Origin of the sequence: Granulicella sp. S156 (assembly GCF_009766105.1) — a bacterium.
Taxonomy (GTDB): Bacteria; Acidobacteriota; Terriglobia; order Terriglobales; family Acidobacteriaceae; genus Granulicella.
Genome location: NZ_LMUH01000026.1, coordinates 833489 through 890637 on the forward strand (window position 1 = coordinate 833489; position 57149 = coordinate 890637).

54 protein-coding genes and 1 tRNA gene (1 of these 55 cut by a window edge) are annotated in these 57149 nt (G+C 59.7%); 18 read left to right on the plus strand and 37 right to left on the minus strand.

Going from position 1 to position 57149, the window contains the following annotated elements; genetic code table 11:
* From GSQ91_RS24925 to GSQ91_RS24955, 7 genes are all read right to left on the minus strand, one after another.
* A partial coding sequence (locus tag GSQ91_RS24925; protein WP_158824601.1) for a hypothetical protein occupies positions 1-1057 on the minus strand: 1057 nt, incomplete at its 3' end.
* 220 nt (positions 1058-1277) lie between these two features.
* On the minus strand, positions 1278-1946 hold the full coding sequence (phoU, locus tag GSQ91_RS24930) for a phosphate signaling complex protein PhoU (protein WP_158824426.1): 669 nt from the start codon (positions 1944-1946) through the stop codon (positions 1278-1280).
* On the minus strand, positions 1946-2704 hold the full coding sequence (pstB, locus tag GSQ91_RS24935) for a phosphate ABC transporter ATP-binding protein PstB (protein ID WP_158824427.1): 759 nt from the start codon (positions 2702-2704) through the stop codon (positions 1946-1948). Before pstB ends, phoU begins: the two co-directional genes overlap by 1 nt.
* Entirely contained in the window at positions 2704-3591 is an 888-nt protein-coding gene (gene pstA / locus GSQ91_RS24940; protein WP_158824428.1) for a phosphate ABC transporter permease PstA, read from the minus strand. Before pstA ends, pstB begins: the two co-directional genes overlap by 1 nt.
* Positions 3591-4637, minus strand: a complete 1047-nt coding sequence (pstC, locus tag GSQ91_RS24945) for a phosphate ABC transporter permease subunit PstC (protein WP_158824429.1) — start codon at positions 4635-4637, stop codon at positions 3591-3593. Before pstC ends, pstA begins: the two co-directional genes overlap by 1 nt.
* 148 nt (positions 4638-4785) lie before the next feature.
* On the minus strand, positions 4786-5793 hold the full coding sequence (pstS, locus tag GSQ91_RS24950; protein WP_254064868.1) for a phosphate ABC transporter substrate-binding protein PstS: 1008 nt from the start codon (positions 5791-5793) through the stop codon (positions 4786-4788).
* Between the two features lie 103 nt (positions 5794-5896).
* Positions 5897-7828 (minus strand): hypothetical protein, encoded by a 1932-nt coding sequence (locus GSQ91_RS24955; protein ID WP_254064869.1) that lies wholly within the window; start codon positions 7826-7828, stop codon positions 5897-5899.
* A gap of 308 nt (positions 7829-8136) precedes the next feature.
* Between GSQ91_RS24955 and GSQ91_RS24960 the strand changes: the two genes are divergently transcribed.
* Together GSQ91_RS24960 and GSQ91_RS24965 are read left to right on the plus strand one after the other, a co-directional pair.
* Positions 8137-9831 (plus strand): phospholipase C, encoded by a 1695-nt coding sequence (locus GSQ91_RS24960; RefSeq protein WP_158824430.1) that lies wholly within the window; start codon positions 8137-8139, stop codon positions 9829-9831.
* Between the two features lie 106 nt (positions 9832-9937).
* On the plus strand, positions 9938-11569 hold the full coding sequence (locus GSQ91_RS24965) for a multicopper oxidase family protein (RefSeq protein WP_158824431.1): 1632 nt from the start codon (positions 9938-9940) through the stop codon (positions 11567-11569).
* A 128-nt stretch (positions 11570-11697) separates the two neighbouring features.
* Here GSQ91_RS24965 and GSQ91_RS24970 read toward each other — a convergent pair whose 3' ends face one another.
* The 6 genes from GSQ91_RS24970 to GSQ91_RS24995 form a co-directional block, all read right to left on the minus strand.
* Positions 11698-13077 (minus strand): cell wall metabolism sensor histidine kinase WalK, encoded by a 1380-nt coding sequence (locus GSQ91_RS24970; RefSeq protein ID WP_158824432.1) that lies wholly within the window; start codon positions 13075-13077, stop codon positions 11698-11700.
* A gap of 44 nt (positions 13078-13121) precedes the next feature.
* Entirely contained in the window at positions 13122-13838 is a 717-nt protein-coding gene (locus tag GSQ91_RS24975) for a winged helix-turn-helix domain-containing protein (RefSeq protein WP_158824433.1), read from the minus strand.
* A 493-nt stretch (positions 13839-14331) separates the two neighbouring features.
* Positions 14332-16239, minus strand: a complete 1908-nt coding sequence (locus GSQ91_RS24980; protein ID WP_158824434.1) for a family 2A encapsulin nanocompartment cargo protein cysteine desulfurase — start codon at positions 16237-16239, stop codon at positions 14332-14334.
* A complete protein-coding gene (locus GSQ91_RS24985; protein WP_216845411.1) occupies positions 16226-17143 on the minus strand; it encodes a family 2A encapsulin nanocompartment shell protein in 918 nt (305 codons plus the stop codon). The genes GSQ91_RS24980 and GSQ91_RS24985 overlap by 14 nt, the downstream gene beginning before the upstream one ends.
* Before the next feature lie 494 nt (positions 17144-17637).
* Complete coding sequence (locus GSQ91_RS24990) at positions 17638-19572, minus strand: NHL repeat-containing protein (RefSeq protein ID WP_158824436.1); 1935 nt, start codon at positions 19570-19572, stop codon at positions 17638-17640.
* Positions 19573-20237: 665 nt separating this feature from the next.
* Positions 20238-20699, minus strand: coding sequence for a hypothetical protein (locus GSQ91_RS24995; protein WP_158824437.1), 462 nt, complete (start codon positions 20697-20699; stop codon positions 20238-20240).
* Positions 20700-21486: 787 nt separating this feature from the next.
* Between GSQ91_RS24995 and GSQ91_RS25000 the strand changes: the two genes are divergently transcribed.
* The 3 genes from GSQ91_RS25000 (at position 21487) to GSQ91_RS25010 (ending at position 25348) form a co-directional block, all read left to right on the plus strand.
* Positions 21487-22908: an MBOAT family protein gene (locus GSQ91_RS25000; RefSeq protein WP_158824438.1), complete on the plus strand. Its 1422-nt coding sequence runs from the start codon at positions 21487-21489 to the stop codon at positions 22906-22908.
* Positions 22909-22955: 47 nt separating this feature from the next.
* On the plus strand, positions 22956-24098 hold the full coding sequence (locus GSQ91_RS25005) for a DUF459 domain-containing protein (RefSeq protein ID WP_158824439.1): 1143 nt from the start codon (positions 22956-22958) through the stop codon (positions 24096-24098).
* 149 nt (positions 24099-24247) lie between these two features.
* Positions 24248-25348 (plus strand): alpha/beta hydrolase, encoded by a 1101-nt coding sequence (locus GSQ91_RS25010; protein WP_158824440.1) that lies wholly within the window; start codon positions 24248-24250, stop codon positions 25346-25348.
* Positions 25349-25369: 21 nt separating this feature from the next.
* Here GSQ91_RS25010 and GSQ91_RS25015 read toward each other — a convergent pair whose 3' ends face one another.
* The 3 genes from GSQ91_RS25015 to GSQ91_RS25025 form a co-directional block, all read right to left on the minus strand.
* Complete coding sequence (locus GSQ91_RS25015; protein ID WP_158824441.1) at positions 25370-25789, minus strand: hypothetical protein; 420 nt, start codon at positions 25787-25789, stop codon at positions 25370-25372.
* Positions 25790-25857: 68 nt separating this feature from the next.
* Complete coding sequence (locus GSQ91_RS25020; protein WP_158824442.1) at positions 25858-26256, minus strand: hypothetical protein; 399 nt, start codon at positions 26254-26256, stop codon at positions 25858-25860.
* A gap of 113 nt (positions 26257-26369) precedes the next feature.
* A complete protein-coding gene (locus tag GSQ91_RS25025; protein WP_158824443.1) occupies positions 26370-26753 on the minus strand; it encodes a hypothetical protein in 384 nt (127 codons plus the stop codon).
* Between the two features lie 68 nt (positions 26754-26821).
* Between GSQ91_RS25025 and GSQ91_RS25030 the strand changes: the two genes are divergently transcribed.
* Positions 26822-27049 (plus strand): hypothetical protein, encoded by a 228-nt coding sequence (locus GSQ91_RS25030; RefSeq protein ID WP_158824444.1) that lies wholly within the window; start codon positions 26822-26824, stop codon positions 27047-27049.
* On the opposite strand, the gene GSQ91_RS25035 is transcribed toward GSQ91_RS25030, so the two are convergent.
* Positions 27046-27969: a pseudouridine synthase gene (locus GSQ91_RS25035; RefSeq protein ID WP_158824445.1), complete on the minus strand. Its 924-nt coding sequence runs from the start codon at positions 27967-27969 to the stop codon at positions 27046-27048. The two genes, GSQ91_RS25030 and GSQ91_RS25035, sit on opposite strands and share 4 nt — an antisense overlap.
* 233 nt (positions 27970-28202) lie before the next feature.
* Between GSQ91_RS25035 and GSQ91_RS25040 the strand changes: the two genes are divergently transcribed.
* Entirely contained in the window at positions 28203-29111 is a 909-nt protein-coding gene (locus tag GSQ91_RS25040; protein WP_158824446.1) for a hypothetical protein, read from the plus strand.
* Between the two features lie 182 nt (positions 29112-29293).
* On the opposite strand, the gene scpB is transcribed toward GSQ91_RS25040, so the two are convergent.
* Both scpB and GSQ91_RS25050 read right to left on the minus strand, forming a co-directional pair.
* The gene (gene scpB / locus GSQ91_RS25045) at positions 29294-30463 is read right to left on the minus strand and encodes an SMC-Scp complex subunit ScpB (RefSeq protein WP_158824447.1); all 1170 of its coding nucleotides are present in this window, start codon (positions 30461-30463) and stop codon (positions 29294-29296) included.
* A 54-nt stretch (positions 30464-30517) separates the two neighbouring features.
* A complete protein-coding gene (locus tag GSQ91_RS25050) occupies positions 30518-31282 on the minus strand; it encodes an SDR family oxidoreductase (RefSeq protein WP_158824448.1) in 765 nt (254 codons plus the stop codon).
* A gap of 104 nt (positions 31283-31386) precedes the next feature.
* Here GSQ91_RS25050 and GSQ91_RS25055 point away from each other — a divergent pair, with 104 nt between their 5' ends.
* Positions 31387-31776: a helix-turn-helix domain-containing protein gene (locus tag GSQ91_RS25055; RefSeq protein WP_158824449.1), complete on the plus strand. Its 390-nt coding sequence runs from the start codon at positions 31387-31389 to the stop codon at positions 31774-31776.
* Positions 31777-31795: 19 nt separating this feature from the next.
* On the opposite strand, the gene GSQ91_RS25060 is transcribed toward GSQ91_RS25055, so the two are convergent.
* Positions 31796-32323 (minus strand): Fic family protein, encoded by a 528-nt coding sequence (locus GSQ91_RS25060; protein WP_158824450.1) that lies wholly within the window; start codon positions 32321-32323, stop codon positions 31796-31798.
* 95 nt (positions 32324-32418) lie between these two features.
* Positions 32419-32565, minus strand: coding sequence for a hypothetical protein (locus tag GSQ91_RS25065; protein ID WP_158824451.1), 147 nt, complete (start codon positions 32563-32565; stop codon positions 32419-32421).
* Between the two features lie 158 nt (positions 32566-32723).
* Between GSQ91_RS25065 and GSQ91_RS25070 the strand changes: the two genes are divergently transcribed.
* From GSQ91_RS25070 to egtD, 3 genes are all read left to right on the plus strand, one after another.
* The gene (locus GSQ91_RS25070; RefSeq protein WP_158824452.1) at positions 32724-33452 is read left to right on the plus strand and encodes a VIT1/CCC1 transporter family protein; all 729 of its coding nucleotides are present in this window, start codon (positions 32724-32726) and stop codon (positions 33450-33452) included.
* Between the two features lie 166 nt (positions 33453-33618).
* Positions 33619-34947: an ergothioneine biosynthesis protein EgtB gene (gene egtB, locus GSQ91_RS25075; RefSeq protein ID WP_158824453.1), complete on the plus strand. Its 1329-nt coding sequence runs from the start codon at positions 33619-33621 to the stop codon at positions 34945-34947.
* Between the two features lie 191 nt (positions 34948-35138).
* A complete protein-coding gene (egtD, locus tag GSQ91_RS25080) occupies positions 35139-36104 on the plus strand; it encodes an L-histidine N(alpha)-methyltransferase (protein WP_158824454.1) in 966 nt (321 codons plus the stop codon).
* A gap of 6 nt (positions 36105-36110) precedes the next feature.
* Here the strand turns inward: egtD and moaC are convergent, their stop codons facing one another.
* The 10 genes from moaC to GSQ91_RS25130 all read right to left on the minus strand — a co-directional run bounded on the left by moaC (position 36111) and on the right by GSQ91_RS25130 (position 45602).
* A complete protein-coding gene (gene moaC / locus GSQ91_RS25085) occupies positions 36111-36584 on the minus strand; it encodes a cyclic pyranopterin monophosphate synthase MoaC (protein ID WP_158824455.1) in 474 nt (157 codons plus the stop codon).
* A gap of 179 nt (positions 36585-36763) precedes the next feature.
* Positions 36764-38008: a gephyrin-like molybdotransferase Glp gene (gene glp / locus GSQ91_RS25090; protein ID WP_158824456.1), complete on the minus strand. Its 1245-nt coding sequence runs from the start codon at positions 38006-38008 to the stop codon at positions 36764-36766.
* Between the two features lie 288 nt (positions 38009-38296).
* A complete protein-coding gene (locus GSQ91_RS25095; protein WP_158824457.1) occupies positions 38297-39493 on the minus strand; it encodes a tetratricopeptide repeat protein in 1197 nt (398 codons plus the stop codon).
* 119 nt (positions 39494-39612) lie between these two features.
* The gene (gene queC, locus GSQ91_RS25100) at positions 39613-40284 is read right to left on the minus strand and encodes a 7-cyano-7-deazaguanine synthase QueC (RefSeq protein WP_254064882.1); all 672 of its coding nucleotides are present in this window, start codon (positions 40282-40284) and stop codon (positions 39613-39615) included.
* 35 nt (positions 40285-40319) lie between these two features.
* Complete coding sequence (locus GSQ91_RS25105) at positions 40320-40595, minus strand: putative signal transducing protein (protein WP_158824459.1); 276 nt, start codon at positions 40593-40595, stop codon at positions 40320-40322.
* A gap of 108 nt (positions 40596-40703) precedes the next feature.
* Positions 40704-41504 (minus strand): DUF3108 domain-containing protein, encoded by an 801-nt coding sequence (locus GSQ91_RS25110; protein WP_254064870.1) that lies wholly within the window; start codon positions 41502-41504, stop codon positions 40704-40706.
* 33 nt (positions 41505-41537) lie between these two features.
* Positions 41538-42125 carry an isoprenylcysteine carboxylmethyltransferase family protein gene (locus tag GSQ91_RS25115; protein WP_158824461.1) on the minus strand — a complete coding sequence of 196 codons (588 nt, stop codon included), beginning with the start codon at positions 42123-42125 and terminating at the stop codon, positions 41538-41540.
* 141 nt (positions 42126-42266) lie between these two features.
* Positions 42267-43283, minus strand: coding sequence for a lipopolysaccharide heptosyltransferase I (waaC, locus tag GSQ91_RS25120; protein ID WP_158824462.1), 1017 nt, complete (start codon positions 43281-43283; stop codon positions 42267-42269).
* Positions 43280-44290, minus strand: coding sequence for a tetraacyldisaccharide 4'-kinase (gene lpxK / locus GSQ91_RS25125; RefSeq protein ID WP_158824463.1), 1011 nt, complete (start codon positions 44288-44290; stop codon positions 43280-43282). The genes waaC and lpxK overlap by 4 nt, the downstream gene beginning before the upstream one ends.
* Positions 44277-45602: a 3-deoxy-D-manno-octulosonic acid transferase gene (locus tag GSQ91_RS25130; protein ID WP_371417140.1), complete on the minus strand. Its 1326-nt coding sequence runs from the start codon at positions 45600-45602 to the stop codon at positions 44277-44279. The genes lpxK and GSQ91_RS25130 overlap by 14 nt, the downstream gene beginning before the upstream one ends.
* Positions 45603-45681: 79 nt before the next feature.
* On the opposite strand from GSQ91_RS25130, the gene GSQ91_RS25135 reads away from it, so the two are divergent.
* From GSQ91_RS25135 to GSQ91_RS25150, 4 genes are all read left to right on the plus strand, one after another.
* Complete coding sequence (locus GSQ91_RS25135; RefSeq protein ID WP_158824464.1) at positions 45682-46365, plus strand: hypothetical protein; 684 nt, start codon at positions 45682-45684, stop codon at positions 46363-46365.
* Positions 46366-46380: 15 nt separating this feature from the next.
* Positions 46381-46905, plus strand: a complete 525-nt coding sequence (locus tag GSQ91_RS25140; RefSeq protein ID WP_158824465.1) for a GNAT family N-acetyltransferase — start codon at positions 46381-46383, stop codon at positions 46903-46905.
* Positions 46906-46912: 7 nt separating this feature from the next.
* Complete coding sequence (gene trmFO, locus GSQ91_RS25145; RefSeq protein WP_158824466.1) at positions 46913-48274, plus strand: methylenetetrahydrofolate--tRNA-(uracil(54)-C(5))-methyltransferase (FADH(2)-oxidizing) TrmFO; 1362 nt, start codon at positions 46913-46915, stop codon at positions 48272-48274.
* Between the two features lie 62 nt (positions 48275-48336).
* Positions 48337-49455: a hypothetical protein gene (locus GSQ91_RS25150; protein WP_158824467.1), complete on the plus strand. Its 1119-nt coding sequence runs from the start codon at positions 48337-48339 to the stop codon at positions 49453-49455.
* A 256-nt stretch (positions 49456-49711) separates the two neighbouring features.
* Here the strand turns inward: GSQ91_RS25150 and GSQ91_RS25155 are convergent, their stop codons facing one another.
* A complete protein-coding gene (locus GSQ91_RS25155; RefSeq protein ID WP_158824468.1) occupies positions 49712-50119 on the minus strand; it encodes a YidB family protein in 408 nt (135 codons plus the stop codon).
* A gap of 114 nt (positions 50120-50233) precedes the next feature.
* Here GSQ91_RS25155 and GSQ91_RS25160 point away from each other — a divergent pair, with 114 nt between their 5' ends.
* Positions 50234-50638: a RidA family protein gene (locus GSQ91_RS25160; RefSeq protein WP_158824469.1), complete on the plus strand. Its 405-nt coding sequence runs from the start codon at positions 50234-50236 to the stop codon at positions 50636-50638.
* Positions 50639-50710: 72 nt separating this feature from the next.
* On the opposite strand, the gene GSQ91_RS25165 is transcribed toward GSQ91_RS25160, so the two are convergent.
* A complete protein-coding gene (locus GSQ91_RS25165) occupies positions 50711-54169 on the minus strand; it encodes a TonB-dependent receptor (RefSeq protein ID WP_254064871.1) in 3459 nt (1152 codons plus the stop codon).
* Positions 54170-54712: 543 nt separating this feature from the next.
* On the opposite strand from GSQ91_RS25165, the gene msrB reads away from it, so the two are divergent.
* On the plus strand, positions 54713-55138 hold the full coding sequence (msrB, locus tag GSQ91_RS25170) for a peptide-methionine (R)-S-oxide reductase MsrB (protein WP_158824470.1): 426 nt from the start codon (positions 54713-54715) through the stop codon (positions 55136-55138).
* A gap of 170 nt (positions 55139-55308) precedes the next feature.
* On the opposite strand, the gene rpmB is transcribed toward msrB, so the two are convergent.
* The 4 genes from rpmB to GSQ91_RS25190 all read right to left on the minus strand — a co-directional run bounded on the left by rpmB (position 55309) and on the right by GSQ91_RS25190 (position 56968).
* A complete protein-coding gene (gene rpmB / locus GSQ91_RS25175; protein ID WP_158824471.1) occupies positions 55309-55497 on the minus strand; it encodes a 50S ribosomal protein L28 in 189 nt (62 codons plus the stop codon).
* 115 nt (positions 55498-55612) lie between these two features.
* A tRNA-Val gene (locus GSQ91_RS25180) sits at positions 55613-55689 on the minus strand.
* 166 nt (positions 55690-55855) lie between these two features.
* Positions 55856-56482, minus strand: coding sequence for a CDP-alcohol phosphatidyltransferase family protein (locus GSQ91_RS25185; protein WP_254064872.1), 627 nt, complete (start codon positions 56480-56482; stop codon positions 55856-55858).
* Positions 56483-56506: 24 nt separating this feature from the next.
* Positions 56507-56968 (minus strand): GNAT family N-acetyltransferase, encoded by a 462-nt coding sequence (locus GSQ91_RS25190; RefSeq protein WP_158824472.1) that lies wholly within the window; start codon positions 56966-56968, stop codon positions 56507-56509.
* A 132-nt stretch (positions 56969-57100) separates the two neighbouring features.
* Between GSQ91_RS25190 and GSQ91_RS25195 the strand changes: the two genes are divergently transcribed.
* Positions 57101-57149, plus strand: partial view of an Rrf2 family transcriptional regulator gene (locus tag GSQ91_RS25195; RefSeq protein ID WP_158824473.1) — the 5' portion only. Its footprint extends 410 nt past the window's final position; the window shows 49 of its 459 coding nt (coding positions 1-49); the start codon lies at positions 57101-57103; the stop codon falls past the right edge of the window.

Consider the following 57149-nt stretch of genomic DNA (forward strand, 5'->3'; position numbering starts at 1 on the left):
CAGCTCTCTTGATCTCCTGCGCAAGCAGCGGGTTCCACATAGCAGCCGTGGAGGACATCACGGCATCCGCGCCGGCCTTGCGGTACTCGTCATAATCGGCAGCATCGCCGACGCCGCCGACACCGGTGATTTCAAACTTCAGTCCTAGCTTCTCGCGAAAAGCTGCAAGACGGCCTGCCATGTTGAGGCCAGCCCACTTGATGGAACTACCGCAGACACCGCTGCGCAGGCGGCCTTCGCCCGGCAGAGCCTGATGGCCAGCTTCATCGACGATCTCCGCGGAGATGGTGTTGATAGAGGCTATGCCATCCACGACATGGCCGATCTCTTTGAGTAGAGTCTCCAGATGGGCGTCATCCGCAAAGTAGGCGAGCTTGATGACGAGTGGAACACTGCCAAGTTCCTGCTTGATCGTTTCGACGACCTGGCGACTGCGAGGAACGTCGAAGCACAGAAGCTCGGAGGTGCCTTCGTTCGGGCAGCTTAGATTGACCTCGACGATCTTTACGCCTGTCTCTTTGAGCAAGCGGGCGCCGAGAGCAAAGTCCGCTAGATACGCGGCGACGCTGCCGCCCTCGGACTTCGTCCCCTGATAACTCGCGACGACGACCTGCCCTTTGCGGGCGTGGACTACAGCCGATGCGAGATCCGGCTGCCAGAAGTCGGGATCGAAGGAGGGAACGCCGAAGGAGTTCGTAATCGACAGAGGTGTGGTGTAGTCGTGGCGAGTAACCAGTCGCGACTTATCGGGAGTTAGATCGCCCTCAACCTCTACAGGGAGGACGTTCGGCCAGGGATGGCTGGGAAACTTATGGGTTCGGACGGTCTTATAGACCGGAATATCGAAGCCTTTATCGAGGGCTGCTTTGACGAAGGTGCCGTTCAATAGAGGACCGGCGGGAATTCCGAAGGGAGTAAAGACCGGGTGCCCTAAGAACTGATACTTCGGCTCGCCAGCTTGATCGTAGGTGGTGGAATCGGCAAAGATTCCGAACGGGCCATGTTCAAAATTGTCCTGGTATGATCTTGCCGGGTCATAGAATGGCTCGGAGAACATGTCGTCAGGGGCTCCCGTCTGGTTAAGAATATCACGGTGAGACGGGACGATCGTTCCACTGCGGAATGCTGCAAAAGCCTTGACGCAACGGGCGCGACGGTTCGCAAAGGAACGCGACGGCATTTGTATTCGGGAAAATGCTTGCCCCGAGTATCCAGCTCTATTTGCTTCGGACTGTTAGAGCTGAAGGCTTCCGACCTTCTGGGCGGAGGCCATCCCTCTACTCTTCTTCGGCGATGGCACCATGCCGCACGTCGGCACCGCGCACCCAGAAGATCACGTCCTCCGCGATGTTGGTCGCGTGATCTCCGACGCGCTCCAGGTTGCGGGAGATGATGAGCGCGTTCAGGGCCTGCGGAGTCATCTCAGGGCGTTGGCCGATGAGCGTGCTCAGGGATTTGAATGCGGCAGAGTTCATCTCGTCGACCTGGTCGTCCAGTGCAAGCACCGACTGTGCCAGATCGGCATCGCCTTCGATAAAGGCCTGTAGCGCCTTGCGCACCATCGCCGACGACAAGGAGGCGAGCTTGGGGATGTCTACCGGGACGTCCACGTTGGCGAACATGCCGAGATCCTGCACGCGCTGGGCGATGTTCACGGCCTGGTCGCCTACGCGCTCCAGATCGGCGTTGATGCGAATGACCGCGATGATGAATCGCAGGTCGACGGCCATCGGCTGTTCCATGGCCAGAAGATCGAGCGCGGCCTGATCGATCTCGCGCTCCATGCGATTGATCGCCGGCTCGGAGCGCAGCACCATCTCGCACAGACCGGTATCGCGGGTGGAGTAGGCCTCGGTGGAGCGTTGAATGGCCTGTTCGACAAGGCCAGCCATCACCAGCAACCGCTCTTTCAGTTCGTCCAGATTTTGTTGAAATTTGATTCTCATCACCCAAACCTCCCCGTAATGTAATCTTCCGTGCGCTTGTCGGAAGGATTGGTGAATATCTTATGCGTCTTGCCGAACTCTACCAGAGTTCCCGTAAGGAAGAAGCCTGTATTCTCGGCTACGCGAGCGGCCTGCTGCATGTTGTGCGTCACGATAACGATCGTGTACTGACTCTTCAGTTCGAAGATCAGGTCTTCAATCTTAGCGGTCGACACGGGGTCGAGCGCACTGGCTGGCTCATCCATGAGCAGAACTTCGGGGTCCACTGCCAACGCGCGCGCGATGCAGAGCCTCTGCTGCTGACCTCCAGAGATGCTGGCGCCGGACTTCTTCTTGAGGTCGTCCTTCACCTCGTCCCACAGCGCCGCGGACTTGAGGCTGCGCTCGACAACTTCATCAAGCACGCGCTTGTTGCGAAAGCCGTTCAGCTTGAGCCCGCTGGCGACGTTGTCGTAGATGGACATCGTGGGAAACGGATTCGGCCGCTGGAAGACCATGCCGATGCGGCGGCGAATCTCCACCGGCGACGCATCTTTGTAGATATCGATGTCGCCGATGCGGACGGTGCCTTCGGCACGCGCGATCGGGTTCGTCTCATGCATGCGGTTCAGGCAGCGGACGAAGGTCGACTTGCCGCAACCTGACGGACCGATAAGCGCGGTCGCGTGGTTGGCGGGGATCTGCAGATTAATATCCTTGAGCGTGTGTGTCTGTCCGTACCACGCATTCAAGTTTTCGACGTGAATGTCGACTCCCACTAGTGCCCTCCTTTGAGCGCGCCACGATTGGCAAAGATTCGCACCAGCGTTACCGAGATCATGATCATGGCAATGAGCACAAGGGCTCCGGCCCAGGCCAGACGATGCCACTCATCGTATGGCGATACCGCGTAGACGAAGATCTGCAGGGGAAGCGCGGCGATGGGTTGATTGAGGTTGAAACTCCAGAACTGATTGCCGAAGGCCGTGAACAGCAGCGGGGCTGTCTCACCCGCGACGCGCGCGAAGGCCAGCATGCAGCCCGTAATGATGCCGGGGGAGGCTGTGCGCAGGCTGACCGAGATGACTGTGCGCCACTTGGGAATACCCAGGCCCAGCGCCGCCTCGCGCACGGCGTGCGGCACGGTGGCCAGCATCTCTTCCGTGGTGCGGGTGATGGTAGGAACCATCATGATCGCCAGCGCGATACCACCGGCGAACGCCGAGAAGTGCTGCTGTTTGGCGACAATCAGCGCGTACGCGGCCATGCCCATCACGATGGAGGGCACGCCGTTCAACACATCGGCGGTGAAGCGGATGATATTGCCGAACAGACGCCCCTGGCCATACTCCGCCAGATATACGCCAGCACCAATACCTACCGGAATGCCCAAAAGACTGGCCAGCCCTAGGATGACGCCGGAACCGACGATCGCATTGGCCATGCCGCCGCCCGGCTGACCAACGGGTGCCGGAACATGCGTGAAGAAGGCGAGGTTGAGCGAGCTGGCACCCTTATAGATGAGGTAGCCGAGGATCGCCACCAGCGGAACCAGCACGACCACCGTGCTGAGGATGGCAAGCGTCGTGACCAGGTGATTCGCAGCGGAGCGCCGCAGGGAGCTCAACCGCTCGCTGGTTGCAGAACGTACCGGAAGAGATCCCATCAGGCCGCCCTCGCCGTATTTCCGCGCGTTACGGCCCAGACCAGCAGCCGGGCGATGCCGTTGACCACAATCGTCACCAGGAACAGTGCCAGGCCGATCTCGATCAATGCGCTGAGGTAGAGGTCGCCGGTAGCCTCGGAGAACTCGTTGGCGATCACGCTGGCCAGCGTAGTCGCCGGCGCGAAGAGGCTCTTGCTGATGTCGGGATGGTTGCCGATGACCATGGTGACCGCCATCGTCTCTCCGAGTGCGCGGCCAAGGCCAAGGATGACGGATCCCACGATGCCGATGCGCGCATTGCGCAGCACGCTCATGCGAATCATCTCCCAGCGAGTCGCGCCCAGGGCAAGAGCGGCTTCGCGCTGATGGATCGGTACCGCCTTCATCACGTCGCGGCTGATCGACGAGATGACCGGAAAGATCATGATGGCGAGGATGACGCTGGCCGTCAGCATGCCGACGCCAAAGTTGGAGCCACCAAAGAAGCCGGTCCAGCCAAGATACTTCTGCAACACTGGCCCGACGTTATCGCGCATGATCGGCACCAGAATGAAGATCGCCCAGAGGCCATAGATCACGCTGGGAATGGCGGCGAGCAGTTCGGTCAGGAAGGCGATGGGCCCGCGCAGCCACAGGGGGCATATCTCCAGCAGAAAGATGGACACGCACAGTGCCAGAGGAACCGCCATGCAAACGGCGAGCAGCGAGGAGACAACCGTGCCCCAGATAAAGGGCAGCGCGCCGAAGTCTCCGGAGTTTGGATCCCAGGAGCTGCTGGTAAAGAACTTCCACCCAAAGGTATGGATCGACAGCTTGGAGTTCACCACCAATACGGAGAGGATGAGCAGCACGATGAGGAAGATGCTCAACGCGCACACGATCATCAACCCCCAGAAGGTACCGTCTGCAACCTTGCCCGAACTCTTGGACTGCAGAAAGCTGCGGACGATGGAAGGTGGCTTAATCGCTTCCACGACAGGTTCCGCAGCCTGGGTACGCTCCGAAAGGACGGTCTGCGGAAGCTGGATGGACCCTGGCTTGTTCATTGGCACACGCTCTGCGTTCTCCCAAGCCACTTTATTAAAACCGTGTGAATAGACTGTGAATTTCAGCCGCATTCATAGTAGCAGTGAGAGCTGGAAAGTGAAGAAAAAGGAGCTTGCGATGCACAGCAAGCTCCTTTTTATCAACTGGTTACTGGATCTGGCTGATGGTCTGGCGTACGCGATCAGCAACCGGCTTCGGGAGCGGAGCATAGGTCATCTGAGAAGCCTCGTCTTCGCCGTGGTCGAGCATCCACTGGAGGAAGTCGTGCAGAACCTTCCCCTTTGCAGGATCGTCGGACTTGACGGGAATCAGCAGCCAGGTAAACGACGAGATGGGGTAGGACTCAGGACCGGCAGCATTCGTGATGGAGACACGATAGTCGGCGGGCATGTTCTTGGAGGCAGCGGCAGCGGCAGCTGTTACGCCACCGGTCGAGGCCTTTATCCACTTGCCGGCAGCGTTGCGAACCAGGCCGTAGGACATATTGTTACCCGCTGCATAGATCAGCTCGACATAGCCGAAGGAGTAGGGACTGTTGCGGATCATGCCCGCGACGCCCTCATTGCCCTTCTGCCCGATACCTACAGGCCAACGCACGGATGCGCCGCGGCCAACCTTCGAAAGGAAATCCGGGCTCACCTTGGAGAGGAAGTCGGTGAAGATGAACGTCGTACCCGATCCCTCCGAGCGATAGACCGGGAGGATCTGGTGGTCGGGGAGGTTGACGCCGGGATTGTCCTTCGCGATACGTGGGTCATGCCAGTTGGTGATCTTGCCCAGATAGATGTCGGCAATGACATCCCCCGAAAACTTGAGGTCGCTACCCACGCCCGGAAGGGTATAGACCGGAACCACTGCTCCGAGCACGGACGGAATGGCGACCAGCTTGATCTTCGACTCGGCAATCTGCTGATCGGTCATTGTGACATCCGAAGCACCGAAGTCGACGATCTTCGACGTTACCTGGCGGATGCCGGCACCCGACCCGACCGACTGATAGTTGATCTTCACACCCGGGTGAGCGTTGCTGTACTCGATGAACCAGCGCGAGTAGATGGGATTGGGGAAGGTAGCTCCCGCGCCAGTAAGATTCTGGGCACCAGCAGTCGCCGCGAGTGCTGCCAGCATAACTACGGGAAAAAGTTTAGCTTTCACAAATGTCTCCTGAAAATCTCTCTACTGCGGACTGCGGCCCTCCCGGATGGGAGGGCCGCCCCTACTTTGGATGCTACCTATCCTACGACTGTAAGCCTACGACCTACGGGATGTAGTAACGCATGCTGACGTGGATCATGTTGTCTTCGGCGCGCGGGCCAGTTGGGCCAGCGGTAGTACCGACACCCGACCACAGATTGCGCTGGAGATAGCTGTAGGTGAGCTGGTACTGAAGACGGCCATACTGCGGGCTATTGATAAGACGATAGGTAAGGCCGATCATGCCTTCCTGGATGTAGCGGGTTGGGGAAGAGCAGCCTGAGGCTGCGATCGAACCAGCCGAACCACCCGTGCTCGCCGGATTCGGCGGAAGAGCATAGCATCCGGTATCGCTCAGGTTGCGGGGGCCGTAACCGATGAGAGCTCCCGTCGACGTGGTGTATACCGTACGCTGCGCATACTCGCCACCGTAGTAGGCATAGAGGTCGAGCTTCGGAGTGGGGTGCGTTTCGATGCTCAACAGGCCGTGATAGTTACGAATCGGCTCCAGCGTTCCGTCGGGACGCAGCGTCGCGTCGGCGAGCTGTGCCGAGCCATAGCGGCCAACACCTTGTCCACCCATCGCCTGTACCGCGACATCGATGAACTTGCTGGGAGATACGCGTGCGCTACCAAAGATGCCACCCGCAGCTACCGTATTGCCTGAGTAATTAGTGGAATAGGTATACGCTACACTCGCCGCTGTCGTCCCTGAAGCCGGTACTGCAGCCTCGGTGAGGATGGGGTAGTAGTAGTCACGCAGGAAACGGCCGATTCCACCGACCTCGAAGTGCGCCTTGGGCAGGTCATACGCAGCCTTGACGATGACGTCGGGAGCGACGTTGTTGGCATACGTGGTGATTCCGCCCGTGCTTGCGGTGTTTCCTGCACCGATGTTCCCGGCAGCGTTGTAGAGTCCACCGTTCTGGCCAGGACCCGCGAAGAAGAAGTTGGCGGGTATCGCGCTTGCAATCGTCGAAGACACTGTGAAGTTGGTGATCTGCGCCTGCTCAACCGACGCTGCCACGGTGAAGGCCCCTTTGGTCACATCGCCGAAGCGCTGCTGGACGCGGAAGCCCGGCTGGCGAGTCCAGCTATAGCCGACCATGTACTGCGGGTCGACCGTGTTCGGCTGTTTCTCAGTGCGGACGTCAGTGCTTCTGCCGTCTTCGGTCACGAGGGACCAGGTCTGGCCACCGGTTACAGCGAAGCCGCCCTGCGTCTCGGCCTTGCCCCAGATCTGGCGCACGCGGAACACATAGCTGTCGCTCTGGTTGTTGTTGGACGAGGTGCCGGTTCCCAGGAAGTCGGACTCGAAGTAACCCGAGAGCCTGTAGTTGCCGGCGTTGGCCTGAAAGAGGCCGCCGAGACGGCTCTGGCGGGCCGAGAAGTTCAGCTCACTCACATGGCCTTCATTCGCGGCGGGGAAAGGAATCGAATTAAAGGGTGTGTTGATGTCTGAGTTCACCGAGTGCTGACGCCACACACCTTCAGCCGCGAAGAAGGCGACGGGAGTGATCGTGACGCCCTTGTAGTGAATGGCCGACGGTGAATCGATCTGCTGCTGGAGGTTCTTCTGAGTCGTGGTGACCGTCTCGGCCAGACCGGCGTTGCTGGTCTTCAGGTCGCTGACCGTGGTCTGCAGAGCGTCAGCCTTGCTCGAGCTCTCGGACGCGGCAGTGGTGGCCTGGGCTGCAGCGGCGGATGCAGCAGCAGCCTGAGACTGAGCCTCAGCAGCCGACTGCTGGGCGGTGGCGGCCTGCTGATCCTTGCCCGCGAGTTGTGACTTCAGGGTTTCAATCTCACTCTGCTGAGCGTGCATCTCTTCGCGCAGTTCGCGCAGCTGTGTTTCCGTTGCGCTCTCGGCCTTCGCTTTCGCTGGGTGCTTGGCCTTCTTGTGCGCCTTGCTGTCATCTGTCGTCTGAGCATGCACAGAGACCGAAGCCAATGTTGCTGCAGCCAGAACGGTGGCCAGTATCCTGAGTCGTGTCATCATTCCTCGTACGGACCAGCTAAGGTGTTCTACTCTCCGGCTGTCATTCGCCCGAGTCCAAACTTTCCTTGCCTGATTTATCCGTTAGGGCGATGCTCGCAACTCAATGTAAACATTCGAAAAACCCAATATTAATGAACGATGAATTCCGTTAAAATTGGGACCTTTTTCCGCTGCAGGTGGCCTCGGAACGGAGATTCCACAGAAGAAAGCGAAGTTAACCGTATATTCAAACAACATTGACCTAGTGCAAAAGGTTGAGGAGCTACAAGGGAGGACACAAGTATCTTCACCTTTTGAGGCTTCCAAGTATGGTTCGTAAAGCTCTGGCTCTTGTCATGTCCGCCACGATTGTTATGAGCGGCTGCAACTCCGCTCTCACCACGGTGCCCCCGCCGACTACAACGACGGTGACGCCCACCACCAGTGCCAAGGTCATCAAGCATGTGGTGGTGATCTTCGATGAGAACATCTCGTTCGACCACTACTTCGGCACCTATCCCAATGCCGCGAACCTGTCGACCGACAGCACCAAGTTCACACCGGCCAGCACGACCCCGACCAACATCTCCAACTACGTCACGAGTCCGGCTCTGTTGACCGCGAACCCCAATCTCAACGCAGCCAATGGGGCAGGGGCCACCAATCCCTTCCGGCTGAGCGCTGCCCAGGCCGGCACAGGCGATCAGGACCACAGCTATGGTCCCGAGCAGTTGGCCTTCGACAACAGCAAGATGGATCTCTTTCCGGCCTCAGTCGGTACACCGGATGGATCGGCCCTGACCGCTGCCACTGGCGGCGCCGCCATCACCGACACCACCGGTCTTACGATGGGCTACTACGACGGCAACACCGTCACCGCGATGTGGAACTACGCGCAGCACTATGCGCTAAACGACCATTCCTTCGGCAGCACCTTCGGCGCATCCACGCAGGGAGCCATCAATCTTGTCTCCGGCCAGACCAACGGCGTCGCCTCTTACACTTCGGGGGCTACTTCCGGCGTCGTGGCTGACGGCCAGGGTGGATACACTCTCGTCAATGACGAAGACCCCACCGGCGATGTTTGCTCTTCCACCAGTGCCAGCGTCCAGATGAACGCTGCAGGCGGCAAGAACATCAACATTGGTGACCTGCTCAACACTGCCGGCGTGACCTGGGGCTTCTTCGAAGGCGGCTTCAATCTCTCTGTCACCAACCCCGGCACTGGCACCAACCCTAGCACCACGGGGTGCAACCGCAGCACAGCCGCTGTCAATATTCCTGGGAACCCGCTCAAGGCCGATTACATTCCTCACCACGAGCCCTTCCAGTACTACGCCAGCACCGCGAATCCTCTGCACCTGCGCCCCACCTCCACCGCTGCCATCGGCACCACGGATCAGGCCAACCATCAGTACGACACGATTGATTTCACAAATGCTCTTGCCGCCGGCAATCTGCCTGCCGTCAGCTTCCTGAAGGCTCCTGGCTATCAGGACGGTCACGCGGGATACTCCGACCCGCTCGACGAACAGACCTGGCTGGTCACCACGATCAACTCCATCGAGGAGTCGTCGTTCTGGTCCAGCACCGCGATCATCATCGCCTATGACGACTCCGACGGCTGGTACGACCATCTGACGGACATCGTGAACGGCTCTGCCACCACCGCCGACGCGCTCAACGGTACCGGCCTCTGCCTCAGCAGCACTACTCTGTCCGGCCCCGACTCCAACGGTAAGCCGGTACAGGGCCGTTGTGGCCATGGTCCCCGTCTGCCTCTGCTGGTCATCTCTCCCTGGGCGAACAAGAACTACATCGACAACACCCCCACCGACCAGGCTTCCATCACCCGCTTCATCGAGGACACCTTCCTTTCGGGCCAGCGTCTTCCTACCGGTTCGTTCGATGCCACCGCCGGGACTCTGAACAGCATGTTCAACTTCCAGAATGGCGCGGTCGTCCCCAACCCCAATGTTGTGAAGCTCGACCCCACTACCGGAGCTGTAACCAGCGGCAACTAAGGCAGCCGTTTACACGTTCGTCATCTCAACGCTCTACCCTAGATCACGTACTCTTGAAACCTCAGGAGTACGTGATCTTTTTTTTCGTACACCGTTCGGAGCCCTATTGCCCCTGACCCGCCGCAGCTTTCTTCAGCAGGCCTCTGCCTTCTCGCTCCTCCCAGCCGCTCTTCCTGCCTCCGCGCAACAGACGATGACGATGATGCACGACCACGGCCCAATGTCTCAGACCGCGTCCGCCAATCCGACGCAGCAGCCGCCTGTGCCTATGCTGCATTCGCTCGAGCTCACGCCTTTTGTGGACCCGCTTCAGTTGCCTGAACGGATTCAACCGGCCCACCACAGCCACAAGCTCCGCATCGCCATGCGCGAGGTTCACGCCAAGGTCCATCGCGATGTGCCAGCGACTCGTTTCTGGAGCTACGGCGACGGCGTTCTTGCACCGGTCATCGAGGCCCGCGCCAACCAGCCCCTTGAGATCGAGTGGGTCAACGAGCTCCCTGCTCACCACTTCCTGCCCATCGACTTCAGCCTCCATGGCTGCGGCAAGGAGCTCCCAGAGGTTCGGGCAGTCGTCCACGTCCACGGTGCACGTGTGCCGACCAAGGACGATGGCTATCCCACGGACTGGTACGCCCCAGGCTCCAGCCGTACCTGCCACTATCCCATGAAGCAGGACTCGGCCACCCTCTGGTATCACGATCACGCGATGGGGCTCAATCGGCTCAACATGTACGCCGGGCTCTTCGGGCTGTTTCTGGTCCGCGATGAAGCGGAAGATAACCTCAACCTGCCCTCCGGCAAGTACGAAGTCCCACTGCTTCTCTACGACCGCGACTTCACTACCGACGGGCAGCTCTTCTATCCCACCTCCGGCGACCCCGAACATCCCTGGGTGCCGGAGTTCTATGCCGACGGCATCCTGGTCAATGGCAAGATCCGTCCTTTCTTCGAGGTCGAACCGCGCCTCTATCGCTTCCGTGTGCTCAACGGCGCGAATAGCCGCTTCTTCAGTCTTTCGCTCTCGCACCAGAAGCCCTTTCACCAGATTGGCTCCGATCAGGGACTGCTTCCCAGCGCCGTGCAACTCACCAGCGTGCTCCTTGCCCCTGCCGAGCGCGCGGATCTGCTCATCGACTTCTCTCAGCTAGCCGGGCAGAACGTCCACCTGGTTAATGGCGCTTTCGAGATTCTGCAGTTCCGCGTTGCCTCCGGCGCCGTTGCTTCTTCTGCTCGCAACGGGAAGAGTTCCATCCCGGCTACGCTGCGGCCCGTCCCGAGAATTCCTGAGTCCGACGCCACCGTCACCCGCACCATCACGCTGAATGAGTATCAGGACAAGATTGGCAACCCGATGGTCATGCTGCTCAACCGCAAGCGCTGGCATGATCCTGTTACCGAGCAACCGCGGCTTAACTCGACGGAGATATGGGAGTTCGTCAACCTGACCGAAGACGTTCATCCCATGCACCTGCATCTCGTCCGGTTTCAGCTTCTGGACCGCCGCACGTTCGATGTCTTTGCCTATCAGATGCGCAAACAACTACGGTTCCTGGCACCCGCCATTCCGCCGGAATCTAACGAACTTGGATGGAAGGATACGATTCAGTGCCCTCCGGGTCTCATCACCCGGATCATCGTCCACTTCGACGGCTACGCAGGCAAGTACCTCTACCACTGCCACATCCTCGAACATGAGTCCAACGACATGATGCGGCCGTTCGAGGTTGTGGCGTAAAAGCTTTGACGCAAAGTTCGCAAAGGAGAAGCGCAAAGTTTCGCGACGATATTCGTGGCGAAACTTTGCTCCCTTAGCAGACTTTGCGTCAAGCCTTTTGTTGTTGCTTGTTCTTTTCCGGTGCGGCTCTAGTTGTGTGAGGCCTTTTCTTCGGCGGGCAATGTGTTCTCGCGCGCTGGAGCCTGAGGGAGTGTGAAACAGAATCGGCTGCCACGGCCGAGCTCGCTCTCTACCCAGATAGAACCGCCATGGAACTCCACCAGGTGTTTTGCGATCGACAGCCCCAATCCTGTGCCGCCTGACTCGCGCGAACGCGCCTTGTCCGCCCGGTAGAAGCGCTCGAAGATGCGGTCACGGTGCTCCGAAGCGATGCCCGTGCCGAAGTCGCGTACGCTGAACTTCACCATCGCCGGAGGCCCGGCTATGCTCTCGGCAGCCATCACCACCAGCGATCCATGCGTACCGCGACCATAGTTCAAGGCGTTCTCAATCAAGTTGCTCAACACCTGCATCATGGCATCCGTATCGGCCATGACCTCGGTGTCGACCATGGCGGCTATCTCCAACCGCGCATCATCTTTCAGCAGACCACTCGCGGCGCCGACCGCCTCCTGTAGCAGAGTCGATACCCGTGTCGGGACAGGATTCATCTTCTGCTCGCCGGAATCGACCTTGGCCATGACCAGCAGATCTTCGGTGAGCCGTCCCATGCGTTGCGCGTTCTTGAGGATCGCGTCGAAGAACTCCCGCGTCTGCGCCGGCATTTCGGCATCCCCATGAGCGTCGTCGATCAGCAGCTCCACGTAGCCCATGATGGAGGTCAGCGGCGTTCGCAACTCATGCGAGACGTTGGCTACAAACTCTTTCTGGGTGCGCTCCATCTGCTCCAGGCGAGTGATATCGCGCAGGACCACGACAGCGCCACCCTCGGCAATGGGCGCTGCACTGACGGCGTAGGTACGGCCCGTGTTGAAGCCCACGGCCTCCCGTTCAGCCACCGTGCGTTCTTCCAGGGCGATGCGTACGCAGGCCAGCACCTCCGGCTCGCGAATTGTCTGAACCAGGGCTTGCCCTATCCGTACCGAACCCGAAGAGGAAGACATGAGCTTCCGCATCGGCTCATTGGTCCAGGAGATTCTTCCGGCCGCATCGACTGCGACGACGAGATCCTGCATGGAGTCGAGCAACACTTCGAGTTTGCGCTGTCCCTCGGCGGTGGTTTCAAACAGGCGCGTCTGCTGAGCAGCTTCCGCGTCCAGTGCCGCAGCCAACTCTTCGAACTCCTCGAAGGGCAGCTCGGCATGCGGTGTTCTGATGTCAGGCTTGAGCGTACGCAGACCACGCTCCACCGCGCGGGAGACCGCCCAGGCCACCCATGAGGCCGCAGCCAGCGCTATGGGCACAAGGATCCACGCACCCCATCGCGGCAGCAGCAGCGCTGCCACCGCCACGACGGCGACAGCCAACGCTGTGCGCAGCCACAGGGACAGCCATAGATTCCGTTTCATGACAGGGGTTCCCATAGGTTTCCGACGGCCCAAATCCAGCGAGGCTACTGTGCCTCGCGGGTTTTGGGAATCTCGAAGCGATACCCTGCTCCGCGCATCGTCTTCAGGTAGCGTGGCGTCTCGGGATCGGCTTCCACCTTCTCGCGAATCCGGCGCACATACACATCCACGCTGCGCGGCGTGACAAACCGCGCATCACCCCACACCGCATCCAGCAATTGGTCTCTGCTGAACACCCGTGCCGGATGCCGCGCGAGATAGTCCAGCAACCGAAACTCGGTGGCCGTGGTCGGGACGAGTTCGCCCTTCACACGCAACTGCATCGCACTGCCGTCGATCTCGATCTCCTCGATCTTAACCACGGAAAGCGGACCAGGCGCTTCGGAAGGCTCAAAGCGGCGGAGCACCGCACGCACACGCGCTATAAGCTCGCGCGTACCGAACGGCTTGGTGATGTAATCGTCGGCACCCAACTCCAGGCCGTGCACGCGATCGTTCTCCGAAGCGCGCGCTGTAAGAAAGATGACCGGCACGCTGCTCAAGGTCGGATGCTGACGCAGACGGCGGCAAAGATCCATACCATCGCCGCCAGGCACCATGATGTCCAACAGAAACAGAGCAGGGCGCGAACGTTCCGCATCCTGCACGATGGAGCCGATGGCAGCGTATGGCTTGGCGATAAAGCCCGCACGCTCCAGTTGATACTGCACCAGTCTGCTAATGTCAGCATCGTCTTCCAAGACGAAGACAGTTTGGCTCACAAATTCTCCTTAACCGCGGTGAAACACACAGCACGGTCGCCGTTGAGTTTACTCTGCCGGGAAACCTTAATTGCTACAGAATGGTAAATCTTGACGAATAGAAGGAGATACGCCCTGGAACTGGCGCTTTTTGTGAATGAGAGATGAAAGATGGATAAAGCAGGTTGGTTGGGCTTTTGATTTTTGAGGGGAACGGACATTTTCTTTTAATGCAGAGGTCGCTGCGGTTTCGCAGAGGCCGCAGTGGACCACCTACACGTGAATCACCCCAGAACTGTCATCTCGACCGGAGCATGATGGTTTTATCGTCATGCGGAGTGGAGAGACCTCAGCATTTTGCTCATGGCGGCAACGCTGCTTCGAGCAAAATGCTGAGGTCTCTCCACTCCGGCGGCAAAAAGCGCCGCCTTCGGTCGAGATGACAGATTTGGGGTAGTACGTCTTTGTGGTGGTACGTCCTTACGAAGGCTTCGATACGTTGTCGCTAAAAGACCTATGCCTGTAGCTGCTTCAAGCGCCGCAGGGCTGCGATCATCGCGTCGATGTCCTCGTAGTTGTTGTAGAGAGCGAGGGATGGCCGGACCGTGGTCTCCTGCCCGAAGCGGCGCAGCGTGGGCTGGGCGCAGTGATGGCCGGAGCGTACGGCGATGCCCTCGCGGTTGAGCGCCGCGCCGACGTCCTCTGTCTTGTAGCCCTCGAGCACGAAGGACAACACGCCAGCCTTCTCCTTCGCGGTGCCGATGATGCAAAGGCCGGGAATCTTCTGCATCTCCTGTGTTGCGTAGACGAGCAGGTCGTGCTCGTGGCGGGCGATGTTCTCCATGCCGATCTGGTCGAGATAGGCGATGGCTGCGCCGAGACCGACCGCATCCGCGATGTTGCCGGTGCCGGCCTCAAAGCGCATGGGCGGGGCGTGATAGAGGGTCTTCTCGAAGGTGACGTCAACGATCATGTTGCCGCCGCCCTGCCAGGGAGGTGTTTCGGCGAGCACGTCCGGCTTGCCGTAGAGCACGCCGATGCCGGTAGGCGCGAAGACCTTGTGGCCGGAGAAGACGTAGAAGTCGCAGTCCAGCGCCTGCACGTCGATACGCAGGTGGGAGACGGCCTGTGCGCCGTCGACCAGGACGCGTGCTCCGTAACGGTGCGCCATCTGGACCATCTGCTGGGCTGGGGTGATGGTGCCGAGTGCGTTCGAGACCTGTGTGAACGAGACGAGTTTGGTGCGCGGGTTGAGCAGCTTCTCGTATTCGTCGAGGAGAATCTGGCCGGTGTCGTCGACGGGAATGACGCGGAGTTTGGCGCCCTTTTCCGCGCAGAGCATCTGCCACGGAACGATGTTGGCGTGGTGCTCGATCCAGCTGATGACGATCTCGTCGTCCTTCTGGATGTGGCGGCGTCCCCAGCTTTGCGCAACGAGGTTGATGGCTTCTGTTGCTCCGCGAACGAAGACTATCTCTTTGGTGGAGGTCGCGTTTAAAAAGGAGGCGACCTTTTGGCGAGCGTCTTCGTAGGCGTCGGTGGCGCGGGCGGCGAGTTCGTGCGCGGCCCTATGGATATTGGAGTTTTCGTGCTCGTAGAAGTAGGAGAGCCGGTCGATGACGGCCTGCGGCTTCTGTGTCGTCGCTGCGTTGTCCAGCCAGATGAGCGGCTTGCCGTTGACCTTTTCGTTCAGGATCGGGAAGTCGCGGCGGATGGAGGTTACGTCGAACTGGCGGCGTACCGACGAGAGATCCGGCGATACGGTAGGCTCGAAGGTCTGGGCTTGTTGGGGAGCGCTCGGCGAAAACGGAGCCGAAGGGACAGGCTGAGAGAGTGCTCCGGCGTGTTCCAGGAAGTAGAGCGGAGAGCCCAGACTTAAAGCGGATTTGGCGAGGTCGTCGTTGGCCAGAGCGGGTAACGACGGGATGTTCGGCAAGGAGGCTTCGAAATTTGGGAAGGCCAGTTCGAAGTCCGGCAAGGGCAGGCTGAAGGGGGATGTGTACCCTGTTGGACTTTGCCGTAAAGCGTCTTGTTTTGGGGTAGAGGCAGGTATGTCGTATGACGATATAGTTGGGCTTACGGAGAGGGCGGAGACTTCCGTTGGCAGGCCGGAGCCGGAGAGGCGAGCGAGGTCGGCTTCGTTGGGAACCTTGTCCAGGGATGGCAGCGCGGGCAGAGACGGCGCGGGGGCGCCGAATTGGGGCAGGTGCGACTCCGACAGCGGCAGGGCCGAGGAGAAGGCGGCGGGAGATTGGAGGTACGTTCCTACATTCTCCGGTCCTGAAGGCTGGTTGGGTAGAGCGCGGAAGAAGGAGTTCGCCATCTGGGTGAGCGTGGCTACGTCCGGCAGGCCGGGGTTTCCCCCAGCCGCTGCCGAAGGGAGCGCTGTCTCAGCCGATGGAAGCTGATCACTTGTACTCATGGTAGTGGCCGACCTCTACGTTTTCGAGCACACCGAGAGCGTCTTCCGTCAGCACCGCGGCCGAGCAGTAGAGCGAGACGAGGTACGAGGCGATGGAGTTGCGGTCGATACCCATGAAGCGCACCGAGAGCCCGGGGGTCTGTTCGCCGGGGAGCCCAGGCTGGAAGAGACCGACGACGCCCTGGCGCTTCTCGCCGGTGCGGAGGAGCAGGATGTTGCTCTTCCCTGCCTCGTCGACGGTGAGCTTGTCCGACGGAATGATCGGAACGCCGCGCCAGGTGAGGAAGGGCGAGCCGAAGATGGTGGCGGTCGGCGGAGGAACGCCGCGGCGGGTGCACTCGCGCCCGAAGGCGGCGATGGAGCGGGGGTGCGCGAGGAAGAACGCAGGCTCTTTCCAGACCTTGGCCAGCAGCTCGTCCAGATCGTCGGGAGTGGGCGCAGTCTTGCGGGGCTTTACGCGGAACTCTGGAGCGATGTTGTGGAGCAGGCCGTAGTCGGCGTTGTTGATGAGCTCGAACTCCTGGCGCTCCTTGACCTTCTCGACAGTCAGGCGAAGCTGCTCGCGGATCTGGTCGTGGGGATGGCTGTAGAGGTCGGAGACGCGGGTGTGGACATCTACGATGGTGGAGATGGCGCTGAGCGTGTACTCGCGCGGCTTTTCGACGTAGTCGACAAAGGTCTCGGGGAGCTTGCGCTCGTCGCGCGAGCCGCAGACGACTTCGATCTCTTTTTCGTTGACCGAGTTGACCCGGTAGGTGCCGGACTCGACTGGAACCCAGGAGAGAAGCTGAACGAGCCAGCGCGGGGTGATGGCCGCGAGTTGAGGTGCGGTCTTTGTCGTGTTGGCTAACTGGCGTGCTGCTGAATCACCAAGGGCTCTGCGGTTTGCTTCGTTTGTGGCCACGGACTTGCTCCTTAAAATTCCTTGCCCGGCCATTATAGGGTCGGCGGAACGGTGGATTGTGGTCGTTGTTGTTGTTTGTTTTTCGTCGTCATCCTTGAGAGAGCGCAGCGAACGAAGGAATGCCGCATTCGTTCGTAATGGCACAGACGCAAAGCGCGCTACAAACATTGGTTGTGTTTGTCTGGCGTCTAGGGTGACATCAATGCGGGGGTCCTTCAGCTACGCTTCAGGATGACGACGAAAAACAAGCAACAACAACAGCAACGGCAAGAACAGAAGCAGATTCCCTCCCGTTCGACTGCGCTCAGGGCGAATGACAAAAAGAAAAGCAAGGGCAATTACAACGGCAGGCAGAGAGGCTGAGTTTGGCCCAAAGAAAAAGCCCGCGCTGCCGGGAGTAGCAGCGCGGGTACGGGGTTCGGCTCCCGGCTCTTAGGGCTGGGCGGCGGGCGAAGAGGAGTGCACCCGTAATCGCTGCGGGCGCACTCCGTGGTTTACGGTTTCTGGGAGGGTGTCTTGGTTCCAGTGGTGAGATTTGCAACCAACGGGGTAACAACAGGAGTGGCAGCCCCAATGAACTCAGTCAGGCTGGAGCTGGCAGTGGCGAAATTTGCGGTCCAGACATTCCCGGAACCATCGACAGCGATACTAGACGGGCCATTCATAGCGCCGCCGGTAAATCCTCCGGGAGGAGACTGGGCCGTCTCTGCGGAGTTGAATTCGCTCAGGACATTGGCACTGATGTCATTGATCCAGACTTTCCCAGCGCCATCGATGGCAACGCTGCGTGGCGAGCTAAGCCCACCGCCGGTGGAGGTGTTGACCAACACACCCGAGGAGTTGAACTCGTTCAGGCTGTTGCCGGTATTGTTGGCGACCCAGGCATTCCCAGAGCTATCGATGGCAAGACCCCATGGAGCACTCAGACCACCGGTGTAACCCGTGCCGGAGAGCACAGCACCTGTAGAGCCGTTGAGCTTGGAGATGGTGGTACCTCCCGACTCGCCGCCGGCGACCCAGACATTCCCACTCGTGTCGACAGCGACGCTCACCGGAGTCGTGACGCCACCGGATGGATAACCAGCCGCCGGAGAGACCGCCACACCCGAGGAGTTGAATTCGCTCACGATGGTAGTGCCGGAGGGTGCGCCGTTGTCCGCGGCCCAGATATTGCCATTGGCATCGATAGCGAGGCCCACCGGGTTAGCGAGACCGCCGCCGGTAAAACCATTCGTGCCGGAGATCGCCGTCCCCGCAGAAGTGAACTCGCTCAGGTTGTTCACCGTCTCGCCTACGTTGCTATTGCCAACCCAGACATTGCCAGAGAGAGCAATGACGACGGACTGCGATACATCAAGACCACCACCGGTGTAGCCAGTGGAGTTGGCAGGAACCCCGAGGTGATTGAACTCACTTAACCTGCCGGTCGACCCACTGGCGTTGTTGGCCACCCAGATATTGCCGGAGGCATCCACAGCCAGCTGTATTGGATTCAGAAGGCCGCCACCGGTGTAGTTGACCGCCAGGGTGAAGCTGGTGGCACTGGAAATAGCAGGCTGAAAGGGGCCAGCGCTGTTAACAGTGCCAAGCAGCGCCGTCACGTTGGCGGTCGGGTTGTGCGCAATATTGATAGCCGCTGTCGCTGTATCCGTGGGTGCCGTGCCACTGCCATTCGGAGTGTCGGAGAAGAGCGTGCTGCATCCGCTGGAGCCGCTAGTCGAGTTGACGCAAACCGCCAGGATATCCGCCAGGGCATTGATCTCTGTACTCGGAACCGTGCCATTGCCATTCAACGGTGCCGCCAGGGCTGTGCCGGCAGACTGGCTGACAAGATTGAAGGCAGTATCGATGGCATTGCTGAGGTTTGTGGTGGCCAGCGCCGTTCCCGAGCTGGCGATGTGCGTGGCATCGGTGGCATACGCCGATAGAGAATAGGCTGCGGCAATCGTGCTGACCTCATCCATAAACACAAAACCTGTAGCGGTCCCCTGAGAGTTCGTGATGCCTGTGCCGCCGGTGCAGTGCCCGACCACGGCGAGCAGTCCGGCTCCCGAGTTATTGCCGCTGGAGGTGCCCCCCGGGCCCACCTCGGGGTCTCCGCCCACAGAGTAAAGATAGACCTGCTGGCCTGCCGTACAGCTGAATCCGCCGTTGAAGCTGAAGTCCCCGTGAGCGTCGGTAGTAGCCGGACCCGCCAGCAGGGTGGAGGCTGTGCCATAACCTCCCGTGCCAACGGCGTACAGATAGACTTGCGCGTTGTCGAGGCCCTGCTGGCCACCATGCACAACGCCAGAGATCTGCTGCATGGAAACCTGGTCGGGAGCGCTGGCGGAACCGCCGAAGTTCGCGGAGCAGCCGCTCAGTAATAGCCCGCCAGCAAGACCGGCGAGGCCGGCCACGAGAGAGAGAGGTGAATATTTGGTCTTCACAGGGTTTTTCCCTTCAGCCGGGACGGTCAAGCCGCGGCGCACACATGTTGCTCAGCAGTGAGTTGAGTTTCGAGAGGTTTAGGTTCCAGGGATTGTGGTACAGCGGTTAGAGAAGGGGCCCGGTGTCCAGATTCAAAAGGAGATAACGATCTTGCAATAAGTGCGACGGCCCTCCCGTGTGCGTTGGGATCCCTGCGGACTGTCGAAGACAGGTCTACAGAGTTAAAGATCTAAGGACGTGTCTGTGTTTGTTGGAAACGGTTCCAGTAAAAAATGCTAATCCAACAAAGATGCATCCCACCAGAGAATCAGCTGCCACTGCGTCTGTAAATTTCAATTAATTTATACGCGCTGTACCTAAAAAGAATGGGTCAAGAATAAACGATCTGCAGGATGAATTTGTAAAGAAAATGCCTAAGAAAAGCTTTTCTTCTTTATTTCCCGAGGATACGGGGTGTCCGAGACGCAACGAAAGCGGGCTTCCGCCCTTGAAACATGCTTTCTGGCGTGGGATATTGCGGCTCCTGAAAGAAAGCCTGTTTCAGGGGCTGAAGCCCGTTCTGGGGTGGGTCTAAATGCACGAACCATGGATCAAGTGGTGAAGGCGATCGAGCGCTGTAAGCGCGGCATATCATGCAGTCGAGATATGCCGCCCCTTCAGGGCTCTACCTTCTCAACCCTGGCAGAGACATAAATGCTTTCGTAGAGGACTCTTTACGTCCGTGGCAATACTCCATGCGGTGTCCTTTGACGCAAAGCGCGCCACAAGCGTTTGCGTCGCGCTCTACGTCTGGGGAGCCTTCCGCTAGTGACGACGAGAAACAAACAACGACAACGGCAAGTGCAACAACAAAAACAAGAGCAACAGCAACGGCAACGGCAACGGTAACAGCAACGGTAACGGCGACGGCAACAACAGAAGCAGATTCCATGCCGGAATGGCCAGCGCCGTTGAGTTGCGGGTCGCCGCCGGTGGAATAGCGATAGACCTGGGTTCCCGGGGTGCTGGCGAATGCAGCGTCGATCTTGACGTTGCCCGACTGGTCGGTGGTGACGTAATAGCTGGTTCCGTCACTGGTGGTGAAAAGGCCGGCAACGAGAGAGAGCGATGGTCTGTCTGTCTTCACAGGTTTTCCCTTCAGCCAGAACGGTCAAGCCCCGGCGCACACATTTATGTTGCTCAGCATTGTGTTGCGGTCAGCGGTTGAGATTTTGAGTGATCGAAATACGGCTAGGGGCCCGGGATCCAGATTCAAATCAGAGAATGTTTACTGGGATAAGTGTGACTACTATCCCGTGTGCGTTGGGATTCCTACGGACTGTCGAAGATAGGTCTACAGAGCTAAAGATCTAAGGACGTGCGTGTGTTCGTTGGAAACGGCTCCAACAAAAACTGTTAATCCACCAGAAGATGTATCCCCACCAGAGAATCAATTGCCACTTGCGTGCGTAAATCTTTATTGATTCAATACGCCGACAATATAAAGAATGCGTCGAGGATAAACGATTTGCAGAAGAATTTGTAAACAAAACAGTTGAGAAAATGTTCTCTTATTTGTTGTTGAGACAGGTACGGAGATCTGAAAAGCAACGAATGCGGGGTCCGCCTTTGAAACATGTTTTCTAGCGTGGGATATTGCGGCTCCGGAAAGAAAGCATGTCCCCAGGGGCTGAAGCCCATTCTGGGGTGGGTCTTAAAATGTCCGGACTAAAGTCCGGACCTATCTCAGAAGCAACAGCAACGGTAATGCAGCTACAACGACAAGAGCTATTGCAAATTCTCACGTGGGTGCTGAGGAAAAACTCCGCCCGCAACTCCATAATTCGCTTCCCCAGTATCTGCATCCTCAACCCTGACCGCGCCGCAAACTGAGACACTAGATCAAGTTCCAATACCTTACGTAAGAACGCCCTATGCTTTTCCCGACTGTCGAATATGCCGTTTTCTTTGTCGCCGTGCTGGCGATCTCCTGGGCACTGGCGCCGCGCCTTACTGCGCATAAGATCTTTCTGCTGGCGGCGAGCTACCTGTTCTATGGCTTCTGGAGCTGGCGTTATGTTCCCCTGCTCTTTCTGATCTCACTCTTCGCCGCGTTGATCGGACAGACGCTGCAACGCACCAGTGACGAGACCACGCGCAAGCGGTTGCTGATCGCGGGCGTTACGGTGTGCCTGGTGGTGCTGGCGTACTACAAGTACACGAGCTTTCTGCTGCTGAGCGCGCTGGGGCTATGGGGGTTCGTGGGACGCACGCCGGTGTGGAATATCCCGACGCCGTTTCTGCCGCTGGGGATCTCTTTCTTTGTGTTCCATGCGATCTCGCTGATGGGCGACATCTATCGCCGCAAGCTGCGCGAGCCGCTGCAGTTGCTGGACGCGCTGCTGTATGTGGCGTTCTTTCCGCAGTTGATCGCCGGGCCGATCCTGCGGGCGTCGAACTTTATCCCCCAGCTTCTGCGCAAGCGCGACCTGCAGCATATCCGCGTGAACCGGGCGTTTCTGCTGATCCTCGCTGGACTGTTCAAGAAGGTGATCCTCTCCAACACGCTGGCGACACGGCTGGTGGAACCGGTGTTCGCAGCGCCGGCGAGCTTTCATGCAGGCGATGTGCTGCTGGCGATCTATGGCTATGCCGCGCAGATCTACTGCGACTTCTCGGGCTATACGGATATCGCGATCGGCTGCGCGATGCTGCTGGGGTATCGCTTTCCGCGCAACTTCAATGCGCCGTACACCGCAGCCGACCCGCAGGAGTTCTGGCAGCGCTGGCACATATCGCTCTCCAGCTGGCTGCGCGACTATCTCTACATACCGCTGGGCGGATCGCGAGGCGGGACATCGCGCACCTACATCAACCTGATGATCACGATGCTGCTCGGCGGGCTGTGGCACGGGGCCTCGTGGACCTTTGTGATGTGGGGTGGGCTGCAGGGTTTGTATCTGGTGGTGCATCGGCTGTGGGCGGCGGCGGACTCGCCTGCTGTGCAACGGCTGCGTAGCCACTCCGCGTGGCCCTGGGCCGGGCGTCTGCTGATGTTCCATGCGGTGTGCGTGGGCTGGGTGTTCTTCCGCGCGCCTACGTTTGCGCTGGCGACGACGGTCTTTCATCAGCTCGGCAGCCGCGGAGCGGTGACTCTGGCGGCGTGGCCGGTGGTGGTATGCCTGGTGCTGGGAATCTTCGGGCAGTATGCTCCGCGGGTCTGGCGGCGCAGCGTGGAGGCGACGATGTCGCGCATGCCGGTCGCCGTCAATGGCGTGGCGCTGGCGTTGGGTGTTTTTGCGATTGAGATGCTGGGGCCGACGGGTGTGGCTCCGTTTATTTATTTTCAGTTTTGAGTCGCGAGTTATGAGTTGCGAGTTTTTATTTTGGTAAGGCCCTGATCATGCGTTCGTATCGTCACTTTTCGAAGCTCTCCCAACTCGCTGCCAGCGTAGGCGCGTTCGTGGTTGTTGCGCTGCTGCTGGAGTCGGGTGGGATCTATGACTGGGCCGGGCGGCTGGACCTTGGGCCGGAGCGCACGGTGGCGCTGCCGGTCGCGACGGCGCTGCATCGTGGGCTGGCGCCGCTGGGCATCGAACGCGGACGGCAGCATGCGTTGGTAGAGCTGGCACGTGCTGGATGGAGCGACGATCCGGCGGCCCTGGCTGAGGCGAATGAGCTCCCTCGGCTGGCAAAGCCGATGACACCGACAGCGGTTGTGGCTATGGGTACGACGGGGACGGCTCCTCTGCACACAGCAACAGGTGCGAAACCTGCCACGGCTTCGACGACGATAACGCGGCCGGTGCCGCTGCGTGCGGATGCTGCGCCGGGGTTGTCTATCCTGCCTTCGATTCCTGCGATAGCCACCAGTGGAACGCGCACGGTCGCGCTGGCGGGAGACTCCATGATGGCGGTTGGGCTCTCCTCGACGATTCTGCGCCAGGCGCCACACTACAAAGCCCTCAGCTTCGTGCATGCTTTCAAGTCGGGCACCGGGTTGGCGCGGCCGGAGGTCTTCAACTGGCAGCTTGAGTATCCGGCGATGCTGAAGGACGCGCAGCCTGACTTCGTGCTCGTGGCGATTGGAGCGAACGATGGGCAGGGCTTCGTGGAAGACGGTGTGACCTATCCGTTCGGCTCGGAGGGATGGAAGCGGATTTATCAGCGCAGGGTGCAGGCGTATCTCGATATGCTTAGCGCGAAGGGCGCTACCGTGGTGTGGCTGGGACTGCCGCCGATGAAGTCGGATATCTATGATGCGCGCATTGCGCTGATCAATCGCATCGACTACAGCGTGGTCAGCGCGTCGCCGCATGGGATCTGGGTTGGCACGGCCGGCGTTGTAGGCGATGCGGATGGGCGCTTTCGCGACTTCGGCGAGATCGATGGGCATACGACGAGGCTGCGCCAGGGCGATGGGATTCATCTCTCCGACGATGGGGCTACGCTGATCACCACGAAGTTGCTGCCGTGGCTTGCGGCGCAGCAGGTAGCGAAGCCTGCGGTTCCTGTGGTTGCGGATCAGGAGGGGGTGAAGCCATGAGACGATCGCTCTTTTCGGCCCTGCCGCAGTCGCCTCTACAGGCTGAAGGCGGTCGCCCTAGCGGGCGATACCCCGGACGCAGAGCGCTATGCCAATGTTTGTGGCGCGCTTGGCGTCTATACCCCACCCTTTGCAAAAAGCCGCAAAGGATGGGGCACCCGGTTCGTGGCTCGCGCTGCATCTTTTGGGGGGCTGTGCTGTTGGCGTTATGCGCTGTCACCGCAGGCGCGCAGCAGAGTTGGCAGAGTCAGCTTGGTCCGGTGGCGCTTGAGGCGCGGCAGATCCATGCGTCAGTCAATGTCATCACGCTGGGAGAAGGCATGCACCGTGTCTATGTGTTTCTTCCGGCGGAGCCTGCCCTCAAAGGCAAAGCGCCGTTCGTGTTCTTTCACCACGGATGGCAGGGGATGAATCCGAAGAACTACGGTGCGCTCATCGACCATCTTGCGCGGGAAGGCAACGTCGTGGTGTTCCCGGTGTATCAGGATGCGGACTCGACTTCGCCGCAGATCGTTGTGGGCAACACCGTGCAGGCCGAGCGTGAGGCCCTGGCGGAGTTGCAGCGGCGCGGCATCGTGCCCGATCCGCAGCGTGTGGTGTACTTCGGCTACTCGATGGGTGCGGCGATCTCGCTGAAGCTCGCGGCGACGATAGCTTCGACGCATCTGCCCGCGCCGCAGGCGCTGGTGCTGGCGGCTCCCGGGGACTCGTACCATGTGGCGAAAGGCGAGGAGGCAAAGAGCATCTGGCCGGTGCTGCAAGACCTGCCGACAACGCTGCCGATCGCGATTGTGGCGGGTGAGGACGATAAGGCTATCGGCCTGCCGACAGGGCGCAAGCTGGCGGGGTTGATCTGTGCGACGAAGGCCGACCGCCGCGTGCTGGTGGTGATGCCCGGAGATGAGCACGAGGGGAAGAAGGTAGGTGCGGGACATGGATCGCCGGGAGCGCCGGACTCGCGCTACGACATCGACCTGGCTACGCCACTCGCTAAAGTGCCGACGCACATTGAAGGTCGTAAGGGATTTGAAGAGTCAGCGTCGCTCAACCAGCTCGACTTCTTTGGGTACTGGAAGGTGCTGGATGCGGTGATCGATTCGCTCGTGGCGGCGACCTCGACGAGCGCGAGATACGTTCCGCCCGCCATCGTGTTCCGTAGCGGAACACCGGGGCAGTTGTATCTGGGCACATGGCCCGACGGCACACCGTACCGTCAGGCCCATGTGGAAGATCCGTGCGTGGTGCAATAAAGGCACACGCACGGTTAGGTTTTAGCGATGGACGAAACGTCCGTGCTCCGCTTCGGTATGGTAGCTGCCACGCGCGTCACTGTAGTGGGTGGCGTGGAAGTTATGGAAGTGATCAGCGGGCTCACGGTAAGGTCCGCGACCGGGAAATCCGCCGTGATAGCCGAAGCGTGGGTCAAAGGCACGATTGACATGGCCATAGAAGGCAGGGCCATGATGCCAGGGTCCTGCACCGAGGAAGATGCCGCCGTTGAACCATTCAGGGCCGTAGTAGCCGTAGGGAGCGCAGTTATAGGGAGCGTAGCCGTAGTAACCATAAGGGCAACCCGGAGCTGCCCCTATACCGACAACGATTTGAGCTTGAACGTGCGAAGTCGATTTGGGCACCAAGCCCAAGAAGAGAAACGCAAAGGCCGCGATGAGAGCGAATTTCAATCCGCGCATAAAACACCTCAGATGACTATGAATGCATTCGGAGATGGAAAGTTGTTCTGCGGACGACAAAAAAACCGCTAGCGCCCAGTGCGCTCTGGCGGACGAATGTGGCCCTGGCCATCGCGCAGCTCGTTTCCTTGAAAACTGCTGAAGTTATCCGGAGGCGCCTGGAGAGGCCCATGTGCAGGGAACGGGCCCTGGTAGCCATTGCGGGGATCGAGGTGGTTGTTCACGTGCCCGGAGAAGTGCATAGGGCCTCGGAACCACGGGCCAGCGCCAAAAAACACGCCCTTAGGAAACCAGTCCGGACCATAGTAGCCATAGGGCGCGCAGTTATACGGGGCGTAGTCGTAGTAACCGTACGGGCAAACCGGCGCGGGTCCGACAGCCAGGCGGGCTGAGATCTGGGCATGCGACTGCGGTGCTACAAACAGCAAGATCCCCGCGACGGCAAGAACGTAGTTGATTCCACGCATGGAACACCTCAGAGTTCGAGACTACATCGAAGCGCGAAAGCTGCTGTTCCCTCGATGCCCCTCCCTCCTGCGTCTCACGACGAGACGCAGGGGTGGGGAGGGTTCGTCAGAGACTAGCGAGTGTGTCCTCGACCGTCGCGCGACTCGTTGCCCTTGAAGCTCTTGAAGTTGTCAGGATGTACCTGGGCAGGCCCATGTCCGGGCAACGCGCCTTTATAGCCATGCTGCGGGTCGAAGCGGTTGTTCACGTTGCCATGGAAGTTTGCCGGTCCATGGAACCACTTCCCTGCACCAATGAAGACGCCGCCGTTGAACCACTCCGGGCCGTAGTAACCGTACGGCGCACAGTTATAGGGAGCGTAGTCGTAGTAGCCGTAAGGACAAGCCGGCGGGGGACCGATGTTGATGCCAACCGTGACCTGGGCATGGGACTGCGGAGCCGCAGCCAAAAAGAATACTGCCGATGCTGCTGCAAGAACGTACTTCATTCCACGCATAGAAAATGCCTCCTGTTCGGGGAGACGGTCTACCGGGAGGGGATGTTTCCACCAGTGATGAGGGGACGATGAATTTTATTTTGTGGAAGATGGAAAGGGTTGCCTGGGGGTTTGTCGTCATCCTGGAGCCCCTTAGGGCGAAAGGACACCGCATTTGTACCACCACCAATGCGGGGGCCCTTCAGCTACGCTTCAGGATGACGACGAAAAACAAGCAACGGCAAAAACAAGAACAACAGCAGATTCCCTGCGGGAATGACAGAAAGAAAAGCAAGAACAGCAGCGACAGCGGTTAAGACGTGCGCTTGCGAGCGGGTTTGTTGAAGCCGCGCTTCTTCGGGGGCACGGGCTTCTTCAACTGCGCGGCCTCGGGGAGGGTCTTTTTGCGTTCAACCTTTTTGCCGGCGGCGGCGCGGCTCAGTGCCTGTACTTCGCCGGTGGTCAGTTCGCGAAATCCGCCGGGGGGGACATCGAGCACCAACGCACCATAGCCGATGCGACGGATCTTTTCGACGTGGTGGCCGATCTCTTCAAACATCTTGCGCAACTGGCGGTTGCGGCCCTCGGTCAGCGTCACTTCAAACCACGGGTTCTCACCGCGGCGTACCTGCTCGATCTTTGCGGGGTTCGTGAGCACGCGGTCGCGACGGCCACTGCGCACTTCGTTGAGACGGCCGCGGTCGATCATGATGCCGCGGCGAAGCTGGTCGATAGCCTCGGCTGTCGGCGAGCCTGAGACTTTGACGAGATAGGTCTTCTCGACGCCGGCAGCGGCCTTGGAGAGCCGGTTGGCGAGCTCGCCGTCGTTGGTCATCAACAGCAGGCCTTCGCTCAGATAGTCGAGGCGGCCGACGGGATAGAGGCGTGGGAGCTTGCTGTGTTCGCCGGCGGACTTCTTCTGGGCGTCCTGGCCGAGGAGCTGCATGACGGTGGGGCGATGCTCGGGATCGTCCAGCGTGGTGACGTAGCCGCGCGGCTTGTTGAGCATGAAGTAGCGCTGCGGCTCGGGGCCGTGCAGCAGCTTGCCGTCGACACGGATATGATCGCGCGTGGCGTCGGCACGGGTGCCGAGCTCGGTGACGATCTGGCCGTTCACCTGCACGCGGCCTTCGAGGATGATCGTCTCCGCGGCGCGGCGGCTGGCGATGCCCGCCTGGGCGAGGATTTTTTGTAAGCGGTCGCCTTTAGGTGCGGCGTCTTTGGGCTCGGGGTTCATAGACTCTTTAGTCTATCGCCTCTGCCATGCGGAGAAGGCCAGAAACCCGAAGAATACCGCTCTAGAGCATTTTCCCTATTGCTGCGAATCGGATGAGTGCCGTTCTGCAGTTTTTATAAATCGTCACAACTTTTAATTGGACTTCCCCCTGCATTCGGATGCTTCATAGAAGCCAACTTCTAAACACCCATAACGAACGCGGAGTTCGGCAACATCCGCAACAGGAGACGGTCATGGCCAAATTTTGTACGCAATGTGGATCTCAGGCAGACGACACGGCGACGGCCTGTGGCAGTTGTGGAACGCCGTTTGCGCCAGCTCCCGGGCAGGGGTACGCGCAAGGCGCTCCGCCGCCGGGCTATATACCGCCTCAGCCGCAAGGCTATCCGCCGCCACAACAGGGCTACCAGCAACAGGGCCATCCTCCACCGCAGCAGCAAAGTTATCCGCCTCCACAGGGGTATCCCGGAACAGCTCCGAAGAAGTCAGGCTCGGCGGTGAAGTGGATCCTTGGGATTCTGCTGTTTCTGTTTCTCTGCGTTGTGCTGGTGGTCGGAGGTTTGTTTTATCTGGCGCACAAGGTGAAGAGCAAGATCGAGGCAGTGACCGGGCCGGGCGGGTTCTCGACGACGGTAGGTGAGGCGGTTACGGGCGATACCTGCCGCTTCCTCAGTGCGGCGGATGTCGGCTCGGCGATTGGAGTGCCGATCGTTTCGACGAAGCAGACCGGAACCGGCTGCGAGTACTTCGCCAAGGGCACTCCCGGCGAGATGAATAGCAAGCACATGGAAGCCACACTCAAGCAGCGCGGTGGCGACAACCAACAGCAGGAGATGATTCAGAAGATGATGCTCGGCGGTCTTGCGCAGAATGGGACGACGGAAGATGCCACTACGATCGTGCTGAAGTACGACATCGATCCCAACTCGGCCCGCACGCAGATGAAGATCAACAAGAAGCTGATGGGCCATGCGACGGCAGCGCAGGAGTTCACGGGCATCGGGGATGAAGCGTTCGATATGTCGGGGGCGATGATGATGGTGCGTAAGGGCGATCGATTGATTCGCATTACGTACCCAGCATGCCCTTGCGGCACGGATGCGATTAAGCCGTTGGCGAAGAAGCTGGCGGATCAGTTGTGAGGGGTGACGGCGCAAAGCGCGATGCGAATGCTAGCGCGTTTCCCGTACAGGTGTAGAGCGGCGGGACAGCGGTGTGCCAGTTGGAACATCGAGAGAAGGCGTACGTCGGGCAGGAGCGGTCGGGCGGTCGCCCGATGCCCACCTTAGGCGCAAAAAACGCGCCGAAGATGGGGCACCCGGCCTTAGCCTTCGTCGTTAATGTCTTTATCGTTGCGACCTTCGTCGCTACGGTCATCGTTCACATCGTCCTCATCGCTGCTGTCGCCGTCGGCTTGTGGTTCGCTGGCCGGTTCGACATGGTGCGGGTCGGCGTGCTCGTGGTTGTGGCCCTCGGGCTTGGTTGAGTCGTCGCTGATCAGCTCTTCTACGCTTTCATGCAGGGTAGTGGTCGGCTCGGGAGCGGAGTTGATCTCGTCCAGACTGGTGGGCGTGCCGCCGTTAGGGTCTTCCATGGGAATCTCCTCCTGCACGGGCTCGTTGTCGGCGAGTTCGCCGGCCATCTTCTCAAACTCTTCGATGCTGGGAAGCTCGTTGATGTCTTTGAGGCCGAAGCGGACGAGGAAGTCCTTGGTCGTCTTGTAGAGCATGGGCCGCCCAATGACCTGCTTGCGGCCGGCGGTGACGACCAGCTTGCGCGCCATCAAGGAGCCAAGCACGCCGCCGGAGTCGACGCCGCGAATCTCGGAGACTTCGGGAGCCGTGACCGGCTGCTTGTAGGCGACGACAGCGAGCGTCTCGAGTGCCTGCAGAGAGAGCTTGAGTGGCGGTTTGAGGGACTTGACGAAGCCGCGGACCGCATCGTGATACTCAGGCTTGGTGGCGAGACGGAAGCCGCCCGCAACCTCGCGGATCTCAAGCCCGCGGTCGTTGTTGACGTAGTCGGCGATGAGCTGGTCGAGCAGCGAACGGAAGTATTCGCGCAGCTTGCGCTCGCGTTCGCGGGCGAGCTTCTTTTCGTCGACCGTGGGAGCGTCGCGGGCGGGCTCGGGCTGAGCTTCGACCGAAGGCTCTGTTTCAGCAGAGGGCTCTGTTTCGGCCGGGGGTTGCCCTTCGGCTACCGGCTCTGTTTCTGTCGGGAGCGCAGGATCGCTGGTCTCGGAGGGAGTATCGGTTTCCGGGGCCAGTTCGCCAGAGGGTTCCTCGATTGGATCCCCAGGTTCGATCAGCGTCTCGGCGTTCAGGGCGTCGGGATCGTTGGCAGAACCCTCGTCCAGAGCCAGCGACTGCTGCTGCGACTCAAGGGCGTCGAGTTCGGCCTGACCTTCTTCGCCCAGCAGGCCGGTGAGTTGAGCAAGCGTCACGGGCTCTTCGGACGCGTAGATGACAGCTTCGATCTTGGCTTTAAGACTCATGGGGTGCAGGCATGAGTGTATCAATCCCTGCACCCCGTGCGCTTGGTTACTGGCTTAGTGTGCCCCGTTGATCATCGCGAAGACCTTGGTGGCCTGCGGGGCCACGCTGGAGTCGTGCAGGAACTGGGCGTTGGCGATGGGTAGCTCTTCCCCGTCAGTAGCGAGCGCGGCCATGGCGGCGGTGGTGAAGTCCGCCAGCGGCAGGGGCTTCATGTCGCCGTGCTCGGCCTGCTCCGGCTGGGCTGCGGCGAGGTCGGTCGCGACCCAGGGTGGAGCGAGTTCGATGACGCGCACCGAGGTCTCGCGCAGCTGGTGGCGCAACGACATGGTGAAGGAGTGAACGAACGCCTTGGTCGCGCAGTAGACCGGATAGACCGCCATTGGCGTGAAGGCCAGCCCAGAGGTGAGGTTGACGATCGTCGCCGCGGGCTGCTGCTTCAGGTGCGGCAGAAAGGCGGCGCTGACACGCAAAATGCCGAGGATGTTGGTATCGATCTCGGAGGCTACGCTGGTCTCGTCAAGCACGGCCTGGGTTGCGAAGTTGTGCTGCCACTGCACGCCGGCGTTGTTGATGACCACGTTCAGGGTGGGAAAGCGCTGCGTCAGCTCTGCGGTTCCGGCGGTGATGCTCTCGGGCGAGGCTGCGTCAAAGACGATGAATTCCATGCCGGGGTTGGCGGCGGCGGTGGCGGCGAGAACGCTCTCGCGACGGCCACCGATGATGACCTTGTTGCCCAGCTTATGGAAGGCTTCGGCGAGGCCGCGACCGATTCCGGAACCGCCGCCGGTGATGAAGATGGTGTTGCCTGTGGTGTTCATGTTTCTGTCTCCTTGAGATACAGTAAAACTGACACTCTCCTTTGGGAAGTAGGCACTTTATTGTTCTGTACTTACCAAATGGAAACCTTGAAAGGATACCTGCTATGACCGACGTTCTGGAGCATACAGCGGCGCTTGAACAGATGGTGCGCGAGATGATCGACGCGGTCGCCGACCGCTGGACGATGTTGGTGCTGGAGGCGTTGGAGGAGCACGGCGAGGTGCGCTTTACGAGGCTGGCGGAGCTGGTCGGCGGCGTGAGCCAGAAGATGCTGACCAAGACACTACGCCAGATGGAGCGTGATGGTCTGGTCGTGCGGACGGTGCATCCGGTGATCCCGCCGCATGTGGAGTATCGGCTGACCGACATGGGGTTGAGTCTTTCGGAGGCGTTCTGCGGGGTATGGCAGTGGGTGGAGGCGCATCAGGAGCGAGTGCAGGTGGCGCGAGAGGAATTCGATGCGCGTCCGAAGGTGATGGTGGCGGCGAAGTGATTGGTTTGTATGGGGCAGTTCAATGTGACGAAAGAATCGAAGCAAAGATCGTTGCCAGTGGTCCAGAATCGCCATGCATTACAGCTCGGTCGCGCGCCGCGAAGAGCTGCTCGCGAAGCCGCTCTTCGGCGGCCAGGATGCCCCAATCGAGCTGGTAGCCTGCGGTGCGGGCCAATTCTGAGAAAAACAGGCGTAATGTGCGGCTGTTTCCTTCGCGGAATGGGTGAACCGCATCGAGTTCGCCATAAAAATGCGCTGTCCGTTCAGCAAAAGTTTGCGGCGAAAGGTTTACGAGGTAGTTTTCCGCTGCGAGGCGACGAAAGAGCAAATCAATTTGTTCGGAGATAAAGGCTGAATCGCCATAGACGACGGCGTAGCCGCTGGCACGGACTTTGGTCATACGGCCGGTATGGACGCGGAGCTGACCTGCGAAGGGATAGAGCTTGCCGAAGAGTGTGTGGTGGATCAAAAGCAGTTGCGAAAGGTCGTGCGGCGCACCGGGGAGTTGAGCGAAAAGTTGATCACTGCGGAGTCCTACAATCCGCATTTCTGCCAGTTCGAGCAATTCACTATCTGTGATGTGGAGAAGATTCCGGAGAACAGACGTTCCGGGATAACAGTATGGATCTGAGAACGCCTGCTTCACGCTGCTGAATCGCGCCGGATAGCTGTCACGGAAAGAACTGCAGCCTCAACAGCCTGGTCGAAATCGATTTTCCCGGCGAGAACATCGGCCTTCAGCGACCGATAAACTTCATCCGCCACCGGATCGAAACCTTCCAGTTTCATATTGGCCTCTCCTAACGAAAAAGCGTCTTCCAACTGCTTCCGATTTACGGGACTTTTGCTGGCAATCATGGTGATCTCCCAGGGAAATACCTGTTTCCATTATAGATGTTTGCGCGACATCTTTCCGCCCCTCGACCCAAGCTCTACACTGGAAAGCTATGCAAGCCTTGGACGCTAACGGCATCGACTCTTCACCGCATCATGAGCATCACTTCGAATCCTCGGAGGTGGTGCGGGACATCGTTATCGGGCTCGCCGATGGCTTGACTGTGCCGTTTGCGCTGGCGGCGGGACTGGCCGGTGCGGTTAACTCCGGGCACCTCGTGATCATCGCCGGGCTCGCCGAGGTTGCTGCCGGCTCTATCGCGATGGGCCTGGGCGGCTATCTCGCCGCACGCGGAGACGCCGAGCACTTCGCCTCCGAACGCCGCCGGGAAGAGCGCGAGGTCGTCGAGCAGGCGCGCGACGAGGAGGAAGAGATCTATGAGATCTTCGATGCCTACTCGGTCGATCGGACGGCCGCTGAGCCCGTGCTGCGCGCGCTCCAGGCCAACCCCAAAGCCTATGTTGATTTCATGATGCGCTTTGAGCTGGGCCTCGAAACACCCGTGGAAGGGCGCGCGTGGAGGTCGGCACTGACTATCGCGGCGGCTTATATCGCGGGCGGCTTCATCCCGCTGCTGCCCTATATGCTGCTCGCCAACACCTTCACCGCGCTGCGTGCCTCCGTGGCGATCACGCTGGTGGCCCTGGCCGTCTTCGGAGGGGTCAAGGGGCGGCTGCTCGGCTCGCACTGGCTGCGCAGTGCGGTGCAAACCGTGCTGATCGGCGGAGCGGCGGCCGCGGCCGCATTCGGCCTGGCGCGATTATTGAACAACCATGCATGAAACTTTTGCCCGGTTTATACCATCTTCTCCTTGCAGAAGTACATTCTGCGCCGTAGTGTTTGTTGCAGAGTTTTGGACCTGTCCACAAACGTATGGAAAATAACACGCCATCGGCTTGATCCTGTAGGGCCAAGCCCCCATCCAAGTTAAAGACTGGAGCGCCACCATGCTGGCCCTGACGTCTATTTCCAATTCGCTGCTCAAACGCTTTCGCGACGTACGCCAGGCGACGATGCAGTTCCGCGCGCCGCTTACACCCGAAGATCTGATGGTGCAGTCCTGCCCTGAAGCCTCGCCGGTGAAGTGGCACCTCGCGCACACCTCCTGGTTCTTCGAGACCTTCGTACTCAGCGAGTTCGTCGCCGGGTATCAGCCGTTCCATCCCGACTTTCGCTGGCTCTTCAACAGCTACTACAAGTCGCTGGGCGAGATGCCCGAAAAGAAGCTGCGCGCTTCCTTCTCACGACCGTCGCTCGACCAGATCCTGGCGTACCGATGTCATGTAGACACCGCGATTGCCCGCATGCTGGAGCACACCCCGCAAGACGAGGCCCTGCGCCGCATCGTTCTGGGCCTGGAACACGAGCAGCAGCACCTTGAGCTGATCGCTACCGACGTCAAGCACGCACTCTTTACCAACCCGCTGCATCCGGCCTACGTGGCCGCCCCGGCCAGCTTCGGCGGCAACAGCGTACACATTGCACCGCCGTTGGACTGGATCAGTTTTTCTCCCGGATATCCAGGACGCCCCGGCATCACGGAAGTTGGCATTACGCCCGACCCCGCAGCGATCGAGAGTTTTTCCTTCGACAACGAGACGCCGCACCACCCGGTGTACATCGCCCCGTTTCGCGTAGCCTCGCGCCTCACGACCTGCGCCGAGTATCTTGCCTTCATCGACGAGAACGGCTACTCGCGGCCTGAGCTATGGCTCTCCGAGGGTTGGGACATCATGCGCGCTGAGGGCTGGCAGGCCCCGCTCTACTGGCAGCGCGATGCCTCCAAGTCGGGTTGGAGTATCTATACGCTGCACGGCTTCCGGCCGCTCGACGAGCTCTCTGAGACTCCTGTCTGCCACCTCAGCTTCTTCGAAGCCGATGCCTTCGCGCGCTGGTCGGGGCATCGCCTGCCTACCGAGTTCGAGTGGGAGTTCGTGGCCGCGCAGCAGCCGATTGAGGGCAACCTGCTCGAACAGGAGAGCCTGCATCCCTCGCCCGCGACAGCAACCGCCAAGAAAGCCCGCGTCCCGCAGCAGATCTACGGCGATGTCTGGGAGTGGACGCAGTCTCCCTACACGGGCTATCCCGGGTATAAGCCGCTGCCCGGCGCGCTGGGTGAGTACAACGGCAAGTTCATGAGCTCGCAGATCGTGCTGCGTGGCGGTTCCTGCGTGACTCCCAGGAGCCACATCCGCGCGACGTATCGCAACTTCTTCTCGCCAGGTACGAGGTGGCAGTTCAGCGGACTGCGGCTGGCGCGTGATGGGGCTAGCTAAAAGCAACATCTTTAACGCAGGGGGCGCGGAGGTCTCGCCGAGGTCGTAGCGAAGCCTCTGCGTTAAAAAACTAGTAACGTCCGGATCAAAAATGCATCCAACCTCAGACTGGGCACAGATTCGTGAAATCTGGCATCCTGTTTCAGCCGTAGTTACTGTAGAGAACGAAACAGCAAAGGCGCAGACTCTTGATGATCGAAACCTTAGACGCACTGCGCGAAGCCGTCCTCCAGGAAGCTATTGGCGGCCTTACCGCTAGCCCCAAGACGCTCTCACCCTGGCTCTTCTACGACGAACGAGGATCGCAGCTCTTCGAGCAGATCACCGCGCTGCCCGAGTACTACCTCACGCGCGTGGAACGCTCGATCCTCGCTGCGCATGCGGACGATGTCTTTCTCGATGCCGGCGCTGAGGTAACTATCGCGGAACTCGGCGCGGGGACTGCCGCCAAGACTGGCCTGCTGCTCCAGGCGGCAACGCGGTTTCAGGATGAAGTTCTCTATCAGCCGATCGACGTGAGTCCCACCGCTCTCGAAGAAGCGGCAACGACGATCACGGCGAATATCCCGGGCGTCTCCGTTCGACCGCGCGTGGCAAACTACATCACCGAGCAGTTTGCGCTGGAGCGACCGGAACAATGCCGCATCCTCGCGCTCTACATCGGCTCCAGTATTGGCAACTTCACGCCCTCGGAGGCGACTGCGATTCTTCGCAATCTGCGCGCCCGCCTGCAACCCGGCGATTCCCTGCTGCTCGGCACGGATATGGCCCCTGGCAAACACAAACCAGTCGCTACGCTGCTGGCCGCGTATGACGATGCTGCGGGCGTTACCGCCGCGTTCAACAAGAACATCCTCGCGCGCCTGAATCGCGAGCTCGACGCGGGCTTCGACCTCGATGCCTTCGCGCATCGGGCGCGGTGGAATGCCTCTGAGAGCCGTATTGAGATGCACCTCGAAAGCCTTGTGCCGCAGACTGTTCTTCTTGCGGGTAAGCGTCTTCACTTCGCGCAGGACGAGACGATCCACACGGAGAACAGCTACAAGTTCACCGATGCCGCGGTTGCCAAACTCCTGGCCAGTGCAAACTTTGAACTCGCGCATACATGGCACGACGCGAATCAGTATTTTTCGGTGACGGTTGCGCGGGCGGTGTAGAGAAAGCTAAGAAGTGCCCCGTCTGTAGTCGCCGCTCTTGCCGCCGGTCTTCGACAGCAGCACGATCTCGCGAATCCGGATTCCTTTATCGAGGGCCTTGGTCATGTCGTATACGGTCAGGGCAGCGATGGAAGCCGCGGTCATCGCTTCCATCTCGACGCCAGTGCCTGCAACTGTCGCCGCCGTTGCACGAATCTCTACCCCACCCGCGACTACGGCTGCCTGCACATCGATAAAGCTGAGCGCGAGCGGATGGCACATCGGAATCAGCTCGCTGGTGCGCTTGGCTGCCTGGATTCCTGCAAAACGCGCAACTTCCAGCGGATTGCCCTTGGGGTTTTGCGGCAGCGCGGCGAGGACGGCATCGTTCAACTCGACGAACGCGCTGGCGACGGCTTCGCGGCGTGTGGCGGCCTTGGCGCTTACGTCCACCATGTGCGCTTGGCCGGCTTCGTCGAAGTGGGATAGTTTGTCGGTCATCTTCTGCTCCGCCATAGTATCGCAGCACTTCTCGTTGGCTTGCTAATGCGCCCAAATATTTGGGTTGGGAAAAGCGGGAGAAAACAGGTTCGCTCGCTGCGCTCGGAATGACAACCAGAAAAACAAAAACAACCAAAAAGCTAAAGAAAAAAAGTAAGGCTGCGCTGGTAGCGCATTACCTATCGCAATAGAACTCGCACGGTCTCGCCCGCATGAAAAGTTTCGACATCCGCAGGCAACACGGCGTAGCAGTTGCCGCGGGCGTTCGCTGCGACATCGCCCGAACCCTGCCAGCCGACGACGTGCACAGTCACAGCATCCCATGTGCTTACAAGTTCGGCGGGTAAGAACCGTGTTACTCGCGCACCGCCCTTCACGTCCTCGGCCAGGCGTGCTTCGACGAATCGCGGCGCAAGGTCGGAACGCCCCGCAAGGGCCTTCAGCAGCGGCGCGACGAACAGATGAAAGCACACCTGCGTCGACACCGGATTGCCCGGGAGCCCGAAGAAGTAAGTCCACTGACGTGGGGACTTGCCGGGTCCGGGCAATCTGCCGAAGACCACCGGCTTGCCCGGCTGGATCAGGGCACCGGTAAAGAGGAACTCCGCGCCACTTTCGGCCAGCACCTGCTCCACCAGGTCATATTTGCCCATGGAGACGCCGCCGGAGAGCAGCAGCAGGTCTGCCTCGCGCCCCTGCGCGATGCGCTCGCGGAGGTCTGCTAGCGTATCGTGCGCGATGGCGAGCCGCTGAGCTATGCCTCCTTCAGCTCGCACCAGTGAGGCGAGGGCGTAGCTGTTCGAGTTGCGAATCTGCCATGGCTCGGGTGTTGCGTCGAGCTCGACTAACTCATCGCCCGTGGCAACGATCGCGACGTTCGGCCTGGTGAACACCTGTAGACTCGCGCAGCCGCAACTCGCCGCAACGGCCAGTTCTGCGGCTCCCAGTGGCCGCCCAACGGGCAGCAACGAATCACCGGTATGAGCCTCTGCGCCGCGTGGAACCACGTTTTCTCCGGAACGGAGCAGGCGTCCTTCGGCGACGCGGAGCACTTCTTCCGCAACCGTCGTATGTTCCACCATCAGCACGGCGTCCGCGCCTGCCGGCAGAGGGGCTCCGGTCATGATCTCGATGGCCTCGCCCTGGGTGAGCGGCTGTCCCGTCCAACGATCCCCTGCACGAACGGAACCGATCACATGCAGCATTCGCCCCGCCCCAATATCGACGGCCCGCACGGCATAGCCGTCGCGCGTGGAACGATCGAACGGCGGCTGGTCGCGCTCGGCGGCGATGCTCTGTGCCAGCACACGTCCTGAGGTCTCGAGCAACGGCAATGACTCGACCTCGCGCGGAGCAGCGAGTCCGCTGGCATGGGACAGGACTTCGGCCAGAGCTTCGTTGAAGGGGAGAACTCTTTCAGTCATAGGAACACCTGAGAGCCTATGCAGCGGAAACCTGTTTGCGGAAGAGGTTTTAGCTTTGGGCCTCTTGCCAGTGCTCAGCGAAAGGTCCAGGGCTAAAGCCCGGGAAAAAGGGGAGGCTGTTTCCGCGGCCTAAAGGCCGCTGCTATTCCGAAGAGCAACGACAAGAACAACAGCAACGACAACAGCAGATTCCCTACGGGAATGACAGAAAGAAAAGCGGGTTATAGAAAGACGAAGGCCCCGGGCGTTTTGACTGTCCGGGGCCTTACGCTAGTTGCCAGTTGGGACTTACTTCTTCCCTGCTTTGTACTTCGTGTCGATCTTCACGTCGAAGCCCGCGAGGATCTCCTTCACCGTCGCGGCGCTACGTCCATCCGGAGCCAGTTCGAGGTACTTCTGATAGGCCTCGATGCATCCCGGAGGCGCTGTGGGCTTCTGCGTCTTGGGATCGACCGTTGCATCCCCGATGAGCGCCTGGCCCTTGATGAAGTACGGATCAGCCCGGGTCGGATCGGCGGCGATAGCCTTCTCCGCCGCAGCCAGCGCGGGCTTCATCTGATTGGTGTTGAACAGGACCGCAGCTTCATTGCCGTAGAACATCCCGGCCTTGGTGGGATCCAGCTTTACGGCGTTTTCATAGGCCGCCTGCGCGTCCTCTATCTTGCCCGCCTTGGCCAGAGTGTTGCCTATCGAGTTATAGGCGACGGCCTCATCCGCCGGAACCGGCTTCTTCGAAGCCGCCATCAGGTCAGCGCCTTTTTTGAAGGCAGCCGCGGCGTCGGTGTAGTTCTTCATCACATCGTCGTCAGACGTCGGCACCTTGCCGGCAGCACGGTCGGCGGCAGCAAGATGGTCACCCTGCGCCTGCAAGGTCTCGCCGTAGGTAATCCAGAGCAGGCCTTCGTCGGGCTTGGCGTCGACAGCCGATTTCATGCTGGTGACATCCTTGCTCACGTCGTCATGGTGCGGTGCAGCCGCAGCGAGATCGGCGCGCACGGTCTTCAGTGTCGCATTCAGGTTGGCGATGACCTTGTTCGCCTCGTTAGCCGCACCGGCGTTCTTCTTGTACGCCTCCAGCTGCGCCTTTTCCTCGGGAGTCATCTTGTCGATGTACTCTTTGCGGGTGAGGTCGAAGTTCACCTGCAGGTCCTGACCAGCAACAAACTTCGAGCTCTCGACGAAGTCGATGCTTTTATCGCCCTGCGCCAGCGCGATGAAGTAGTCACCGGGCGCTATGTCCGTACCCTTGTAGTCGCCGTTGTCATCCGTAGTGAATTTGTAGACCCACTTGATGTTCTTAAAGTCACCGCTATGGTCTTTCGCAAACTCCACGACCGTATTCTTCAGCGGCAAACCCGCCGGGTCGTTAGCGTGCCCGTGAACGCTGGCCGGAGCCGGAGCCTGCGCGACCACCATACCTGTGCCAAACAGTGCCGCCGATGCGAGCACTGCCACCTGAAATCCCTTCAACCTGCTCTTCGCCATTGCATCCTTCTTTCGTCGTGCGAAACCTCACAGCCGATTGCTGCCTGCCTTCGCTCGTTGGAGATCTTCTGTTTTCGTCAGACTTAATATTTTCCTGGTTTTTATCAGGATTACTTTCGTCAAACGGGGCGTTTCTGCTCTACGTACGGAATCGGATCGGTTGCCCCAGCCTCGGCAAATGCTCGCAGCCGCAGTACGCAGCTCTCACATACTCCGCAGGCCTCGGTTTCACCCGAGTAGCACGACCAACTTACATGTAACGGTGCGCCCAATTCAACTCCCAACCGCACAATCTCGCTCTTGTGCAAGCGAATGAGCGGCGTCACTACAGCGATTTCGCCTTCTTTGGTGCCAATTCGGATCAACTGGTTGAAGGCCTCATAGTAGGCCGGACGACAGTCCGGATACCCGGAGCTGTCCTGCTCCACCGCCCCAATGAACACCGTCGTAGCCCCAAGCACCTCCGCCCAGCTCACCGCCGCGCTCAGGAAGTGCGCGTTGCGGAAGGGAACGTAGGTCACCGGGACCTCGCTGCCTGTGCGCTGGGAGGTTTCATCGGCGCTCTCTGCACCAGCCTCTGGCACGGCAATCGAGATATCGGTCAGCGCCGAGCCTCCAATACGCCGAAAAAGGTCTGTCTTCAGCTCCAGCAGATCGCGCAGGCCCACAGCCTTCGCCACGGCCCGCGCCGATGTCAGCTCACGAGCCTCGGTTCGCTGGCCGTAGCTGAAGTGCAGGCCGTAGCTCTCGTAGTCGCGAACCGCCAGCGCGGCGCAGACCGTCGAATCCATGCCGCCCGAGAGACAGACAACCGCCTTCGGACGACTCACCGCGCTTCACCTTCATTCGCGATCTCAGCCGCCGTAACCGTTTCGACCGACTCCGGGGTATCCTCTGCCCCGTCCAGGACCGCGCGCGCGGCGGCTTCATCCTCAGACTTCACCAGCAAGCTCGCGACAAAAGCCGAGGGAATCAGGCTGTTCGCATTTCCACCCTGCAAGAAAGACTCAATTTCCGCCGATTCCAAAGCGCTTTGCGCCAGGTTGGCGTCGACAGGATCTTGAAAGGTTGCGATCGTTACAAATTTTGTGTTGTCGCTCATCAGGTTGCTCGTCTCTCGATTCTTAAGATCGTTTGTCTTTAGATTGATTAGAATCGTTTGTTTTTCTATAGGATGCGTTTCGCATCCCTTGCATCTTCCCTGCAGAATTTACTTCAAATCGATCGACTGCAGATGAAAGGTGATCGTACCCCAGAACAGCCGTGCCTGCATCTGCACAGGGATATGGCGGGGATCGTCGGTATACCAGATCCAGATGTGACCGCGATTCTTAACGACACCCTCCTCGGCTGTCGCCTGTACTTTGACGGTCTGAAAGGTGCCTGCGGGGGTCTTGATCTCTTCGCGGCTCTCCACCTTCATCCCCACGGTGACGGTCCGCATGGAATCCGCGAGCGGGAACGACACTGTCTGACCGACGTTCAGAGTCTGCGACTGGGTGTAGAAGATCGCAGCCAGCGAATCGGTCACGCAGGCCGGAACGTTGGCCTCCTTATGTGTTGCCGTACCCCTCACCAGGTTGCGCTCGTTCTGTATCTGCTTGCCGTGAGTATTGTCGAAGCTCAGCTCGCTGGCGATCTTGCGGCGGCCTTCCTGAATCTGCTTGTTGAAGCCCGTCGAGCACCCTGTCTTCAGGTCGAAGCCGGATTGAAAGCGGTCGACGACCGGAAACAGGAGGTTCACCGCACCGATTGAGTCTGCTGTCGCTGAGATCTTTTGAACATCACCCGCCTGATCGAGATGAAACACAGCCGTGCCTGCGGTAAACACACGCCAGTCGACAGTGAAGGTCAGGGTCTCGTGCTGCGGATACATAAAACTCGGCTGCGGTGCCGGCAGCACGGGAATCGGTTTCTGCGTCATCGACTTGGGGAAGAGTTGCGCGTGCGCAGGAGCGACACTGGCGAACCCACAAGCCATGGTGCAGAAGGCCAACACGACCAAAGACATCCGAGCCTTCAAATCAATCATCTCCCGTGGGTTTTATGAGCGCCCGTGAAACAGTACCATTCGCAGTATCAGTGCCGCATAGATAGCGGCTGAGCCCATAAGAGCATTGTACTCGCGGTGGTGCTGGTAGCGCTCCGCCGAGAACCTTCCGCTCCCTGCATTAGATGCGCCAAACCGCGCAGGAGTAAACCTCGGCAGCAGCCGGGGAACCAGCCTTGCATACTCGTCGAAGTCCGCGAAGGTGGCGCGCAGAAAGACCTCTTCAGACAGGATGGTCGGCACATAGATGGACAGGAACATCACGACTAACAACAGGCCCAGCCACCATTTACCGGCAGCAACGGCAAAGCCGAACGCGATTCCCATCGACCCCAGATACAGCGGATTGCGGGTGTACGCATAAGGCCCGGTACGCGTAAGCTCTGCGTTTTTCTTGACATAGCCAGCAGCGTAGCCGCGCAGCCAGAGCCCCGGCAGCACGAGGAGGAGGCTCCATGCCAAGGTCTCCCATGTGGGGTGCGCGAACACCAGAAACACCGCCGCCACCACAAACCCCAGCGGCACCCGCGCGCGGCGCGCGAACTTCTGCCATCGTGTCTTCGTTCCTGGCGCTGAACCCATCCGGTTATTCTCTCAAATGATTTGCGTTTCTTTTCCGAACTCAGGAGAACGTTTTTAACGCGGCGAGCGCGGAGGTTTCGCGGAGGCCGCGATGGCATCCGTGGTGACCTCCGCGAAACCTCTGCGTTAAAAGGCTTTTGCCTATGATCTGCACACGTGTTGCACGCCCTCGATCACAGTTTCCACCGAAAGCTTCGCCAATCCTGGATCAACGTCTGCAACGTGCTTGTAGCTCGTTACCGAAGATGCATCGCGGAGCACGCGCATCGCTCCTGGCCCCCATGGCCCATTGCGCGCCGGGTCGGTTGGACCGAAGAGCGCGACCAGCGGGACAGCCAATGCTGCCGCCAGATGCGTTGGGCCTGTGTCGCCACCGATAAATAGATCGGCCCGCCGCGTCAAGGCCACAAGCCCGGCGACGTTACAGACCACCATCCTCGCGGCGCCCTGGCTGGCGGCTACGACCTCGGCTGCTACAACGTCATCCTTGTGGTGCGCATTCACGACGACATCGAATCCCATCATCCGCACCTGCACTGCCAGTGCGCCAAACTTTTCCGCGGGCCAATGCTTCGCGCCCCAGCCTCCACCCGCTCCAAGCACGCACATCGGACGGGCCAGTACGGCTTCCTCCGCTGCCCAGTTCTCTGCCCACTCTTCGCGAGGCAGAGAAACTTCAACCGGCGCAAGTTCCATGCCACAGGCCTCGCCGAGCAGCGCTGCGGCTTGCTCGACAACATGCACTCCGCGCCGTGTGAACTTCTTCGTATAGAACCTCGCGGCAAGAGACTCACGCGGATCGCTGTAGCCCACGCGTTGCGGCGCTCCTGTCATGCGACTGATCACGCCAGAGCGCAACGTGCCCTGCAGATCGACGACAAGATCATAGTGCTGTGCGCGCAGAGCCTTGCGTAGCGCGCAAATCGATCGCAAGGTGGCGGGCGATAGCGGAGCACTCGACCATAGCTTCGTCTCCGCCAGATGCACGCGATTGACGATTGGCCCTCTGCCTTCACTGTCTACCAGGAGCGGGGCCCAGCGCGGGTCGACGACCCAGTCGATTGTCCAGTCGGGACGCGCACGGCGCAGCGCTGCAACCGCAGGCAGAGCATGCAACACATCGCCCAGCGCGCCGACGCGCACGATCAGCACCTTCACGAGAGACGCGCCTCCAGCGCACGCATGACAGCTTCTATTTCGACGAACTCAGCTTCGAGGGCAACCACCATCAGCAATCCGAACGTTTCCAGGCGCGCTCGCATTGCTGGAGTCAGCTTCACGGCATCCTTCTCGGTAGTGACGAATCCCGTCGCCTTCAGCCCCCTCGCGACCTCGATTACGCGGTCGATGTCGGCCAGCTCATAGGCATGATGATCGCGAAATGCGACCGTCTCCACGATGCCACAACCTGCCTCCGCGAGCATGGAGGCGAAGCCTTCTGGCCGTGCCAGTGCACAAAAGGCGACCGGCTTTAGACCGGCACCGAAGACGAACAGCGGAGCAGGAAAGCGCAGCTTCCGCTGCACCGTCCACATCTGCGCTCCTTCACGGACGAGCGGCCATACTTGCTTGGCTACATCTTCCACTTCCTCTGCGCGCACAACCACCGCGCCCGCACGCTGTAACGCCGCAAAACCTTCGCGCAGATTGCCCTCGGGCAGCAACTTATCGTGCAGATCCTCTGCGGTGACCAGCACGACATCGAACGCCCGCGACAGCTGACGATGCTGAAAGCCATCGTCCAGCAGATGCACGCCGCGTGTGCCTGCCGTCCCATCTTTCTCCGCTCTGCCGCCTGCGGCAAACCGATCCGACCCCACCCACACCGGTACATTTGCACGCTGTGCGATCAGTATCGGTTCATCGCCGAAGCGTTTCGCAGCCGCGGCAGCATCGGGTAGCACACGCTCAATCCCGTGCCCTTCGCGGCCGTAACCACGCGACAAGACATCCACACCCCAACCGCGGTCGCGCAGCATCGTTGCCAGCGCGATCACTACGGGCGTCTTGCCCGCTCCGCCTGCCGACAGACTACCCACGCTTACAACAGGCCAATTCAGTTTGCGGGTACGCAGCACTCCCATGCCTCGCAGTGCCTCTTTCAGGGCGAGCACTGCCGCGTATACCGGTACCAGCGGCACGGCCCAGGCCCTACGCGTGCTCATTTTTCACCAACGCAGCATTCACCAACGAGACAATCGCCTCAACCGCCCGCGCCGTTGCTCCCTGCTGCTCTTCAAAGACGCGCCGCCCGCGCTCACCCACTGCCTGTGCGGCCTCGCTGTCCTTCAGCATCCCCACCAGAACCAGCTTCAGCTCCTCCGCGTCCTGGACGATGCAGATGCCATCCGATGCGCGCATTCTTCCGACCACGTCGCGAAAGTTTTCAAACGAAGGACCCATCACGACAGGCACTCCAAACTGAGCCGGCTCCAGCGGGTTGTGCCCGCCGGACGCTACCAGGCTGCCGCCCACAAAGGCGATGCTGGCCAGGGAGTACACGCTCGCCAGATCACCGATCGTGTCCAGAAGAATGACCGTCCTCTGGCCCAATTGCAGATCGCCGTCAAGCAACTGCGTAGCGGAGATAACGCCGAACGGACGCAGACGGGTGTGGGCCACTGCAAACCGCTCTGGATGCCGTGGAGCAATCATCAATACGGCCTCCGGCAACGCCTCCAAGACGAACGGCCAGAGGTTCGCCAATTGCGCCTCTTCGTCTTCTCCGCTCGCATCGGCGCTGGCCACGGTGCTGCCTGCAACGATCAAAGGACGGCCTGCGATCGCCTGGCGGATTCGCACGGCTACCGCACTCTGCTTCGGAGCGCGAACATCGTACTTCAGGTTGCCGCCAACCTTTACAGTCTCTCCCCAGGCGCCCAGCGCGATCAGACGGCGCGCGTCCTCTTCACTCTGAGCGAGCCAGAGGGAAGGCTTCCGCAGAACGTATTGCCAAATGGAGCGCACCGTCATAGTGCGTGCAAACGAGCGATCGCTCACTCGTGCATTCACCACGACAACCGGGATGCCTGCACGTCCGCACTCATGCAGCATCCGCGGCCAGAGTTCGCTTTCCATCAGCACCAGTGCGGCGGGATTCAACGCTCGCAGGTAGGCCAGTACTGTCCGGGCGAAATCAAGCGGCATGTAGAACACGCGGTCGGCCCCGAAACGCTCGTGTGCCAGCGCCTGTCCGGTGCGCGTCGTCGTCGAGACAACCACGCGGAAGTCGTCGCCAAGCGCTGTCTCCAGCTCTCCAACCAGTCGCGATGCTGCCAGCACCTCTCCTACGCTCACCGCGTGAACCCACACCACACTCTTGCCACGCACCGCCTCGCGTAGTCGCGCAGGCACGCCGCCGAGGCGCTCGCGCAGGCCTTCGCGATAGCGCTCGGTCGTTGCCATCCGCAGCAACCACCACGGCGAACTGAGGATGAGACCCAGCGTCAAGAGCAGGCTGTAGATCAGTATCGTCACGATCTTTTGCTCGTTCTTTTTTGCCTGGGCTGCCGCCGTCTTTGCTTCACACACATAGCGAAGAGGATAATTGAAACGTATGCCCCGCCACTGGCTGACCCTTGCTTTTGCCGCAACCCTCGTCTCCCTGACGATGACATCGGCCCGTGCTGAGAAGCCTCGCAAGCCCAAACCGGCGCTGACTGCAGGGCAGTATGCGATGCACGATACGCACGCCGATGAGCATGTCACCATCGCCGCCGAGCCCGGCGACACACGGGAGACCGAGCCCAATACGCGCCTCGACTACTACCACCACGGCTTCATGCCCCTGCGAGTGATCGTCACCAACGACTCCGATCAGGCGCTCACGCTCGACGATGCGCGCATTCATTTCATTACAGCCGACAATACCGTAATCCCCGCTGCAACTGATGATGACCTGCAGCGCCGGCTCTTTGCCTTGAAGTCCGTCGCGGGCACAAAGATCCCCATGCCCGCGCCGATACCGTCGATCACCATCCACCACAAGCCGGTCGACAAACAGATCCTGGCCGACGACAACGATTTTGGATTCCAGACCACCACCGTCGCGCCGCACACGACGGTCTCCGGCTATCTCTACTACGATGTGCGCGAACTCGACGATCCTGTGCTGGAGAAGGCGCAGCTGGAGCTTCGCAAGGTCCGCTACGCCGCCTCCAACAAGGCGCTCGATACCTTCGAGATCCCGCTGAAGCCGGCGCCAGACCCCAAAGCCGAGAAGTCGGACGCCACAAAATAAGCTCCCCTCGAAATCATGCTGAACATACGCCCTGCCACGCCTGACGACGTTCCTACGATTCTCCGATTTATCCGCGAACTCGCCCTGTACGAGCACGAACCCGACGCTGTCGTCGCCACAGAAGCTGACCTGCTGCGCGATGGCTGGGGCATCGCGCCACATGGCGCGCCGCTTGAAACCATACAGCCACCTCGTTTTACCGCACTCATCGCCGACTACGATGGCGCCCCCGCAGGCTTCGCGCTCTACTTCACGAGCTACTCTACGTGGCTCGGACATCACGGCATTCGTCTCGAAGATCTCTACGTAACACCTGCGATGCGTGGACGTGGCATCGGAAAGGCGCTGCTGGCGAAGCTGGCGCGCATCGCCCTCGATGAGGGCTGTCCGCGCCTGGAGTGGGATGTGCTCAATTGGAACGAGCCCGCGATTGCGGTTTATCGTCGCATCGGCGCGACGGTACAGACCGAGTGGAGCATCATGCGGCTGACGGGCGAGCCGTTGCAGGTGCTCGCCGCAAGCGCTGGCAACGTATCCTAAGAGATACATGAAGAAGATTCACATCATCGGCGGCGGACTCGCCGGCCCCGAAGCCGCACTACAAGCAGCCAATGCCGACTGCGACGTCACGCTTTCGGAGATGCGCCCTGTGCGCTCCACCGAGGCTCATCAGACGGCTGACTTTGCCGAGCTCGTCTGCTCGAACTCGCTGAAGTCCGAGAGCGAAAACACCGCGCCCTGGCTGCTCAAACAGGAGATGCGCCGCGCAGGGTCGTTCCTGCTGCAGGCGGCCGATGCCAGCGCCGTGCCCGCAGGCCATGCGCTGGCCGTCGATCGCACCGAGTTCTCGCGTCTTGTAGCTGAGTTGATAGAGCAGCACCCGCGCATCACGATCAAACGCGAAGAGATTACGCGTCTCGATGAGAACGATGCCGACACCCTCACGATCCTCGCCAGCGGTCCGCTCACCAGTTCCCCGCTGGCCGCCGAGCTGCAGCGCCTCACCGGCGCCGAGCACCTCGCCTTCTACGACTCCATCTCGCCCATCGTCGACGCCAGCACCATCGATATGGACAAGGTCTACTTCGCCGCGCGCTGGGACAAAGGCACAGCCGACTACATCAACTGCCCCTTCACCAAAGAAGAGTACGACGCCTTCATCGACGCCATGGCTAGGGCGGAGAAGATCGAGCAGAAGGCCTGGGAGCAGTTGCCCGGCAATGACGCCGCAACTGCCGCACCGGAGAAGTTGCAGTACTTCGAGGGGTGTCTTCCCATCGAAGAGACAGCCCGCCGCGGCCGCGATACGCTACGCTTCGGCCCGATGAAGCCCGCGGGACTTACCAATCCGAAGACTGGCCGCTGGCCTTATGCGGCGGTACAACTGCGGCAGGAAAATCTCCGTGCCGACAGCTACAACCTTGTGGGCTTTCAGAACTCCCTCAAGTACGGCGAACAGGCGCGCGTGCTGCGCATGATCCCCGGCCTGGAGCACGCGACCTTCCTGCGCTATGGGCAGATCCATCGCAACACCTATCTCCATGCGCCATCTCTGCTCACAGAGACACTGCAGCTCAAGGCTCACCCCAGCATCCTGATTGCGGGTCAACTCTCCGGCATTGAAGGCTATACCGAGTCCATTGCTTCCGGCTTGCTTGCAGGGCGCTTTGCCGCTGCACTAGCTCGCGGGGAACAGCCAACGCCCGCACCACGCCTCACAGCGAACGGCTCGCTGACCCACTACATCACGCATGCCGACCACAAGAAATTCCAGCCCGCGAACATCACCTTCGACCTGCTGCCACCGCTTGAAGAGGAGCTACGCAAGAAGATTCGCGACAAGAAAGAGCGTCATCGTATCCAGTGCGAACGCGCGTTAGAGGCCTTTGACGCGTGGCTTGCAAAATAGCGGCGACGAAACCCTGCATGGTGCGGTAGCCTTCCCCTACGAGACTCTTACCGAGGTGCAGCATGCGGACACTCTCTGCCATCGACGCCATCTCTCCGGCCTGGAACCATACACGCCGCCTTCTGCTTACTCCGCGTAGTTGGCGTCTGCTGCTCAAGATCGGCGCCGTTGCCTTCTTCGCCAATATGGGTGGCTGCAACTTCTCCGGCTCCTATCCTGGACGAGGGCACATGCCCGGCCTGTCTCCGGCTATCGCTGCCTCCATGCTTGCTATCGCTTTCATTGTGGGCGGTGTCGTTCTTCTTATTACGCTCGCTTTTTTCTATCTCAGCTCGCGGCTGCAATTTGTACTGTTTGAAATCGTGCTGCGACGCGATACCACCGTCGCACCGATATGGCGACGCTATGGCCGAGCCACCTGGTACTGGATGGGTCTACAGCTAGCCTTCTTCGCCGCTGCATTACTGTGCGTCGCGCCATTCCTCGTTCCCATCATCCTGCACTTCGTCCATAGCCTGCATTCCGGGGCCAACATGGAATCGCAAGACTTCGGAGCCTTCTTTCTCGCGATCCTAGGATTCATCCTCGTAATTTTTCTTATCCTGCTTGTCTTCGCCGCTGGTTACACATTGCTGCACGACTTCGGGCTGCCGTCCATGGCGCTGGAAGGCACGCCACTCACAGAGACGGTGCGACGTGTCGTCAACCTTATTCGCGCCGAACCCGGTCAAGTGCTGCTTTATCTCTTTATGCGTTTTATGCTGGCCTTCGCCGGAGCAATCATCTTCGAGTTTGCCCTGGTATTCGGCCTGCTGATCGCCCTCATACCGCTGGGTGGCATAGGGGCTGTTCTATGGGTCGCGTTGCATCATGCAGGCACCGCAGGCTACATCTTTATGATCGTGGGCTGGGTGATTCTTGGAATCATCTTCTTAGTCTTACTGTTCGTAGCCTGCATCATGCTGTTTGGCTATCTCTATACGTTCCTGCAGGCCTATGCGCTGTACTTCCTCGGGGGACGCTATCCGCTGGTCGGTGGCTATCTTGAACCATTGTTGCCGCAGCCGGTGTATGCGTATCCCGGCGTTCCGCAGGGATACTATTCACCCGTGCCGCAAGCCGAAGCACAGCAGCCACCACCGCCGGAAGGCGAGTACAGGGAACCTGATCCAAACGTTTAGAGCATTTCCCGTGCAGGTGTAGGGCGGGGCAGAAAGCGGTGTACTGTCAGGGCCTTTGGAGACAAGGCGTACAGGGGCAGGAGCGGTCGGGCATTCGCCCGATGCCCACCTTAGGCGCATAAAGCCGCGCCGAAGATGGGGCACCCGGATCGGTGGCTTGCTCTATACCTATTAGGGGAAATACTCGAATCGGCTTTAACGGACAGCAGAAGAACGAGGGATGAATCCCTCGCTCTCGCTGGTCACGCGAAAACTCTTACAGGAACTTCGACATCAGCTGTCCGGCAAGCCCGCTGAACTGGCTTTGTTCCGGCGCCTGGCCGTTCGGAGCGAAGTGCGAGATTACCATCGGCATCACCGAGGCGAGCACGGTCTTCGCCACCTCTGGAGAGACGCCTGCCTTCTCCGCAGTCGCCTCGATCAAACCAGTGCCGCCGAGCCCGGCCTGCACCTGATCTGGCGTAGCCGTCTGCAACTCGCCGCTGGCCCATTGCGCCACGTGGCCCGCCATGCCGTTGTTCTGGAAGCCGTTGAGAACTGCCTGCACGCCTTCGGGATGTTCCTGAAGAACCTGCATCAACCCGCCAGCTACCTTCGCCTGATCGCTGCCGCTACCGGTCATTGCCGAAGCTGCCATACCTTCCAAAGAATCGAGCAGTCCCATATGCTTATTTCTCCCACAGGAATACTAGAGCATTTGGGCTCCGGGTCGATGTCACAATTGGAGAAAATTCGCTCGCTTGCGTGCGTCCTACGCAGGGGAGCACAATCCAAGCATATGTCTCAAAACAAGACCGCCATCTCGACCAAAGACGCTCCCGCCGCCATCGGTCCCTACTCGCAAGCTGTGCGCGTAGGCGACCTGATCTTCACCTCCGGCCAGATTCCCATCGACCCGGCCACGGGCAACCTCGTCGCCGGCGGCATCGCCGAACAGACCACCCGCGTGCTTGAAAACCTGAAGGCTGTCCTCGCCGCAGCCGGCATCGACTTCACCCGCGTCGTCAAAACTACTGTCTTCCTCAAGGACATGAAGGACTTTGCCGCGATGAACGAGATCTATGCGCGCTACTTCGCTCCCGAGGGCGTGGTCGCGCCAGCACGCTCGACCGTGCAGGTCGCTGCCCTGCCTAAGGATGCACTCGTCGAGATCGAGTGCATCGCGAAAGAAGCTTCAGCCTAGATTCACGTTTCGCTCAAACACAACAGGCGGCGAGAAGATCTCGCCGCCTGTTGCTTGGTCGGGTGTTGAACGTTAGAACAAGATACGGCCGCCAACCTGGATAATGCGGTTGCTGCCTCCGCTGCCGGTGATCTCACCGAAGGTCGAGCTGTTCATCGTTGCTGAAGGCGCACCGAGGTTGGTCAGATTGAAGACGTTGGTAAACTCGCCGCGAACCTGAAACTGCACCGATCTAAATATCGTGAAGCTGCGGAAGAGCGAGGCATCGACGTCCCGATAACCAGGATCAGAGAGTTGCGCGGGGCGCGTGTTTCCAAGAAGGCCCAGAGGTCCAACGCCGGGGCAACCGGGGGTAATGCCCGGGGAGCAGTAAGCCGATGTGTCGAACCACTCCTTCTCCATCGCAACACGTGAGTGGCCGTTGTCGAGAACGTGAGCGAACTTGCCAGGCGCGATGCTTGGACGATTGTTTCCATCGCCGTCGAAGTAGTTGTCCACTCCGGTCGTCACGGTGAAGGGCTGGCCGCTGTTTGCCGTCCAGATGGCGGTCACCGTCCAGCCGTTGATCGTATTCCGAAGGATCAGGTTGTGCCCCGTAAAGTAATCAGTCTTCCATACAAACGAGGCGGTCATCATTTGACGCCTGTCCTGGTCCGAACGCTGGCGCCATTCCAACTGCGGGTAGTTCTCATCGACGAAGGTGCCTGCGAGGTTGGTCCCGTCCAGAGCGTTGCTGGCCAGGGTCTTGCTCCAGACGTAAAACCCGCGCGCGCTGAAGTTGTGCGAGATGCGCTTCTCGATATTCACCTGCAGGCCGTTATAGTTGGAGTTTTGATTCGAGCGAATGTTGTAGACGTTCGAATAGGTGGGAGTTGCGGCCGAAAGCCCGTACTCCGAGTTCAACGGACGACGGTTGTTGACGGTGCTGCTGGTGTTGGCATAAGCGCATGCTTTGGTCAGGTCGGTGCAGCTGGGGCCGGAGGTGCCGGCGGCGGTGATGTTGAACTGCGGCGGATTGAGGTCGCGATAAAGCGGCATCTTGCGATTGAGCGAACCGACATAGTTCGCCGACAGTGCAAGGCCGGGGCCGAACTGCTGCTGGAAGCCGACGTTGATCTGATACGTGACCGGCCACTCGTAGTGCGGATCGAAAGAGGAAACCTGGTTGAGGGCCAGGAAGCTGGCGGTGCTCGTGTGGGGCGTGAACGTCAGTGTAGGGAACGGGTTGGTCCCCCCTGGAAACTCCGTCGGATCGTTCGAATACGGATGCGTCATCGAATTGACCTTGCTGAACGTGGGACGGACGGCATACGGAGCGAAGTTCGAGGGAAGCTCCCATTCGTTGCCGGAGATGCCTCCATAGAAGAGGCCACCGGCAACGTGGAAGACCGTCTTGCCGTTGCCGTAAGGATCATACGAGAGGCCGATGCGGGGCGAGATGTGGCTATCGGGCGTGAAGGCTCCTGTGGAGGGCACTCCAGGGTCTCCAGGAAAGAGCATGCCGATGGGGGCCAATTGGTTGCCGGTCTTGCCGGATATGTTTACGTTCTTGAACGCGTGGGACTGCACTCCCGGCGAGAAGTTGGTCTGCCGGTTTTGTGTATCGGTCGGGGCCTGCTGCCAGTCGTAGCGGATACCCAGATTGAGGGTCAGGTTCGGACGAATACGCCAGTCGTCCTGCGCGAAGAGGGCGTAGTTCCAGTAGTTGGCCTCTGCATACTCGCCGGTGTCCTGCTCGAAGCTGCTGGGGAGGCCGAGTAAATAGTCCGAGATGGAATTGCTGCTACGGGTGCCTGGAGATGTGGCGTAGGAGAAGACACCGTAGTTGTCGAGCGATGTGTACTGGAAGTCCTTCTCCAGACTGGCTTCGGCGCCCAGGGCGAGCGTATGTTGTCCGCGCGTGGTGCTGAGCACATCCCGAAAGGCATAGAGATTCGTGCCGGCCTTAGGGCCGGTGATGGACTGCGAGAGCGTAAACCAACTGGGGACGGAGACTTGCCCGCGGGAGGGAAGCCCCGAGATGCCGAAGTCGGACCCAAAGTTTGCAAACGTGCTATTGTCCGGGACCGGGATGCGGCCGCCATGCTGCCGTGTATAACTCAGCCAGGCCTGGTTGATGGTGCGCGGACTGATCGTCCAGGTGTCGCTCGCATTTGCGTTCTGCTGCTTGGTCGCGTAGCTCGAATAGGTCCATTGTTGTGGTGTCAGGCCACCAGGATTGACCCGAATACTGTAGTCGTACAGGAAGTACGACAGGGTGAGACGGTGGTTCGCCGTCAACTGATGTTCCGTCTTGATCAGATACTGGTTGTACATCTCCGGCGTAGGGTCGAACTCCCTATAGGTATATTGGTTGTCGCCGAATTCACCCGCCCCAACGCCAGGTTTGACCCCCTTGGAACTCAGATAGTTCGCGATGTTGACCGCCGTTGGGTCGAGAGGTGTCGTAATGATGTTGTTGGGGTATGGCGTATTCGTAGCGGGGTTGCAGACAAGGAATTTGAAGGCTGTGTTGTCTGCCTTGGAAGGACTCTGCTTACAGGTCGTGATGTCGGAGGGCAGATTCTCGGAGAAATTGCCGGCGATCTGAGCGGCGTCGGGAACATTGCCGCTAAATGCCGGAGATGTGGTGTCGCGCAGACCGCCAAAGCTCCCAAAGAAGAAATCCTTGTCCTTGCGGATAGGGCCTCCCAGCGTTGCGCCGTACTCATTGCGGGCATAGGGGGCTTTGGTTGTTGAGTTGTGCGCGACGGCCGTAAAGTTCCTGGTGCGATAGAACTCGAAGGCTGAGCCGTGGTATTGGTTGGTCCCTGACTTCGTCACCACGCTGACGACGGCAGCTGCGTATCGTCCGAGCGTTGCATTGAAGTTGTTGGTTTGAACATTGAACTGGCTGACCGCGTCGGGGTTGGGAATGACGTTACCGCTGTTGCGATCGCCGGTCATGTTGAGTCCGCCGTCGAGATAGAACGAGACCTGGCCAGTGAAGTCATCCGTCGAACCGTTGATGTAAACGTGCTGTTCCTGGAAGCCCAGAAGGTTCGTTGTGGTGTTGGACTGAACGCCCGGGGTGAGGCTGAGCAACTGATAGACATTGCGGCCTACCAGCGGTAGATTGTCGATCTCCACGTTGGAGACCGTGCGGCCCAGGGTTGCGCTCCCCAGGTTTACCAGGGGGACATCCTCAGTGACCGTGACCGTTTCACTGGCTCCGCCAGGCTCCAGCGCGAGTGTCAACTCGGCATTCTGCATGACCTCGAGGACCACGCCAGCACGATCGAGTGTCTTGAATCCCGGGGCCGTGACAGTCACCTTATAGGGGCCTACCGGCAGGAACTCCTCGTGATACGAACCGTCGGCCTTGCTTTTGAAGGTTCGGGTGAAGTTGGTGTCCGTCTGAGTCAGTGTGACGCTCGCGTTGGGGACGCCGGCGCCTGTTGAGTCCGTGATGGTACCAAACATCGTAGCGGTACTGAGCTGTGCCCGCAGTGCCCCTGACAACCCCATGAGCAAGATGCAGATTGCGGCCAACGACAGAACACGCCTGGCATTCCATCGCGGAAACCATCCGCGAAAAAGGCCCCTTTGCCGATGATTTTGGATCTGACATTGAAGAAGTTGACGAAAAATTTGCATGGCTCTCCTCGAAAGTGGTTGCGCAAAGCCGCCCCACCAGAGTTGGTGTATTTGCCTTCAAGACAAACGCTAATCTCTACACTCGTAGATCTGGCCTACTGGGAACGGAGAACATAAGAGAACATCCAATACACTCTTGTCAAGCGGTTTAATAAGTAGAAATGAACTTTCTCTCTAAAGTTGCACTGGAGAAATATCTTCATATTTGGTTGGAGGTGGGACGAATGAGACCTATTCTTCTTGCCGTCGAAACGTCGCCAAAGAATTCGGCTCTATGAAGAAGTTCAACGGCTAGCGCGGGCAAGCAGCGCGCAGGCCCAGGCCCTGGTGCTCCGACAGCTCTGCAAAAAAGAGTGCTATTTCCCGAGCCGCCGAGAAGACTCGCTACTGGACCGTCCGCCATCCGGCAGCATCTAATGGAGACCAGAGGAGACGACTATGCCAGACACGATTACCACCGGCACGAAGCCGAAGAAGATTGAGAAGACCGACGCCGAGTGGCGCGCCCTACTCACTCCCGAGCAGTACCACGTCATGCGCGAGAAGGGCACAGAACGCCCCTTTACCGGCGTGCTGACCAACAACCACGACGACGGCATGTACCACTGCGGTGCGTGCGACGCCCCGCTCTTCACATCCGAAACCAAGTTCGACTCCGGCTGCGGCTGGCCAAGCTTCTATGCACCGATCTCGTCGGACGCCGTCACTTCCCACGAAGACAATAGCTACGGCATGCGCCGCATTGAGATCACCTGCGCCACCTGCGGAGCACACCTAGGCCACGTCTTCCCCGACGGCCCCAAACCCACCGGGCAGCGCTTCTGCATCAACTCAGCGTCGCTGGCGTTTGAGAAGAAGAGCTAAGAGCAGGAAACAGGAAACAGGAAACAGGAAACAGGAAACAGGTTAAGTAAAAACGCCCCGCTTGCTTCATGCAGGCGGGGCGTTTACTAATTTCTTGAATTGTGCGGTAGGTACACTTATGCGACAGCATCCACGAGGGCTACTGTTTGCTGTTTCCTGCTTGCTGTTTCCTAGCCCTTAACAACTTTTCCGGTCTTGATGCAGCTGGTGCAGACCTTTACGCGCTTGGTCGCGCCGTTGGTGACAGACTTAACCGATTGAAGGTTCGGGTTCCAGCGCCGACGGGTGACGTTGTGCGCGTGCGAGATGTTGTTGCCGAACTGCGGGCCTTTGCCGCAAAGCTCACATACCTGTGCCATGACATTACTCCAAACGAATCTTTTGCCCCAGAAGAGACTCCAGCAACAACCCACGCGCAATCTAGGCTCCGGAAACTTTCTCCGGTTTCTATCCTGCCCATGCTACGGAAGGGAGTGGTAGGCACGAGCGGATTCGAACCGCTGACCTCTACCGTGTCAAGGTAGCGCTCTAACCAACTGAGCTACGCGCCTCTGGTGCGTCTATTCAGTGTATCTGCAAGTCGTCAGCCCCGCAACCCAGTTCTACCGGAAGCAGGGGTAGCTGTAGAGAAAATCTTTAACGCAGAGGCCGCAGAGGTTTCGCGGAGGTCGCGATGGCGTCCGTGCCTATCCCGAAAAACCTCTGTGTCAAAAGCTCTTATGCCTTTGGCGGCGCAGCAGCTACTGGTTCGTGCACCCGACGGATCACAATCCATGCATATTCCGCCGCGGACACCGGCGCCATCACGGCAATCGTCCACAGCAACAGGCTCTTCAGCTGGGTAAGCCCTGCCCGCGGGATCACCTGGCAGGTCATCACCGTCAGCACACCCAGAATCTGCACGACGGTGTTCACTTTGCCCAGAAGGCTGGGGCGGAAGTCACGCAGGGTGTGGGTGGCAAACAGCAGCGTTGCGATCAGCAGAATCCCCAGGTCGCGGCTGAAGACCAACACCGTTACGTAGCGTGGGATCAGGCCCACATGGGTCAGCACGATAAACAGAGTGCTCAGGAGCAGCTTGTCGGCGATGGGGTCGAGGTACTGGCCGAGCGTGGTGCGCTGCTGCAGCCAACGCGCCAGCAGACCGTCCAGGCCGTCGCTCACGCCAGCCAACCACAGCAAGGCAAACGCCACTCCCCAGTGGCCATCGAGAATCGTGATGACCAGGAACGGCAGAATGAACAACCGCAGCATGGTGAGGAGGTTGGGGGTGGCACGGAATTGGCGGAAAGCATTCACAAGATGGCTCAATGGAATATCGCATAGTAGCCGATTTCCTGCCATACCTGTATAGGCAATTCTGGCCCGTCAACCCTGGAGTCTCTTCTCAAACACAAGCGATATCTTCACCTGGCTATACCCAGCCCGCAGGTAAAACTGGTGGGCAGCCTCGCGAGTGCTGCGCGACGTCACTCTCACAACACCGGCGCCATGCTCCCGGCTCCATCGCTCCGCCGCTTCGCACAACAGCCGCCCAATGCCCTTTCCGCGAACGCCATCCCTTACGACAAGGCCGCCAATCAGGGCAAAGGGCGCTGTCTGTAGGCGCCGCTCCAGAGACACCTCGATCCAACCTACAACCTGATCCTCCTCACAAGCGACAAAGACTGCCTGTCTCTCCGCATAGCCAGGGAGTTCCTCAATCCACCGCTGCACCTCTGCCAGTGGCCGTGCATAGCCAAGCTGCACAATCAACTCTCCGACGGCCGCGGCGTCTCCGCCTTCGACAGGCCGCACGACTATCTCGTTCCTATGCTCGACCGCACTCATAGACAACATTCTCCTTCCAATCCCGGTGTTATTAATATCCGACTGCATTAGTCTTGCTTCCAGACGCCGCGCGCCGTACACTGAGAATGGCCGAAATCTACGCGACGAGCGCAGGATTCGCCAATATCAACTATGCTGCGACTCACCAAAAAAGCGGATTACGGACTGATGGCGCTCAAGT

Bases quoted from the DNA above. Each gene is read 5' to 3' on its own strand.
- rpmB (WP_158824471.1), bottom strand. From the start codon at position 55,497: ATGGCACAGGTATGTGAGCTTTGCGGCAAAGGCCCGCAGTTCGGCAAC.
- GSQ91_RS25040 (WP_158824446.1), top strand. From the start codon at position 28,203: ATGGCCAAATTTTGTACGCAATGTGGATCTCAGGCAGACGACACGGCG.
- GSQ91_RS25105 (WP_158824459.1), bottom strand. From the start codon at position 40,595: ATGAGCGACAACACAAAATTTGTAACGATCGCAACCTTTCAAGATCCT.
- GSQ91_RS24980 (WP_158824434.1), bottom strand. From the start codon at position 16,239: ATGAGTACAAGTGATCAGCTTCCATCGGCTGAGACAGCGCTCCCTTCG.
- scpB (WP_158824447.1), bottom strand. From the start codon at position 30,463: ATGAGTCTTAAAGCCAAGATCGAAGCTGTCATCTACGCGTCCGAAGAG.
- GSQ91_RS24955 (WP_254064869.1), bottom strand. From the start codon at position 7,828: ATGATGACACGACTCAGGATACTGGCCACCGTTCTGGCTGCAGCAACA.
- GSQ91_RS25150 (WP_158824467.1), top strand. From the start codon at position 48,337: ATGCGGACACTCTCTGCCATCGACGCCATCTCTCCGGCCTGGAACCAT.
- GSQ91_RS25110 (WP_254064870.1), bottom strand. From the start codon at position 41,504: ATGTCTTTGGTCGTGTTGGCCTTCTGCACCATGGCTTGTGGGTTCGCC.
- GSQ91_RS25015 (WP_158824441.1), bottom strand. From the start codon at position 25,789: ATGCGCGGATTGAAATTCGCTCTCATCGCGGCCTTTGCGTTTCTCTTC.
- lpxK (WP_158824463.1), bottom strand. From the start codon at position 44,290: ATGAGCACGCGTAGGGCCTGGGCCGTGCCGCTGGTACCGGTATACGCG.
- GSQ91_RS25065 (WP_158824451.1), bottom strand. From the start codon at position 32,565: ATGAAACTGGAAGGTTTCGATCCGGTGGCGGATGAAGTTTATCGGTCG.
- GSQ91_RS25055 (WP_158824449.1), top strand. From the start codon at position 31,387: ATGACCGACGTTCTGGAGCATACAGCGGCGCTTGAACAGATGGTGCGC.
- GSQ91_RS25010 (WP_158824440.1), top strand. From the start codon at position 24,248: ATGGGGCACCCGGTTCGTGGCTCGCGCTGCATCTTTTGGGGGGCTGTG.
- GSQ91_RS25060 (WP_158824450.1), bottom strand. From the start codon at position 32,323: ATGCGGATTGTAGGACTCCGCAGTGATCAACTTTTCGCTCAACTCCCC.
- GSQ91_RS25020 (WP_158824442.1), bottom strand. From the start codon at position 26,256: ATGCGTGGAATCAACTACGTTCTTGCCGTCGCGGGGATCTTGCTGTTT.
- msrB (WP_158824470.1), top strand. From the start codon at position 54,713: ATGCCAGACACGATTACCACCGGCACGAAGCCGAAGAAGATTGAGAAG.
- egtD (WP_158824454.1), top strand. From the start codon at position 35,139: ATGATCGAAACCTTAGACGCACTGCGCGAAGCCGTCCTCCAGGAAGCT.
- GSQ91_RS25115 (WP_158824461.1), bottom strand. From the start codon at position 42,125: ATGGGTTCAGCGCCAGGAACGAAGACACGATGGCAGAAGTTCGCGCGC.
- pstC (WP_158824429.1), bottom strand. From the start codon at position 4,637: ATGAACAAGCCAGGGTCCATCCAGCTTCCGCAGACCGTCCTTTCGGAG.
- moaC (WP_158824455.1), bottom strand. From the start codon at position 36,584: ATGACCGACAAACTATCCCACTTCGACGAAGCCGGCCAAGCGCACATG.
- GSQ91_RS25070 (WP_158824452.1), top strand. From the start codon at position 32,724: ATGCAAGCCTTGGACGCTAACGGCATCGACTCTTCACCGCATCATGAG.
- GSQ91_RS25185 (WP_254064872.1), bottom strand. From the start codon at position 56,482: ATGGCAGGAAATCGGCTACTATGCGATATTCCATTGAGCCATCTTGTG.
- GSQ91_RS25160 (WP_158824469.1), top strand. From the start codon at position 50,234: ATGTCTCAAAACAAGACCGCCATCTCGACCAAAGACGCTCCCGCCGCC.
- GSQ91_RS25095 (WP_158824457.1), bottom strand. From the start codon at position 39,493: ATGGCGAAGAGCAGGTTGAAGGGATTTCAGGTGGCAGTGCTCGCATCG.
- GSQ91_RS25190 (WP_158824472.1), bottom strand. From the start codon at position 56,968: ATGAGTGCGGTCGAGCATAGGAACGAGATAGTCGTGCGGCCTGTCGAA.
- GSQ91_RS25025 (WP_158824443.1), bottom strand. From the start codon at position 26,753: ATGCGTGGAATGAAGTACGTTCTTGCAGCAGCATCGGCAGTATTCTTT.
- glp (WP_158824456.1), bottom strand. From the start codon at position 38,008: ATGACTGAAAGAGTTCTCCCCTTCAACGAAGCTCTGGCCGAAGTCCTG.
- GSQ91_RS25030 (WP_158824444.1), top strand. From the start codon at position 26,822: ATGAATTTTATTTTGTGGAAGATGGAAAGGGTTGCCTGGGGGTTTGTC.
- phoU (WP_158824426.1), bottom strand. From the start codon at position 1,946: ATGAGAATCAAATTTCAACAAAATCTGGACGAACTGAAAGAGCGGTTG.
- GSQ91_RS25050 (WP_158824448.1), bottom strand. From the start codon at position 31,282: ATGAACACCACAGGCAACACCATCTTCATCACCGGCGGCGGTTCCGGA.
- GSQ91_RS25135 (WP_158824464.1), top strand. From the start codon at position 45,682: ATGCCCCGCCACTGGCTGACCCTTGCTTTTGCCGCAACCCTCGTCTCC.
- queC (WP_254064882.1), bottom strand. From the start codon at position 40,284: ATGGATTCGACGGTCTGCGCCGCGCTGGCGGTTCGCGACTACGAGAGC.
- GSQ91_RS24960 (WP_158824430.1), top strand. From the start codon at position 8,137: ATGGTTCGTAAAGCTCTGGCTCTTGTCATGTCCGCCACGATTGTTATG.
- pstA (WP_158824428.1), bottom strand. From the start codon at position 3,591: ATGGGATCTCTTCCGGTACGTTCTGCAACCAGCGAGCGGTTGAGCTCC.
- trmFO (WP_158824466.1), top strand. From the start codon at position 46,913: ATGAAGAAGATTCACATCATCGGCGGCGGACTCGCCGGCCCCGAAGCC.
- GSQ91_RS25005 (WP_158824439.1), top strand. From the start codon at position 22,956: ATGCGTTCGTATCGTCACTTTTCGAAGCTCTCCCAACTCGCTGCCAGC.
- GSQ91_RS25035 (WP_158824445.1), bottom strand. From the start codon at position 27,969: ATGAACCCCGAGCCCAAAGACGCCGCACCTAAAGGCGACCGCTTACAA.
- GSQ91_RS24970 (WP_158824432.1), bottom strand. From the start codon at position 13,077: ATGAAACGGAATCTATGGCTGTCCCTGTGGCTGCGCACAGCGTTGGCT.
- egtB (WP_158824453.1), top strand. From the start codon at position 33,619: ATGCTGGCCCTGACGTCTATTTCCAATTCGCTGCTCAAACGCTTTCGC.
- GSQ91_RS25155 (WP_158824468.1), bottom strand. From the start codon at position 50,119: ATGGGACTGCTCGATTCTTTGGAAGGTATGGCAGCTTCGGCAATGACC.
- GSQ91_RS25140 (WP_158824465.1), top strand. From the start codon at position 46,381: ATGCTGAACATACGCCCTGCCACGCCTGACGACGTTCCTACGATTCTC.
- GSQ91_RS25000 (WP_158824438.1), top strand. From the start codon at position 21,487: ATGCTTTTCCCGACTGTCGAATATGCCGTTTTCTTTGTCGCCGTGCTG.